The 57671-nt window shown below is 41.1% G+C and carries 52 protein-coding genes (2 of these 52 cut by a window edge); 22 read left to right on the plus strand and 30 right to left on the minus strand.

What is annotated here, in order from left to right:
- Together L1068_RS08495 and L1068_RS08500 are read left to right on the plus strand one after the other, a co-directional pair.
- Window positions 1-1114 carry the 3' portion of a DPP IV N-terminal domain-containing protein gene (locus L1068_RS08495; protein ID WP_237129903.1) on the plus strand. 1100 nt of this gene lie to the left of the window's left edge, so 1114 of the gene's 2214 nt are visible here — the last part of the coding sequence; its start codon lies beyond the left edge, outside the window; it ends in the stop codon at window positions 1112-1114.
- Window positions 1115-1258: 144 nt separating this feature from the next.
- Window positions 1259-2896 carry a methyl-accepting chemotaxis protein gene (locus tag L1068_RS08500; protein ID WP_237129904.1) on the plus strand — a complete coding sequence of 546 codons (1638 nt, stop codon included), beginning with the start codon at window positions 1259-1261 and terminating at the stop codon, window positions 2894-2896.
- Between the two features lie 404 nt (window positions 2897-3300).
- Here the strand turns inward: L1068_RS08500 and L1068_RS08505 are convergent, their stop codons facing one another.
- Together L1068_RS08505 and dinB are read right to left on the minus strand one after the other, a co-directional pair.
- The gene (locus L1068_RS08505; RefSeq protein WP_237129905.1) at window positions 3301-4827 is read right to left on the minus strand and encodes a leucyl aminopeptidase family protein; all 1527 of its coding nucleotides are present in this window, start codon (window positions 4825-4827) and stop codon (window positions 3301-3303) included.
- Between the two features lie 90 nt (window positions 4828-4917).
- Complete coding sequence (gene dinB, locus L1068_RS08510) at window positions 4918-5973, minus strand: DNA polymerase IV (RefSeq protein WP_275419472.1); 1056 nt, start codon at window positions 5971-5973, stop codon at window positions 4918-4920.
- 406 nt (window positions 5974-6379) lie between these two features.
- On the opposite strand from dinB, the gene L1068_RS08515 reads away from it, so the two are divergent.
- The 4 genes from L1068_RS08515 to L1068_RS08530 all read left to right on the plus strand — a co-directional run bounded on the left by L1068_RS08515 (window position 6380) and on the right by L1068_RS08530 (window position 10062).
- Window positions 6380-6745, plus strand: a complete 366-nt coding sequence (locus L1068_RS08515) for a DUF3192 domain-containing protein (RefSeq protein WP_237129906.1) — start codon at window positions 6380-6382, stop codon at window positions 6743-6745.
- A gap of 143 nt (window positions 6746-6888) precedes the next feature.
- The gene (locus L1068_RS08520; protein ID WP_237129907.1) at window positions 6889-7641 is read left to right on the plus strand and encodes a LytTR family DNA-binding domain-containing protein; all 753 of its coding nucleotides are present in this window, start codon (window positions 6889-6891) and stop codon (window positions 7639-7641) included.
- A 54-nt stretch (window positions 7642-7695) separates the two neighbouring features.
- Window positions 7696-8082 carry a BlaI/MecI/CopY family transcriptional regulator gene (locus L1068_RS08525; protein ID WP_054981173.1) on the plus strand — a complete coding sequence of 129 codons (387 nt, stop codon included), beginning with the start codon at window positions 7696-7698 and terminating at the stop codon, window positions 8080-8082.
- A gap of 9 nt (window positions 8083-8091) precedes the next feature.
- Window positions 8092-10062 carry a M56 family metallopeptidase gene (locus L1068_RS08530; protein ID WP_237129908.1) on the plus strand — a complete coding sequence of 657 codons (1971 nt, stop codon included), beginning with the start codon at window positions 8092-8094 and terminating at the stop codon, window positions 10060-10062.
- A 41-nt stretch (window positions 10063-10103) separates the two neighbouring features.
- Here the strand turns inward: L1068_RS08530 and nqrM are convergent, their stop codons facing one another.
- The 14 genes from nqrM to L1068_RS08600 form a co-directional block, all read right to left on the minus strand.
- Window positions 10104-10316 carry a (Na+)-NQR maturation NqrM gene (gene nqrM, locus L1068_RS08535; protein ID WP_010561776.1) on the minus strand — a complete coding sequence of 71 codons (213 nt, stop codon included), beginning with the start codon at window positions 10314-10316 and terminating at the stop codon, window positions 10104-10106.
- Window positions 10317-10488: 172 nt separating this feature from the next.
- Entirely contained in the window at window positions 10489-11511 is a 1023-nt protein-coding gene (locus L1068_RS08540; RefSeq protein ID WP_237129909.1) for an FAD:protein FMN transferase, read from the minus strand.
- A 96-nt stretch (window positions 11512-11607) separates the two neighbouring features.
- Window positions 11608-12834 (minus strand): NADH:ubiquinone reductase (Na(+)-transporting) subunit F, encoded by a 1227-nt coding sequence (gene nqrF / locus L1068_RS08545; RefSeq protein ID WP_237129911.1) that lies wholly within the window; start codon window positions 12832-12834, stop codon window positions 11608-11610.
- A gap of 20 nt (window positions 12835-12854) precedes the next feature.
- Window positions 12855-13463 carry an NADH:ubiquinone reductase (Na(+)-transporting) subunit E gene (gene nqrE / locus L1068_RS08550; protein WP_010561779.1) on the minus strand — a complete coding sequence of 203 codons (609 nt, stop codon included), beginning with the start codon at window positions 13461-13463 and terminating at the stop codon, window positions 12855-12857.
- A 10-nt stretch (window positions 13464-13473) separates the two neighbouring features.
- Entirely contained in the window at window positions 13474-14103 is a 630-nt protein-coding gene (locus tag L1068_RS08555) for an NADH:ubiquinone reductase (Na(+)-transporting) subunit D (RefSeq protein ID WP_038642721.1), read from the minus strand.
- Window positions 14103-14849, minus strand: a complete 747-nt coding sequence (locus tag L1068_RS08560) for a Na(+)-translocating NADH-quinone reductase subunit C (RefSeq protein WP_237129913.1) — start codon at window positions 14847-14849, stop codon at window positions 14103-14105. Before L1068_RS08560 ends, L1068_RS08555 begins: the two co-directional genes overlap by 1 nt.
- Entirely contained in the window at window positions 14842-16041 is a 1200-nt protein-coding gene (locus L1068_RS08565; protein WP_010561782.1) for an NADH:ubiquinone reductase (Na(+)-transporting) subunit B, read from the minus strand. Before L1068_RS08565 ends, L1068_RS08560 begins: the two co-directional genes overlap by 8 nt.
- Window positions 16042-16045: 4 nt before the next feature.
- Window positions 16046-17389, minus strand: a complete 1344-nt coding sequence (locus L1068_RS08570; protein ID WP_237129914.1) for a Na(+)-translocating NADH-quinone reductase subunit A — start codon at window positions 17387-17389, stop codon at window positions 16046-16048.
- Window positions 17390-17764: 375 nt separating this feature from the next.
- Window positions 17765-18952: an enoyl-ACP reductase FabV gene (gene fabV, locus L1068_RS08575; protein ID WP_237129915.1), complete on the minus strand. Its 1188-nt coding sequence runs from the start codon at window positions 18950-18952 to the stop codon at window positions 17765-17767.
- A gap of 133 nt (window positions 18953-19085) precedes the next feature.
- On the minus strand, window positions 19086-20183 hold the full coding sequence (gene dctP / locus L1068_RS08580; RefSeq protein ID WP_237129916.1) for a TRAP transporter substrate-binding protein DctP: 1098 nt from the start codon (window positions 20181-20183) through the stop codon (window positions 19086-19088).
- 30 nt (window positions 20184-20213) lie between these two features.
- The gene (locus tag L1068_RS08585) at window positions 20214-21593 is read right to left on the minus strand and encodes a TRAP transporter large permease subunit (RefSeq protein ID WP_237129917.1); all 1380 of its coding nucleotides are present in this window, start codon (window positions 21591-21593) and stop codon (window positions 20214-20216) included.
- Entirely contained in the window at window positions 21593-22135 is a 543-nt protein-coding gene (locus tag L1068_RS08590; RefSeq protein ID WP_100913924.1) for a TRAP transporter small permease subunit, read from the minus strand. The genes L1068_RS08585 and L1068_RS08590 overlap by 1 nt, the downstream gene beginning before the upstream one ends.
- Before the next feature lie 117 nt (window positions 22136-22252).
- Complete coding sequence (locus L1068_RS08595) at window positions 22253-22561, minus strand: BolA/IbaG family iron-sulfur metabolism protein (RefSeq protein ID WP_237129918.1); 309 nt, start codon at window positions 22559-22561, stop codon at window positions 22253-22255.
- A gap of 29 nt (window positions 22562-22590) precedes the next feature.
- Window positions 22591-23202 (minus strand): alpha-ketoglutarate-dependent dioxygenase AlkB, encoded by a 612-nt coding sequence (locus L1068_RS08600; RefSeq protein WP_237129919.1) that lies wholly within the window; start codon window positions 23200-23202, stop codon window positions 22591-22593.
- A 42-nt stretch (window positions 23203-23244) separates the two neighbouring features.
- Between L1068_RS08600 and L1068_RS08605 the strand changes: the two genes are divergently transcribed.
- The 4 genes from L1068_RS08605 to L1068_RS08620 are packed head-to-tail and all read left to right on the plus strand — an operon-like array spanning window position 23245 to window position 27010.
- Window positions 23245-24414 (plus strand): methyltransferase, encoded by a 1170-nt coding sequence (locus tag L1068_RS08605; RefSeq protein WP_237129920.1) that lies wholly within the window; start codon window positions 23245-23247, stop codon window positions 24412-24414.
- A gap of 2 nt (window positions 24415-24416) precedes the next feature.
- Complete coding sequence (locus tag L1068_RS08610) at window positions 24417-24977, plus strand: YajG family lipoprotein (RefSeq protein WP_237129921.1); 561 nt, start codon at window positions 24417-24419, stop codon at window positions 24975-24977.
- Between the two features lie 12 nt (window positions 24978-24989).
- Window positions 24990-25610, plus strand: a complete 621-nt coding sequence (locus tag L1068_RS08615; RefSeq protein ID WP_237129922.1) for a peptidylprolyl isomerase — start codon at window positions 24990-24992, stop codon at window positions 25608-25610.
- A 44-nt stretch (window positions 25611-25654) separates the two neighbouring features.
- Window positions 25655-27010, plus strand: a complete 1356-nt coding sequence (locus tag L1068_RS08620; RefSeq protein ID WP_237129923.1) for an MFS transporter — start codon at window positions 25655-25657, stop codon at window positions 27008-27010.
- A gap of 42 nt (window positions 27011-27052) precedes the next feature.
- On the opposite strand, the gene L1068_RS08625 is transcribed toward L1068_RS08620, so the two are convergent.
- The 4 genes from L1068_RS08625 to erpA form a co-directional block, all read right to left on the minus strand.
- The gene (locus tag L1068_RS08625; RefSeq protein ID WP_010561794.1) at window positions 27053-27292 is read right to left on the minus strand and encodes a helix-turn-helix transcriptional regulator; all 240 of its coding nucleotides are present in this window, start codon (window positions 27290-27292) and stop codon (window positions 27053-27055) included.
- Between the two features lie 578 nt (window positions 27293-27870).
- A complete protein-coding gene (locus tag L1068_RS08630) occupies window positions 27871-30987 on the minus strand; it encodes an efflux RND transporter permease subunit (RefSeq protein WP_237129924.1) in 3117 nt (1038 codons plus the stop codon).
- Complete coding sequence (locus tag L1068_RS08635) at window positions 30971-32089, minus strand: efflux RND transporter periplasmic adaptor subunit (protein WP_054980672.1); 1119 nt, start codon at window positions 32087-32089, stop codon at window positions 30971-30973. The genes L1068_RS08630 and L1068_RS08635 overlap by 17 nt, the downstream gene beginning before the upstream one ends.
- A 271-nt stretch (window positions 32090-32360) precedes the next feature.
- Window positions 32361-32699, minus strand: coding sequence for an iron-sulfur cluster insertion protein ErpA (gene erpA / locus L1068_RS08640; protein WP_010561797.1), 339 nt, complete (start codon window positions 32697-32699; stop codon window positions 32361-32363).
- Between the two features lie 217 nt (window positions 32700-32916).
- On the opposite strand from erpA, the gene L1068_RS08645 reads away from it, so the two are divergent.
- The 5 genes from L1068_RS08645 to L1068_RS08665 all read left to right on the plus strand — a co-directional run bounded on the left by L1068_RS08645 (window position 32917) and on the right by L1068_RS08665 (window position 39388).
- Window positions 32917-34623 carry a chloride channel protein gene (locus tag L1068_RS08645; protein WP_237129925.1) on the plus strand — a complete coding sequence of 569 codons (1707 nt, stop codon included), beginning with the start codon at window positions 32917-32919 and terminating at the stop codon, window positions 34621-34623.
- Between the two features lie 12 nt (window positions 34624-34635).
- Window positions 34636-35070, plus strand: a complete 435-nt coding sequence (locus L1068_RS08650; protein WP_237129926.1) for a CopD family protein — start codon at window positions 34636-34638, stop codon at window positions 35068-35070.
- A 48-nt stretch (window positions 35071-35118) separates the two neighbouring features.
- Window positions 35119-36135, plus strand: a complete 1017-nt coding sequence (locus tag L1068_RS08655; RefSeq protein ID WP_010561800.1) for an aspartate carbamoyltransferase — start codon at window positions 35119-35121, stop codon at window positions 36133-36135.
- 18 nt (window positions 36136-36153) lie between these two features.
- Window positions 36154-37434 (plus strand): glutamate-1-semialdehyde 2,1-aminomutase, encoded by a 1281-nt coding sequence (gene hemL / locus L1068_RS08660; protein ID WP_237129928.1) that lies wholly within the window; start codon window positions 36154-36156, stop codon window positions 37432-37434.
- Window positions 37435-37558: 124 nt separating this feature from the next.
- Window positions 37559-39388, plus strand: coding sequence for a methyl-accepting chemotaxis protein (locus tag L1068_RS08665; RefSeq protein ID WP_054980674.1), 1830 nt, complete (start codon window positions 37559-37561; stop codon window positions 39386-39388).
- Window positions 39389-39416: 28 nt separating this feature from the next.
- Here L1068_RS08665 and mrcB read toward each other — a convergent pair whose 3' ends face one another.
- Window positions 39417-41729, minus strand: coding sequence for a penicillin-binding protein 1B (gene mrcB / locus L1068_RS08670; protein ID WP_237129930.1), 2313 nt, complete (start codon window positions 41727-41729; stop codon window positions 39417-39419).
- Window positions 41730-41940: 211 nt separating this feature from the next.
- Between mrcB and L1068_RS08675 the strand changes: the two genes are divergently transcribed.
- Window positions 41941-42993 (plus strand): aldo/keto reductase, encoded by a 1053-nt coding sequence (locus L1068_RS08675; RefSeq protein WP_237129931.1) that lies wholly within the window; start codon window positions 41941-41943, stop codon window positions 42991-42993.
- Between the two features lie 17 nt (window positions 42994-43010).
- On the opposite strand, the gene L1068_RS08680 is transcribed toward L1068_RS08675, so the two are convergent.
- Window positions 43011-43706 carry a hypothetical protein gene (locus L1068_RS08680; protein WP_237129932.1) on the minus strand — a complete coding sequence of 232 codons (696 nt, stop codon included), beginning with the start codon at window positions 43704-43706 and terminating at the stop codon, window positions 43011-43013.
- Between the two features lie 131 nt (window positions 43707-43837).
- Between L1068_RS08680 and L1068_RS08685 the strand changes: the two genes are divergently transcribed.
- Window positions 43838-44257, plus strand: a complete 420-nt coding sequence (locus tag L1068_RS08685; protein WP_237129934.1) for a DUF3429 domain-containing protein — start codon at window positions 43838-43840, stop codon at window positions 44255-44257.
- Window positions 44258-44269: 12 nt separating this feature from the next.
- Here the strand turns inward: L1068_RS08685 and hrpB are convergent, their stop codons facing one another.
- From hrpB to L1068_RS08705, 4 genes are all read right to left on the minus strand, one after another.
- Complete coding sequence (gene hrpB, locus L1068_RS08690; protein WP_237129935.1) at window positions 44270-46711, minus strand: ATP-dependent helicase HrpB; 2442 nt, start codon at window positions 46709-46711, stop codon at window positions 44270-44272.
- Between the two features lie 30 nt (window positions 46712-46741).
- Complete coding sequence (gene arsJ, locus L1068_RS08695) at window positions 46742-47950, minus strand: organoarsenical effux MFS transporter ArsJ (RefSeq protein WP_237129936.1); 1209 nt, start codon at window positions 47948-47950, stop codon at window positions 46742-46744.
- 78 nt (window positions 47951-48028) lie between these two features.
- Entirely contained in the window at window positions 48029-49027 is a 999-nt protein-coding gene (locus tag L1068_RS08700) for an ArsJ-associated glyceraldehyde-3-phosphate dehydrogenase (RefSeq protein ID WP_237129938.1), read from the minus strand.
- Between the two features lie 10 nt (window positions 49028-49037).
- Window positions 49038-49361: a metalloregulator ArsR/SmtB family transcription factor gene (locus L1068_RS08705; RefSeq protein WP_010561811.1), complete on the minus strand. Its 324-nt coding sequence runs from the start codon at window positions 49359-49361 to the stop codon at window positions 49038-49040.
- A 42-nt stretch (window positions 49362-49403) separates the two neighbouring features.
- Here L1068_RS08705 and thpR point away from each other — a divergent pair, with 42 nt between their 5' ends.
- Complete coding sequence (gene thpR, locus L1068_RS08710) at window positions 49404-49946, plus strand: RNA 2',3'-cyclic phosphodiesterase (protein ID WP_237129939.1); 543 nt, start codon at window positions 49404-49406, stop codon at window positions 49944-49946.
- Here thpR and L1068_RS08715 read toward each other — a convergent pair.
- From L1068_RS08715 to L1068_RS08725, 3 genes are all read right to left on the minus strand, one after another.
- On the minus strand, window positions 49943-51040 hold the full coding sequence (locus tag L1068_RS08715; protein WP_237129941.1) for a response regulator: 1098 nt from the start codon (window positions 51038-51040) through the stop codon (window positions 49943-49945). The two genes, thpR and L1068_RS08715, sit on opposite strands and share 4 nt — an antisense overlap.
- Window positions 51041-51157: 117 nt before the next feature.
- Entirely contained in the window at window positions 51158-52390 is a 1233-nt protein-coding gene (locus L1068_RS08720; RefSeq protein WP_237129943.1) for an ammonium transporter, read from the minus strand.
- 10 nt (window positions 52391-52400) lie between these two features.
- Complete coding sequence (locus L1068_RS08725; RefSeq protein WP_010561815.1) at window positions 52401-52739, minus strand: P-II family nitrogen regulator; 339 nt, start codon at window positions 52737-52739, stop codon at window positions 52401-52403.
- Window positions 52740-53034: 295 nt separating this feature from the next.
- Between L1068_RS08725 and L1068_RS08730 the strand changes: the two genes are divergently transcribed.
- From L1068_RS08730 to L1068_RS08745, 4 genes are all read left to right on the plus strand, one after another.
- On the plus strand, window positions 53035-54243 hold the full coding sequence (locus L1068_RS08730) for a histidine kinase (protein WP_237129944.1): 1209 nt from the start codon (window positions 53035-53037) through the stop codon (window positions 54241-54243).
- Between the two features lie 18 nt (window positions 54244-54261).
- Complete coding sequence (locus tag L1068_RS08735; protein ID WP_237129945.1) at window positions 54262-55365, plus strand: histidine kinase; 1104 nt, start codon at window positions 54262-54264, stop codon at window positions 55363-55365.
- A 102-nt stretch (window positions 55366-55467) separates the two neighbouring features.
- On the plus strand, window positions 55468-56022 hold the full coding sequence (locus L1068_RS08740) for a histidine kinase (RefSeq protein ID WP_237129946.1): 555 nt from the start codon (window positions 55468-55470) through the stop codon (window positions 56020-56022).
- Window positions 56012-56734, plus strand: coding sequence for a LytTR family DNA-binding domain-containing protein (locus L1068_RS08745; protein WP_054980687.1), 723 nt, complete (start codon window positions 56012-56014; stop codon window positions 56732-56734). The genes L1068_RS08740 and L1068_RS08745 overlap by 11 nt, the downstream gene beginning before the upstream one ends.
- A gap of 84 nt (window positions 56735-56818) precedes the next feature.
- Here L1068_RS08745 and L1068_RS08750 read toward each other — a convergent pair whose 3' ends face one another.
- Window positions 56819-57671, minus strand: partial view of a diguanylate cyclase gene (locus L1068_RS08750; protein ID WP_237129947.1) — the 3' portion only. Its footprint extends 380 nt past the window's final position; only the last 853 of its 1233 coding nucleotides appear in the window; its start codon lies beyond the right edge, outside the window — the gene reads right to left on this strand; its stop codon occupies window positions 56819-56821.

A 57671-nucleotide genomic window follows, 5' to 3' on the forward strand; every position in this document is an offset into this window, starting at 1 on the left:
CCTAGTGCGTCAACTCACGCAAGGTGATTGGATTGTTGAAAGCATTAAGAGCATTGACGAAGAAAATGGCCTTATTTACTTTTCAGGCCGTGCTGACACACCACTTGAGAGCCACCTTTACTCGGCTAAGTTATTTGAAAAATCAAAACCTCGCCGTTTAACCGACACAGGTAAATTCCATTCGGTAGTTATGGCGAAGGATAACAAAACTTTTATTGACCGCAGCTCAAGTGTAAACCAACCGGCACAAGTATCGTTACGTGACAACCTAGGTAATTTTATTACTTTGTTAGAACCGAATCGCCTTGATAACAACCACCCTCTTACACCGTATTTAAACGACCTAGTTGAACCAGAATACGGTACATTAAAAGCTGATGACGGCCAACAAATGCATTACCGTTTATTTAAGCCAAAAACGCTTGAGGCTGGTAAAAAATACCCAGTAATGGTTAATGTTTATGGTGGTCCTCATGCACAGCGTGTTACTAATAGTTGGCGCAGTAAAAACCTCTACTTCCAATACATGGTGCAGCAAGGTTACATTGTATTCCAATTGGATAACCGTGGTTCATACAACCGAGGTAAAAAGTTTGAAGATCCAATCTACAAACACTTAGGTGAAGTTGAAGTACAAGATCAAATCAAAGGCGTCGAGTTCTTACGTACTTTAGATTTTGTTGACCCTGAGCGTATTGGTATTTATGGCCACAGTTACGGCGGTTACATGGCGTTAATGACAATGTTTAAAGCTGGCGACTACTTTAAAGCTGGCGTATCTGGTGCACCGGTAACTGACTGGGCTCTTTACGATACTCATTACACCGAGCGTTATTTAGGTCACCCACAAACCAATGCTAAAGGCTATGACCAAAGTGCAGTTTTCCCGTATGCGGAAGGACTCTCTGGCCCTCTGATGATCTATCACGGCATGGCAGACGACAACGTACTGTTTACTCACGCAACTAAGTTATTTAAGCAGTTGCAAGACAACGCACAACAGTTTGAAATGATGACTTATCCTGGCTCAAAGCACAGCTTGCGAGGTAAGAAAGTACAAACTCACCTACACCAAACGATCACCGACTTTTTTAACCGTCACTTCAAACAGTAACGGCTACACAATTAGTCTTATAAACGAAAAGCGGGCTTGCCCGCTTTTTCTATTTCTTTTATAAAAATAATGTCTTAGGTCAAATTATATTTCGAAATTTATAGTCTAATATTAAAACATTCAACGTAACCGGAAGGTGGCATTATGACAACACTTCGCCGCATCAGCATTCAACAAAGATTGGCCATACTGGTTGGCTTAATCATACTCGGCCTCGCCTTGCTCAGTGCCGCTACCTTAAATTCTCAATACGATTTACTTAAAAACGAATCCTACCAAAAAACCAAAAGCATCGTTGAAGCCGCGCACAGCGTAATCGCCGCATACCACACAAAACAAATTAGCGGTGAGCTCAGCGAGCAACAAGCAAAAGACGCAGCCAAAGCAACCATTAGTAAATTACGATATGAAGGTAATAACTACTATTGGATCAACGACACCACACCAAATATGATCATGCACCCGATTAAACCTGAACTTAATAGCAAATCACTCAGTAACGTGAAAGATCCCAATGGCGTGCGATTATTTGTCGATATGGCCAATATCGTCAGACAACAAGGCGAAGGTTTTGTACCATATCAGTGGCCGATGCCGGGGGCAGATGAACCCGTTGACAAAATTTCATATGTAAAAGGTTTTAAGCCATGGGGCTGGATCATCGGCTCTGGCATTTACCTAGACAACCTCAATAAATTATTTGTGCAGCAGGCAACTGCGTTATTAATTGAAGCGCTTTTAATTATTTTAATTGTCGGCGTAGCGGCATATTTAATTGGTAAAAGTATTATTACTCCCACGATTGAAGCAACGAAACTAATGAAAGATGTTGCGCAAGGTGAAGGCGACTTAACGCGAAAGCTCACCACTGATGGTAATGATGAAATTGCGCGACTTTCTGGCTACTTCAATCAATACTCAGACAAAATACGCGACTCATTAGAACAAGTCGCAAGTGCCTCAGAGCAAGTTCTAGTGCAAGCAAACACAGTGTCAAAAACCAGTGATAACAGCCAAGAATATATCCAAATGCAGTCTGATAATACCACCCAAGTGGCAACTGCAATGGAGCAAATGACCGCACAGATAAGAGAAGTAAGTGATAACGCAAATGCTGCAGAGCAAGCTGCAAATCAAGCTAGAGAAAACACACAAGCAGGTAAAGAGGTCGTCACTAAAACTATCAGTCAAATAGAATCGCTATCGAATAATATTGACCATGTAAGTGACGTCGTTGCCTCACTCGCCGCAGAAAGTGACAACATTGGCGCTGTACTGGATGTAATTAGAGGCATTGCAGAACAAACCAATTTACTTGCATTAAATGCAGCAATTGAAGCCGCACGCGCAGGTGAACAAGGGCGTGGTTTTGCAGTAGTTGCAGATGAAGTAAGAACACTTGCTAGTCGTACAGGGCAAAGCACGGAAGAAATTCAACAAATGATCCAAAAGTTACAGCAAGGCGCACAAGAAGCGGTGTCTGCGGTAAGTGCGTCACAGTCAACCTCTCGCGATACTGTTACTCAGGCAAGTCAAGCCGATGAGGTGCTCAATCAAATCGATGAGTTAATGAATGTGATTTCTGAAATGAATAGCCAAATTGCCCGTGCAACAGAAGAGCAAAGCCAAGCAGCTAGCGAAGCAAATATGCGCATCAATGAATTAGCAGGCATGGCAGATGAGTCACTCAATAACACCCATCAATTAAATAGCGCAAGCAATGAGCTGATAGCCAGCAGTGAACAAATGAATGCTGTGGTCAATCGCTTTAAATTAGAGTAATACTAGGGTCTGTTGATCTTTCAAGTTAGTTTTTGCAGCAGTTTGATTGGGTTTTATACAAGGCAGAGGCTGCGTGGCATAGTTATTCTATGTGAGTCAGCCGATAACACAGTAGAAAAGCCAATCAAGCGCTGCCGAACGGTTCTTTTGAGCGCACTTTTCTCATTGTTGCTCGATATTCGCTTAGATTACTAGGCCACACATCGAGCGCCGCGATAAAAGCACGTTCAAACAGAACAAAAATAGAACAGCAAAGATCAACAGACCCTAAAGTTTATTGATACAACGAAAAAGGCCGAACAGTTGTTCGGCCTTTTTATAGGTAAATGCAATTACTAACGTCTTACCACGAGTTGAGATAAGTTAACCTTAGACTCTGATAAGCAGTAGCTTTGCACCTAAGATTATTTACAAAATGTCGCGTAAATACTTGCAAGTGATGCTGCTGTTGGCTTGCCGTGTTGCCAGTCGCCACCCTCAACACCACTACCAGCAATATCCACATGAATGTACGGAATTGGCAGCTCTGAGTTTGCGCCGTGCTTATCAAGGCCTGATGCCACAGCCAAAAACGCCATTGGGAACTGGTGACCACGGGCGGTAATTGCTGATGGTGCATTGTTACTCGACAATACATCGTCCGCTAACGTTTTAGGTGCGATAAAGCTATAGTCTTCACGGCGTTCGCGCGATACTTCAGAACCATCAGCCCATAAATCACCTTGCGTTGCGATATTGTGCGATAAGTTCAGCGCTCTTGATGCACCATTTTCAACAAGCGCAGTATAAGGGCCCATTGCTCGTGCAGCGTGTCCTGTTAATGTTGCAACGGTAAATACAACAGGGTTAACTTCACCCTTAGCAACATCTTTAATTTCACTTAATAGGTCGCCCATTGCCAAGCGCCCTTCCGCATCAGTATTACCAATACGTACGCGCACGCCTTCACGGCTAGTGATAATTTCATCTGGTACAAAACAGTCAGAGCCGATCGAATTACGAACAATTGCTAAATAGGCTACTACTTTAACCCCTTTAGGTTGATGCTCTGCAATACTCTTCATAAAGCCAGCAACGGAAGCAGCGCCACCTTTATCACGGCTCATGCCCGCCATTGCACCACCTACTTTTAAGTCTGCACCACCTGTGTCGTAAACAAGGCCTTTACCAACAAATAATAGCGTACGTTCAATATCGCCTTCAGGCACATATTCAAGTTTAACAACACGCGGGTGATGACGCTCAACCGCATATGATGCGCGGGCTACAGTGCTAAGCATCGGGTAATTTTTATCAATAAATTGAGTATCTGAAATCACCTCTACCGACACTGCACTGTTGGCAAACAAGCTTTCACAGTATTCTGCAAATTTAGGAGGTGCCATACGCTCGGGTTCAGTACCGCAAAGGTCGCGCGCAGCGTACTGACCTTGTGCAATAGCATTTGCATAGTGGCTATCAAATTCGCCAACAACAGTAATAGACTGAACTGGTTCAATTGCCGCACCGTGGAATTCACGTGCTTCTAGAGGTTGCCATAATGCTTGGCAAGCACCTAAATACGCAACGGTTGTAGCTTGCTGATAACGATCATCTAATTGCCCCAAGACTAAAATTGCAGGGTTTGTTGCACCCGCTTGTTTTGCTTCTAATACACCTTGTTTCGCCGCATCGAAATAGCGACGCACATCGTCATAGTCACGCTCTAAAGGACCTGTTGGTGCAATCACTAAACGTTTTCCAGGTGCATTGTCATTCACCAACAATAGTGCTTTTTGGCCTATGCGCTTATCGAATTGCGCGGTAACCATTACGCTATCGCGAAAATCATTTGGGAGCAGTGCCAAGTCTGGCGAGATAATAATTAAACTATCAACATATTGAGGTAGATCTGAAGTTGATGCCGCTTGCAGGGCCTTTGGTGAAGTCATTTTTGAACCTTACTGAACGAATAAATACGCATAATGTTAACGCGTAAGTTTAGAAAAGATGGCTTAAATATGAGGGCAAATTTATAAAAATCAAGATTCAAACATTGCAAGCTGCTCTTGTTCGTAGCTATTTTCAGACAAACCAACACCTAAACCGAGTAATCTCACGCCTTTATTTCCGCCTCGTAAGTAGGCTTTTTCGATTAAACGCGTAAAAATATCATCATCTAAATGCGTGCAGCTGTAATCCGCGGTTGTTGAAACAAAATCGTTAAACTTAACTTTTACCGAAAGCTTAGACACTTTGTTTAACAGCCCTTTACTTTGTAGCCTTGTATCAAGCTCATCTTTTAATTTTGGCAGCTCTGCTAAGCATTGTTCTAGCGATGTTTTATCATATTCGTAGGTATGCTCAACTGAAAGTGACTTTCTAATACGTGATGTATTTATTTTGCCAATCACCTCACCATTACACTTTTTAAATAACTCAGCACCCCAAGTGCCAAACTTTACCTGCATTTGATTTAAACCGAGGTTTAATACATCTTCACCAACAAACAAACCTGATGCATTCAATTTCTCTAAGGTTACTTTACCTACACCAGGAATTTTTTTAAGGTTAAGCGCTTTTAAAAACCCTTGCACCCGATGAGGAGGGATCAAACAATAGCCATTTGGTTTGTTTTCATCACTGGCAATTTTCGCCACAAATTTAATGGGTGCGATTCCCGCCGACGCCGTTAAACCTGTTGTTTCAAAAATCTCATCACGAATCGCATTAGCGATAAGTGTTGCGCTGCCTGAGTGCTGTGTGCAATCGGTTACATCTAAATAGGCTTCATCTAAAGAAAGCGGTTCAATTAGATCTGTGTATTTGGCGAAAATCTCTCTAATTTGATTAGACACTTCTTTGTATACTGCCATTCTACCGGGAACAATCAGTAATTCTGGACACAGTTGCAACGCTTTATAGTTAGACATTGCTGAGCGCACACCATATTGACGCGCAATATAGTTTGCGGTTGCCAACACACCACGACGGTGTTTACCGCCAATTGCGATTGGCTTACCTCTCAACTCTGGATTGTCTCGCATTTCGACTGCTGCATAAAAACAATCCATATCAATATGTATAAATTTTTTCAAAATCACAAAACACTGTTTATATATACAGTTTATTATGTATCAAACTTATTTGATTCAGCAAGTTTTTATTTTGCGGCGTGTTAAGTTTTAAGATGCCTTTATCTGCATTCATTTTATTGATAAGAAAATGAATGCAGATAACAGCATAAGCAGAGTATTGAAGTTTTGTAAATATTCATTTAGGTACAATAAATATCCACAGAAAGCGAGGATTAAACCACACCTTGAAAAAAGCGAATATACGGCGATGGTAACTAGTCAAAGTCACTAAAATTTCGTAAATATCACCAAAACCAGAAATTATAAAAATAGTAACAAACTGATAAATAAAAATTTAATTTTTTGGCACTATTTCTGCTAATAACTAGAAAATTATAATATTTGAAATATCATTCAAGGATCTTCTATGAAATACTTAGTTTTAGCATCAGCGCTCACATTGCCACTTTTAACAGGCTGTGTTGTTGCGGTAGGCGGTGAAGGCAAATCAGACTACTCATCTAGCTGGGAAAGAACCCACGAAAAAAACCGCAAAGCGATTGCCAATATGGAAATTGGAAAAGAGTATCAACACGTGTTCAATAAACTTGGTACGCCAAATTTTTCTGAGCTAGTAAAACAAAACGACACTGAATATCGCGTTCTTTACTACGCAACAAACTCTATTCATTCTGACGGTAAAACAACAAAAGACGAATGTACGCCGCTTGTGTTTAAAAATAATCAACTAACAGGCTGGGGCGAGCACGCTCTTGAGCAGTTAAAAAATTAATATGTGTAAGGGCGAAGTGTTTCGCCCTTTTCTTTAAAACCCTTTTAAATCAATACATTTAAATCAACTTACATTTATTCGTTGACTATTACGACAAGTTTCGTAATATTAATTACGAAAGGCATCGTAATTAGGTGGATAAAATGGATAGATACAATCTAGTCGTCGGTCACAACGACCCAACATTCTCAGACATTCTGTCACAACAAATCGACAACTCACTTTTTGAGCTAACAAATGTTGAATCTTGTTTTGCCAAATTAATAGCAGCCTGTAAAAAAACCAGTGCCAAAGTACTGTTTGTACAAAATGAGCTTATTCAAGAACATGATTGGCCTACTCTTCAATCATTAGCAGACTCAACTGAAATCATATTATTATCAAGCAATCGCGTTGATGCAGCTAAGGCATTTGAATGTGATTTATTTGATTTTATTTTAGAGCCAATGGTCAATTCTCGTTTAGGCAAAACATTAGATAAGCTAGCCAGAATACTCGCGCCTGAAAAACAGCAATTTGAGTTGATGAGCTCACTGGTACAACGGTTTTCGACTAACCAATTAGATGACCAGCAAATCGTTTTAAAAGACGCCGGTAGAATAAAATTTTTAACACCTGATGAAATTTCTTGGGTTGGCGGCGCTGGAAACTACGTTGAATTGCACCTCAACCAAGATGAGCGAACGATTTTACATCGCCAAACATTATCTTCAATGGAACAGCAGCTATCGCCATTTGGCTTTATTCGCATCCATCGCTCTGCGATCATCAAAAAGCAAGCAATACGCGAAATTCGCCCTACTGATAACGGCGACTATATTGTTACCTTAAAAGACGGCGCCAATCTCAATTTATCCCGACGTTACAAGCAGAACATGCAAGGATTAATTGGTTGACAAATAAACTCTATCTCGTAGAGTAAATAACAATCTACGAAAAGCGACGTAATTATGAATAAGAATAAACGCGTACCAACAAGTGCAGAACTCAACATTCTTAATGTGCTATGGCGTATTCAACCCGCCACTGTTCGTACTTTGCATGAACATATCAGTGAAAGCCAAAAAATAGGCTACACCACTGTGCTTAAAATGCTGCAAATCATGCACGAAAAAGGCCTTGTTACACGAGATGAGTCAACTCGTGCGCATGTCTACAGCGCGGCATATTCTGTGGAACACACTCAATCATCTTTACTGTCAGACATTGTTAACAAAGCGTTTGGTGGATCACGTTTTGATCTGGTGATGCGCGCACTTGGCGACGAAAAAGCCAGTACTAAAGAAATTAATGAAATTCGTACTCTGTTAGATTCTCTCGAAAAAAATAATAAGTAAGCAAACGTTATGGATATACTGCCCTCATTATTAGCAAGTAATACTCTCTATTTTATTTCTCTCACGCTTTTACATTTTTTATGGCAAGGCTTAGTTATTGCGGGCCTACTTTTTTGTGTAAATAAACTTACCAGCAATAAGCACAGCCAATTCCGATATATTTTCTCATTATTCTGTTTAATGCTTTGTGTTATTGCGCCAACCGTTACTTTTTATGTTCTGTCGCAACCTGACGAAATAATTAATGTAAGCACATTTACAACAAATGACGTTATTGCATCACCAATAGCAGCTTCTGGTATATCTAACACTGCACATCAGCTTCAATTAGCTGATTTTACACCTCTAGTTGCTGTGTTGTGGATGACTGGTATTATTGTGTTAAGCATGCGCCTCACTTTGCAAATGCTGCAAGTGCATAGGCTTACAACAACCAATATTGTGCAGCCATCAGATAAGCTAGAGTTAATTTTCAACCAGCTTAAAGCGCTCCTTTTTGTAACTAAACGTGCTAGTTTGGTTATATCATTAACAGCGCACGTGCCTATGGCAATTGGCTGGATAAAACCCGTGGTGTTGCTCCCAGCAAATTTGGCAAGCGGATTATCAATCGCCCAACTAGAAATGCTAATGGCACACGAGCTTGCACATATCAAACGTTACGATTATTTAGTCAACCTAGTACAAACATTTGTTGAGTTAGTATTATTCTTCCACCCTGCAGTAAAGTGGATTTCTAAACAAATTCGACAAGAACGTGAGTATTGCTGTGATGATTTAGCAATCCACCACTGTGGTAACCAGTTAGTTTACGCCAGAGCATTAGCTGAAGCAGAAGCGCTTAGACACAATATTCCTGAGCTTGCCATGGCAGCAACAGGTGGTGACTTATCATCACGTATTCATCGCGCCGTAGGTCAGCATAGCTGCGCACCACGCTATGGTAACCAATGGCTCGCCGCACTTGCGGCAGCATTCGTTATTCCAAGTATCTTTACTGCCTCTAAAGTTATAGCAATGACACAAACCGAGCCGGCGCCAGTTCCACAAACTAACCAGCAACATGTTATGGTGCTGGACGCAAAGATTACTGAAAATAAAAAGCCTCAACAGCCTATTGCTCAGCAAAACAATAAAAAACAGCAAACCAACAAAGAACAACAAGCCAGTAAAGCGTTTGAAACAACAGTTGCTAAAGTAGAAGAAGACGCTATAGAAAAAGCATCGATTAAAAGTACTACCGTAGGGAAACCAACGAATAAAACGCATACTCAAACTAAAAAAACAGTGAGCGACACAAAACCTGCACGCAAATTAACATCAAAGGAAAGTTCGCTCTCAAAAACGCGTGACACAAACAAAAGTAGCGTTACTAACAAAAAAGGAAAAGAGGCTGCTAAACAGCAAAAATTAGCAAGTAAACAAACAGAGCAAAAACCTAAGTCAGCAGTAGTTGAAGAAGCTCAAACAGCTAACACTATTGAATCGACTGAAGTAAAACCCCAGCTAGATAGCAAGCATAATAGTAATCAATTAGCGGCTAAAACAACCTCACCTGTTAAAGCGCCATCGGTTGCAAAAACTAAACACTTTGAAAAGTTAGCTGCTGCGCCAGTGGTAAAAAAATTGCCCGAAAAAACAAAGGTGGCTGTAGAGCCAAAATTTACTAGCGCCAAGCTTATTCATTCGGTTATTCCTGAGCACCCAAGAATGCCATCATCACGACAGAATCACGTGGATGTTGCAGTAACATTTACTATTGATGAGCAAGGTCATATTAGAGATATAGAGTATAGCGGTAATGTAAATAGCCGATTCAAGCGCTCCATTGCACGCGCCCTTAAAGAATGGCGTTTTGAGCCTGCAATGAAGGGCGATGAAAAGGTTTCAACTAAGATGAGTAAAATCTTTGGCTTTAGTGACCCAGGCCAATACCTACGACCTGTTACAGGCAGTAGAATTGCAAATAGATATAGATAAATAAGTAAAAGGCCATCAATTAATGGCCTTTTTTATAATGATTAGATAATGCGGTCTTTATTCCAGCGACGTTCTTTCGCTAAACGCTGTTTACGTGCTTCACATGGGTCGTCGCAGTCACATACTTTATCTATGCCCATGGCACCTAAGCCACCACAGCTACTCGCCATTGATTTCTTTTGTACAATTACACCCACAGCCATTGCTAGTGCAATAATAACGAGTAATCCAAAAGTAAGAAAAAATATAGACATAGTTGGCCCCTTAAAAAAGTGTCGCAATTATACGCGCTCAAGACAAAAAATGTAATATTGAATTGGCTAATACTTGACCCAAAGCAATCCAAAACTCAAAACCGTCTCACTCTCAAATATGCAAATTGAGCAGCGTAAAACTCTTAGCTGCTCCGTAAAGCAAATAAATAACTTACAGGTACGGCTGAAACGCGTTGCTAGCGTAGGTTTCTAGACCTTCTGGCGTTTTACTAATTAAGTATACTGCCAGGTTATGTTGCTCTGCATATTGTTTCGCTTGCTCTGTGCCCATTACAGTTAGCGCGGTTGCTAAGCCGTCCGCTGTCATTGCTGACGCATGAAGCACTGTTACCGAAACTAAGTCCTGACGCACCGGCTTGCCCGTTTCAGGGTGTATAAGATGAGAGTAATGTACGCCATCAACATCGTAAAATATACGATAGTCACCTGAAGTTGCCATAGCAATGTCATTTACGCGAATTAACTTATGAAACTCACGTGTACCAGGTTCACTATCTGGTTGTTCGATAGCCAATACCCAAGGCACGTTGTTTGGCTTGTGACCTGAAGTACGAATTTCGCCGCCAATTTCAACCATATAATTAGTTAACGACAGTGAATCTAAATACTCGGCTACTTTATCAATACCAAAGCCTTTAGCGGTAGCTGAGAAACTAATCTCTAGTCCTTCAACTGTTTTCATCAGGCCTTGTTCTGATAGCTTGAGCTTATCAACACCAATATGCTGCTTTATTTCAGCAATCACATCATCGCTCGGAATGGTTTCAGGGCGGTTGTCAGGCCCAAAACCCCATAAATCAATTAATGGCCCCATAGTCACATCAAGTGTCTTCGTACTTAACCCTAAACGAATTGACTCAGCAGTAACGCGGCGTAAATCTTCAGAAATTGGAAAGTTTTGATGCGCAGCTAAACGGTTAAACTGATTGATTTCAGAATCAGGAATATACGTAGACATCGATTGGTTTACGTCTTTCAACAGGCTTGTTACCTCACTGAATAGGCTAAGTTCCTGCACTCTTTGTTCTGGCACAAATACCTTAATTGTGAAGGTTGTGCCCATGGTCTTGCCTTGCAACAATACCTCTTGCATCTTGGTTTCTTTAGCCGCCTGTTCACAGCCAACTAAGGTCATTAGAATCAGAAAAAAAGCAAAATAGTATATTCGTTTCATAAACTTATTATCTTGTAATAAAAAAGGCTCCTAAATCATTATAGTCGATTTAGGAGCCTGAATAGTATCGTAAAAATTTATCTTTTTACCTGTAAATTAACCACCGAAGTCATCAAGTAGGATGTTTTCATCTTCAACACCCAAGTCTTTCAGCATGTTAATTACTGCCGCGTTCATCATCGGCGGACCACACATGTAGTATTCACAGTCTTCCGGGGCTTCATGATCACGTAGATAGTTTTCATAAAGAACGTTATGGATAAAGCCTGTGTAACCTTCCCAGTTATCTTCTGGCTGTGGATCTGATAATGCACAATGCCATACGAAGTTATCATTCTCAGCCTGTAGGCCGTCGAAATCTTCAACATAGAACATCTCACGCTTAGAACGCGCACCGTACCAGAAGCTCATCTTACGGTCAGAGTTAAGACGCTTAAGCTGGTCGAAAATGTGTGAACGCATTGGTGCCATACCTGCACCACCACCTACGAATACCATTTCTGCGTCTGTCTCTTTCGCGAAGAACTCACCGAACGGACCAGAGATAGTCACCTTGTCACCTGCTTTAAGTGACCAAATGTAAGATGACATCTTACCGCAAGGTAAGCTTAAATCACGCGGTGGCGGCGTAGCAATACGCACGTTAAGCATGATAATGCCTTCTTCTTCTGGGTAGTTAGCCATTGAATATGCACGGATAGTCTCTTCATCAACTTTAGACTCAAGGCCAAAGAAGCCAAAGTGCTCCCAATCGCCACGATATTCTTCAGGAACATCGAAATCAGCATATTTAACATGGTGAGCTGGTGCTTCAATCTGGATGTAACCACCTGCACGGAATGGTACAGATTCACCATCAGGAATTGCAAGCTTAAGCTCTTTAATGAACGTTGCTTTGTTATCGTTTGAGATAACTTCACATTCCCACTTTTTAACACCGAAAATTGACTCTTCAAGTTCAATTTCCATGTCGCCTTTAACAGCAACCTGACACGCTAAACGACAACCTTCACGTGCTTCACCTTTAGTAATATGGTCAAGCTCAGTTGGCAGAATGTCACCACCACCTGAATGAACGTCTACGCGACACTGACCACATGAGCCACCGCCACCACATGCAGATGATACGAAAATACCTGCATCGGCTAATGCGCCTAAAAGTTTTGAACCTGGTTGTGTGATAATCGCTTTTTCAGGATCACCATTAACACCAATCGTTACGTTACCGCTAGGTACTAGTTTTGATTTAGCCGCGATGATAATCAGGACTAAGATCACAACAATAGCGATAAACATGCTTACGCCTAATACAACTGTTTCCATCGTATAGTTTCCTCGCTACCTTAAAGTGAAATACCAGAGAATGACATAAAGCCAAGACCCATAAGACCTACAGTAATAAAGGTAATACCTAAACCACGTAAACCATCAGGAATATCAGCATACTTCATCTTCTCACGAATACCCGCTAGTGCAACAATTGCAAGCGCCCAACCAACACCAGAACCAATACCAAATACAACTGATTCAGTGAAGTTATAGTTACGCTCAACCATGAATGCTACTGCACCAAAAATCGCACAGTTTACGGTGATAAGTGGTAAGAAGATACCCAGCGCGTTGTATAGCGGTGGGAAGAACTTATCAAGTGCCATTTCAAGGATTTGCACAAGTGCTGCGATAACACCGATGAATGTTAGGAATTTAAGGAAGCTTAAGTCAGCTTCAGGGTAACCTAACCACTCAAGAGCACCAGGTGCAAGCAAGTTGTGGTAAACCAAGTTGTTTACTGGTACTGCAACACCTAATACGAAGATTACAGCAACACCAAGACCTAAAGAGGTAGTAACTTTCTTTGATACCGCTAGGAATGTACACATACCTAGGAAGAAAGAAAGCGCTAAGTTTTCAATGAAAACCGCTTTGATAAATAGATTAATATAATGTTCCATCTCTTACCTCTTATGCTTTCTCTACTTGGTCTTTCTTATAAGTACGAAGTACCCAAATGAATAAACCAATGATGAAGAAAGAACTTGGTGGAAGAATTAGAAGACCCATTGGCTGATAGAAACCACCTTCAGAAACTAATGGTAAGATTTCAACATCAAACAGCGTACCTTTACCGAATAGTTCACGAATGAAACCAACAGTTAGTAGTACTACTGAGTAACCAAGACCATTACCGATACCGTCTAGGAAAGACATCATTGGTGGCGACTTCATTGCATATGCTTCCGCGCGGCCCATTACAATACAGTTAGTAATGATTAGACCAACGAATACCGAAAGCTCTTTCGCTGTTGCGTAAACAAACGCTTGTAGCGTTTGGTCAACAACAATTACTAATGATGCAATAATCGTCATCTGTACGATAATACGTACGCTTGATGGAATATGGTTACGGATCATCGAGATGAATAAGCTCGAGAAAGCCGTTACTAATGTCAATGCGATTGACATGATAAGCGCATTTTTAAGGCTTGAAGTTACTGCTAATGCAGAACAAATGCCCAGTACTTGAAGTGCAATTGGGTTGTTTGCAAAAACTGGACCCAATAAAACTTCTTTCATTTCTTTTGAATTTGCCATTAGTTCAATGCTCCTTCACGTACTTTCGCAAGGAATGGACCGAATGCTTTATCGCTTGTCCAGAACTTGAATGTGTTATCAACACCTACAGAGGTAAGTGTCGCACCTGATAAACCATCCACTTTATGCACATTGTTACCCGCTGTACCTTTTACGATATCAACTGGTAATTGCTTGTCTTCCCAAGTCGCAGTCCACTTAGGGTTTTGGATTTCACCACCTAGACCCGGCGTTTCATTGTGCTTGTAGAAGTTAATCGCTTTAACTGTTTTAGTATCAGTATCTAACGCTAAGAAACCATACATAATACCCCAAAGGCCGTAACCTTGAACTGGTAGAATGATTGTTTCTACTTTACCGCTATCATTTTTTGCAAAATAAACTGGCGACTCAGTTGTCATGCGCTGAACACCTGCTTTGTCGTCTTGCTTGTCTAGTTTGATGCTGCGTTTAGCATCGAACTTAGTCATTTCAAAATCAAAGCTGTTTGGATCAGTGTCAACGAAGTCACCTGTTTTCATATCAACAACGCGAGCTTCAATGTTTGCATTAAATGTTTCAGACACATTTTTAACGTCAGCAAAACCAGCAGCAGCTAGAATATTGCGCTGAACGTCTTGTGTTTTATTTGCTTGCTGTAGTGGACGAAGTTGCACAGCGGCAAGCGATACAACTACCGCGCACACTAAACATAAGCCAACTACAACACCAAGTGTTTTGCCGATAGATTCGTTATTACTAGCCACGAGCCAATCTCCTCTTGATGTTCGACTGAACTACAAAGTGGTCGAATAACGGTGCAAACAAGTTAGCAAATAGAATTGCTAGCATCATACCTTCTGGGTATGCAGGGTTTACAACACGGATTAATACAACCATTACACCAATAAGAATACCGTATGCCCACTTACCTTTATCTGTGAAAGATGCAGAAACTGGGTCGGTCGCCATGAAGAACATACCAAATGCGAAGCCACCTAGCACTAGGTGCCAATGCCAAGGCATAGCGAACATGTTATTGGTTTCAGAGCCGATACCATTTAATAGGAATGACATTGCAACCATACCTGCAAACACACCTAGTACGATGCGCCATGAAGCGATACGGAAGTAAATTAGTGCTAAACCACCAATCATCAGTGCTAGTGTCGACGTTTCACCTACAGAACCTTGAACGAAACCGTAGAATGCATTCCACCATAGCTCCATGTTGCTGTAGTCAACGCTACCAACAACCGCTTGGCCTAGCATAGTCGCACCAGAGAAACCATCTACCGCTGTCCACACAGTATCACCTGAGATTTGAGCAGGGTATGCGAAGAATAGGAACGCACGACCAGCAAGTGCTGGGTTTAAGAAGTTACGGCCTGTACCACCAAATACTTCTTTCGCCATTACCACACCAAAGGTAATACCTAGTGCTACCTGCCAAAGAGGAATCGTCGCTGGCAGAATAAGTGCGAATAGTACCGATGTTACGAAGAAACCTTCGTTAACTTCGTGCTTACGAATCGATGCAAATAGTACTTCCCAGAAACCACCTACAGCAAACACAGTTGCGTAAATTGGTAGGAAGAAACAAGCACCGTAGAACATTTTAGCGCCCCAACCCGATGTTGCAGTTAATTCACCGCCAAACATTTGGAATAACGCAACCTGCCATGAATCACCTAAAGCGAAACCATTAGCAAGCGCAATTGACGCTTGATGACCAATGTTAAACATACCGAAGAACATAGCTGGGAATGTTGCCATCCACACTAAGATCATAATACGTTTAAGGTCGATATTATCACGTACGTGAGAGCCGGTTTTAGTTACATGACCTGGCGTGTAGAAAATAGTCGCAGCTGCTTCATACAGTGCATACCATTTTTCGTGTTTACCACCTGGTTCAAAATGCGGCTCGATATCTTCAAGAAACTTCTTTAAGCCCATGGGATTAACCTTCCTTCTCAATAGTAGTCAGGCGTTCACGAAGGATTGGACCATACTCGTATTTACCTGGACAAACGAAGGTACATAGCGCTAAATCTTCTTCATCTAGCTCAAGTGCACCTAGCGAAATCGCACCATCTAAATCACCTGCGATTAAATCACGCAGTAATAAAGTAGGAAGGATATCTAAAGGCATAATGCGCTCGTAGTTACCGATTGGCACCATAGAACGGCTTGAGCCACCTGTTGATGTCGTCATTTTGAATAAACGACTAGGCGCTAAATGCGATAGGAAAGTACGTGTTACTGAGAACTTCTTCGCACCTGGAGCAATCCAGCCGAATAATTCTTTTTCACGACCTTCTAATAATGCTGTAATCTGAGTGTGGTAACGACCTAAGAAAGCATGAGGGCCACTTGCCGTAGTACCCGAAAGTACAGAACCAGAAATCACACGGTTTTCGCCATCTTCTAACTCACCAGCAACGATGTCATCTGTAGATGCACCTAGTTGAGTTTTAACTAAACGTGGGTTTTTAACAGTAGGACCTGCTAACGCCACAACGCGATCAGTGAAGATTTCACCTGTTAGGAATAGCTTACCGAATGCAATCACATCCTGGTAACCTAAGTGCCATACCTGCTTGCTAGCAGAAACAGCGTCTAAGTGGTGAATGTGAGTACCGACTAAACCTGCTGGGTGCTTACCACCGAACTCATGTACTTCTACTTGAGCTACAGATGAAGAAGGAACAGTTGCACCAGGCGCCTTACATACAAACACTTTACCGTTAGTTAGGCGAGAAACAACCGCAAGGCCTGCTTCAAACGCTTCAGCTTGTTCAGCAATAACAATTGCTGGGTCTGCTGCTAATGGGTTAGTGTCAATTGCAGTAACAAAGATCGAGCTTGGCGTTGAATCCAAAGCTGGAACTTTACTGAATGGACGGGTACGAAGCGCCGGCCATTGACCTGATTCAACCAGTACTTCTTGCACTTTTGCACGGTCAAGGCTCGCTAGCTCACCTGCCGAAAAAGACGCAAACGTTTCTTGCTCACTGCCGTTAACTTCAATAACAACAGATTGCAATACACGCTTAGCACCGCGATTGACTTCTTTAACAACACCAGAGGCTGGTGCAGTATACTTAACGCCAGGATTCTTTTTGTCGACAAAAAGAACTTGGCCTTTCTTGACTTGGTCATCCACACGAACATGCATGGTAGGACGCATACCAATAAATTCTTCACCTAGCACAGCGACTCGTTTAACGGCAGAACCGTCATGAATCACCTGCGAAGGTGCGCCTTCAATTGGCAAGTCCAGACCTTTTTTTATGTTGATCATACGCACTTGCATTACATTAATGAAAAGAAACTGAAAAATCTAACCATGTACCACCAAACATTCACGAAAGTGCAAATATTAGGCGATACAATCGAATCTATACATATTCCCCGAATTTTAACATTAATTCGGATGACTATGCGAGTCTAAATTGAAATTTATGCTTACAAATTAAAGCCTAAAATTTGTACTTTACAAGTTACTAAACGCTCTAATCTACTGGGTCGATCACCATTTTAATTAAATCAATTAGCCAAAAGTGTTATGTGAGAAATTTTCAGGGGAAAGAAGATTGGTGGAATTGAGAATTAAGAGTTCAGAATATCGGCGTGCTACAACACCAACCTTCTGAACTCTAAAAAGAGACTCAGAGCTTTACACTAACTCGATATCTGCAACTGGGTTTACATCAGCGTCGTAATCCACGCTGTCGATACCAAAACCGAATAGTTTTAAAAATTCATTATGGTAGCTCACGTAATCCGTAAGTTCGTCAATTGAATCGCTATCTACAGTATCCCAAATAGTTTGTACGCGAGCTTGAACGTCATCTTCCAACTCTTTGTAGTTTTGGAATAAATGGCCATCTTCGTCAAAGCGTGGGTTATCACCGTAAAGGTTTTCACGGAATAAACCATTGATCTGCTCAATTGTACCTTCGTAAGTGCCATCTTCTTTCATCACTTTGAATAGACCAGAAATGTAAAGTGGCATAATTGGAATTGCTGAGCTCGCTTGCGTTACAACAGCATTTAGTGAAGAAACATACGCTTCACCATTTAGGTTCGCTGTTTTATCTTTAATTGCTGCGGCTGCACGGTCTAAGTCTTCTTTTGCTTTACCGATTGTCGCATGGCCATAAATTGGCCACGTTAATTCTTTACCAATGTAGGTGTAAGCTGTTGTTTTAAAACCGTCAGCAAGTACATCAGCTTGTTGTAGTGCATCAAGCCACATTTCCCAGTCTTCACCGCCCATAACTTTTACAGTATTAGCGATTTCTTCTTCACTTGCTGCGTCAACGGTTACTTCATCAATAATACGCTTAGACGTGTTTAAGTTTTTAGTTGTTACAGAGTTACCAATTGGCTTAAGTACTGATGAATAGGTTTCGCCTGTATTTGGATCGGTGCGACGTGGTGAAGCAAGGCTGTAAATAACTAAATCAACTTTACCTAGCTCTTCTTTAATGGTTGCAATCGTTTTTTCTTTTAATTCGTTAGAAAATGCATCGCCATTAATGTTTTTTGACCAAAGGCCAGCGGCTTCAGCTTCTGCTTGGAATGCCGCTGTGTTGTACCAGCCTGCAGAACCTGTACGCTTTTCCGTACCTTCTTTTTCAAAAAACACACCTAATGTTTTTGCGCCTGCGCCAAATGCTGCAGTAATACGTGATGCAAGACCGTAACCAGTAGATGCACCGATTACTAATACGTTTTTAGGTCCAGTTTTTAATTGGCCTTGAGACTTCACATATTCAATTTGCTCTTTCACATGAGCTGCACAGCCTACTGGGTGCGCGTTTGTACAAATAAAACCACGAATTTTAGGCTTGATAACCATAAGTTAATTCCACTTTTACCTAATAAAATCTTTTAAAATTGTTGCTAGTTTAAAGCAAAGCACTGCTAAACAGGTCTGATCAGCAAATAATTTTTATAAAAAAGGGGCTTACGCCCCCTATCATCTTATCGTGTTATCGATTCGAATAATATTCCATTTCTGAAATCTGGTGATACGCCTTAACTTGCTGTAAGAACTCTGAGTACGAGCGCCATACTTTTGCCACGGCCTCATCATTACGTGCTTGCTCACTAATGACCTCCATAGTGGCCGCCTTTAGCGCCTGCATTACTTCTGGCGAGAATTTACGCAGTTTAACATTGTGCTTGTTTTTAAGCTGATCAAGCGCTGTGTTATTGCGAGCCGTATACTCATCTAACATATCTTGGTTTGCAGTACGCATCGCTGAGGTCACAATGGCTTGTAAATCACTCGGTAAAGACGCATACGCCTCTTTATTAATTAAAAACTCTAAATTCGCGCCAGGTTCATGCCAACCAGAATAATAGTAAAACTCTGCCGCTTTATTTAAGCCAAATGCTAAGTCATTGTATGGACCAACCCATTCGGTCGCATCGATTGCACCAGTTTGCAGTGCAGTGAAAATTTCACCACCAGTCAAAGACAATGGCACGCCGCCGAGTTTTTCGAGCACTTCACCACCTAAACCCGGAATTCGCATTTTTAAGCCTTTTAAATCCTCAACGCTATTCACTTCTTTTTTAAACCAGCCAGCCATTTGTACACCGGTATTGCCGCCAGCAGCGGGAATTAAGTTGTAAGGTTCATAGAGCTCTTTCCATAATTCCATACCACCGCCATGGTGCAACCAGCCGTTAACTTCTTGTGCATTCATGCCAAACGGTATTGCAGTAAAGAATTGCGCCGCAGGAATTTTTCCTTTCCAATAATAGGCTGCGCTATGGCCCATTTCAGCGGTACCGCTCGATACGGTATCGAATACTTCAAATCCAGGGACTAATTCGCCTGCGCCATACACTTTAATTTTTAAGCGGCCATTACTCATTGCCTCCACATTTTCTGCAAAACGCTCTGGCGCTGTACCTAGCCCTGGGTAATTTTTTGGCCAACTGGTCACTAGCTTCCATTTAAAGCTTTGTTGCTGTTCGACTGTATTTGTTGTTGCATTACTGGTTTGTTGTTCTTGACCACAACCACTTAAACCAACCGCCAAGGCAATTGAAGTGATTAGTGTACTTAGTTTTTTCATGCTTCCTCCGTGCGTTCCATTGCAATAATTTTATGCATAAAGCTGGCTAGGTAACCACGTTACTAAACTTGGATACGCTGCCATTAACGCCAATAAAATCAATTGAATAATAATAAAAGGTATCACGCCTTTGTAAATTTGCGAGGTAAACACCGATTTTGGTGCAACACCGCGTAAATAAAACAGTGCAAAGCCAAAAGGCGGAGTTAAAAACGAGGTTTGTAAATTCACCGCAATCATAATGCCAAGCCAAATGGGATCAGCACCCATCATTAATAAAATCGGTGCAACAATTGGCACTACTACAAAGGTGATTTCAATAAAATCTAAAATAAAGCCAAGTAAAAACATCACTAGCATCACAACAAGCATGGCACCAAATAAGCCACCGGGTAATGCTTCAAACATTTCAGCAATCAGTTCTTCGCCACCAAACCCTCTAAAAACCAGTGAAAACAGAGATGCGCCGATTAAAATCATAAACACCATGGCTGTCACTTTGGTGGTGCTTTGCATTACTGCATTTAAATTTTTTAAATTAAACTGTTTTTGCCAAATAGCTAAAATAATGGCACCAAATGCGCCAACACCGGCGGCTTCTGTTGGTGTAGCAATACCAAATAAAATAGAACCTAGTACAATAAAAATCAGCATAAGTGGCGGCACAAGCGCTACAAATAGCGACACTTGCTTGCGCTTTTTAATATGTTCGATATCTTCATCCAATAATGCAGGAACTTGTTCTGGTTTAAATACCGCAACAAACACTGAGTACAAAATATAAAGCCCCACCAAAATAATGCCAGGGATCACAGCACCTGCGAATAAATCGCCTACACTGACATTATCTGGCGAGAAAATTCCCATATTAAGTTGTGCTTGCTGATAGCTACTAGACAACACATCACCCAGTAATACCAATGCGATTGAAGGCGGAATGATCTGCCCAAGCGTGCCCGTTGCAGTAATAATGCCGCAGCTATATTGTTCGCTATAGCCGCGCTTTAACATGGTTGGTAATGCCAAAAGCCCCATAGTTACAACGGTTGCACCCACAATACCCGTACTTGCGGCAAGCAACATACCCACTAATGTAACCGCAATACCCATGCCCGCTTTGCGTTTACCCATAACCACGGCCATGGCATCCAGTAAGTTTTCAGCAACTTTCGATTTTTCCAGCATTACGCCCATAAAGACAAATAATGGCACAGCAATTAAAGTGCTATTAGTGACTATGCCAAATAAACGATTTGGCAACGCATGCAAAAACGCCCCATCAAAAATACCAAACAGACTGCCTATACCTGCAAAAATAAGCGCTGTTCCCGCCAATGAAAATGCCACGGGAAAACCCATTAAAAGTACAACGCAAACACATATAAAGAGTAAAATCGCTATATATTCCATTACGCATCTCCTTTATTGAAAAGCGCATTTAAGCTCTTACAAATTTCACTCAGGCTTTGTATCAGTAATAAAATACACATTAACGGGATCAAGCTTTTCAATAGGTAAACAAATGGAAGGCCGCCAGCTTCTTGCGATTGCTCTTTAATTTGCCAAGACACGGCAACATAATCGAAACTTACAAACAGAATAAAAATAGCAACAGGCCACAATAACACTAAGTGGCCTACTAAATTAACAAAGGCTTTTTTCGCTTTTGAGAAACGACGATAAAATACATCAACACGTACATGCTCATCGTGTTTTAACGCGTAGCTACAACCCAACATAAATAAATAAGCATGAAGATAAAGCACACTTTCTTGCATGGCTATCCAACCAAGACTAAAGCCATAGCGCAATAGCACGATTAAAAACATAATCAGCACCATCGCAAAACTAAACCATGCCACCGTTTGCCCTATTCGCTCTATAAAAGCATCAAGAAGGTTGGCGATTTTAATTAAATGTGATGAAGAGGAATTAGAGTTGACTGCACTCATTGTTAATTATTGTTATCATTTTAAAAGGAAAAATGTAACACCTAATTAACAAAGAGAAAAGTCCAACCTGTTGCACATCAAAGGCTGGACATTAAAAGATTGAGGTATATTTGTTACTTACTGGTCAAATTTAGAACCACCTAAACACTTAGGCGAATTAGGAATATCAGCATTTTTCCACTGCGATTGCGTATAAGTGTGAATTGCTAACGCATGAATATGATTCGCTAGTTCATCAGCAAGGACTTCATTGATCATACGGTGACACTGGAGTAAACGCTTACCTTCAAAATCGTTACTAACAACAATCACTTTGAAATGTGATTCTGTGCCACGACTATGCATATGACTTTCATTAATCACTTCTAAATGTTCACAAGAAAACGCGTTTTTTAGCTTTGATTCTATTTGCTCTAACATCGACATAATTAATTCTCATTGAAAATTTTTGCCTATTATATGCCACAAACAGTGCGAAACGTCAGGTTTATTCGACCATCATTAACACGTTTTTGTACCGGTAATGAATGTTGATAATCGCGCTGACTATCTCCTGTCATCAACAAACAACTGCCATTACTGAGAATTAGATCCGTCACATGCTTTGAAGTGTTTTCGCGTATTTTAAACTTGCGTGAGCTACCTAGAGAAATCGACGCTATGGTTGGGGAAAACCCCAGCTCAGGCTCATCATCCGCATGCCAACCCATTTTATCTTCGCCACTGCGATACCAGTTAAGCAGCGCAGCATTAAACTGGGTGCCAAACCAATTATTAAGGCTATTTTTTAAATTAAGTACGCTAGCATGCCAAGGCTCGGGCAAAAACAGTTGATTAGAATAGCGGTAGCCAGTCCCCGCATCGCCCATATAGATTTGTTTACGCGGAATTGTATGTTGTTTGTTAAAAATGGTCAGTGTTGGTTGCTGCCACTCTAAAGCCAGTAATTGTTGATACAAGGAACGCGCTTTTTGCTCTGCAATAAAGTGTTCGAAATAATAAAAGTCTGGCGCGACACATTGCGCCTTATTTATTCTCTCAATGCTGTTAGAAACATTCCAAGCCATGATAAACTACTGCACCTTTAAAAATAAATTCACAACACCGTTATGTCGCAAACATCTTCAGACTCACAGCTAAATGAAATTGCTCAATTAGGTGAGAACACATTTACCCTATCACGCTTTCCGCTCAAACAAAAAAACGCGAGCTTACAAGCATGGGATGCGGCTGATGAGTATTTAGTAAATTATATAGAACAGCAGCAGTTAGTAGAAAACAGCAGCAAAGTACTGATCATTAACGACGGTTTTGGCGCCCTAGCCTGTGCATTTAATCATGCATTTATCTACCATCTGAATGATTCGTTTGTGGCAGAACAGGCTGCACATTACAACCTCCAGCAAAACCAGCTCACTGGTGAAAATACGGTGTTTTTAAAAAGCTTAGATGCTCTACCATACGATCTTGACCTAGTACTTATAAAAGTACCGAAAAACGCGGGTTACTTAACTTTTTTACTTAGCCAATTGAGTAAAGTTTTACGCCAAGACATCCCGATTATTGCTGCAGGTAAAGCAAAAGACATCCACTCATCTACCATTCAGTTATTTGAACGTTTTTCAGGGCCAACAACAACATCACTCGCAGTTAAAAAAGCCCGTTTAATTTTAAGTAAACAACACAACAAGCCACAAGAAAGCAAGTTTCCAATCACTTGGCCTCTTGAAAAAACGCAATTTACCATCACAAATCACGCCAACGTGTTTAGTCGTGACTCATTAGATATTGGTGCACGCTTTTTTATCAATTACTTACCACAAGGAAATAAAAAACAGCGCATCATCGATTTAGGCTGTGGCAATGGTGTCATTGGTTTAACCACTCTTGAACGCTGCCCCAACGCACTTGTTACCTTTGTTGATGAGTCAGCAATGGCTGTTGCATCAGCTAAACACAATGTCGCAGCAAATCTGCCAGAACAGTTAGAAAACTGCACTTTTTTACACAATGACTGTCTCACAGGTGTAGAAAGTAATAGTGCCGATTTGATTTTATGCAACCCGCCATTTCACCAGCAGCAAGCAGTCACCGACCATATTGCATGGCAAATGTTTGTTGATAGTTTCCGCTGTTTACGTGACGGTGGCGAATTGCGTATTGTTGGCAACCGCCATTTAAATTACCATGAAAAGCTAAAACGCCTATTTGGTGGCTACAAGCTATTAGGCTCAAATAAGAAATTTGTCGTTTTAAGCGCTAAAAAGAGAGCATTATAATTATGAATGCAAAATATAAAGTTACCGTTTTGGCCCTCACTTTGGGCTTTCTTGCTGGATGCAGCACACCGTCACAGAGATTTATATTCAGTCCTAACTATACACAAACACACCAAAAAATGGTGCAGCAAGATGTGAGTTTATCAGTCAACGACCGCCGTGCGAGCTTTACCACAGTTACCATTAAAAATAGCGATGGTAACCAAACGCTTGCCGATAAATACCTTGCAGAGTCAATTACGCCAGCAATTGAACAAGCATTAGCCCAAGTGGGTGCAAACAATAGCGGCATGGGTAAAGCGCTCGATGTTAATATTCAGCGATTAGATACCACGATTAAACAGCAATTACACAAACACACCACAATTACCAATGCAGAGCTTGAAGTTGTGATTGAAACCACTGAGCACCGTTTTGCTAAGCGTTATAAAGGCAATAAGCAAAGTGAAGCGCCACTTAGCTTTGATAAAGCAAAAGTAGAACAGCAAGTTAATCGCTTAATTGAAGAAATGATCACACGTATTGTGACAGACCCTGAATTTGTTAACGCGGTTAATCGCTAGGAGTTACATATTATGAAGTATTTAATCTCATTACTCGTACTATTAATGAGCTTTTCAAGCGCTGCTAATCTGATTAAAAAAGGCGAGTTTGTGCAAAAAGATAACGCCTTCCCTTTGGTTAAATTCACCACCACCATGGGTGATATCACCGTTGAATTAGACCGTCGTAAGGCGCCTATTACGGTAAATAACTTTTTAGGTTACGTAGTTGATGGTGGCTACGAAGATACCGTTTTTCACCGCGTTGAACACGATGCAGAGCAAGAGCGTGACTTTGTGATTCAAGGTGGCGGTTACGATAAAGATTACGACGGCGCATACATGGGGCCTGCAATTCCAAACGAAAGTGGCAATGGTTTAAAAAACGATATGTACACTATCGCAATGGCCTACCAAGACCGCAAACCACATTCAGCCACACGTCAGTTCTTTTTCAATATGAACGACAACGACCATTTAAACCCTGGTCGTGAATGGGGCTTTGCTGTATTTGGTTATGTTACCGAAGGCTCAGAAACACTCGATAAAATAATGCGTGTTGAAACAGGCTGCCACGACAAACTGGGTTGGTGCTTTGTACCAAAGAAACCTGTCGTGATTTTAAAAGCACAAGTGCTTGATCCTATACAGTAAACACAACACTCAATAATAAGAATAATAGGTAAAATAAAACAACTATGGTTACTGTTTCAGAGTATCTTGGCTATTTTAAAGATCGCCGCTTAATCAATGTGTTTGCATTTGGCATTGCGAGCGGTTTTCCCTGGATACTGATTGGTTCAGTAATGTCAGCGTGGCTGAAAGATGAAGGCCTATCACGTTCAATGATAGGCCTTTTTGGCATCGTCTTTGTGTGCTACAGCGTTAATTTCTTATGGTCGCCTTTAGTCGACCGCGTAAAGTTACCCCTACTTCACAAATTACTGGGACAACGTCGCAGTTGGATTTTACTAAGCCAAGTGTTTATCTTGCTGGCAACCTTATGGCTAAGCCAAGTTGATATTCATAACCAATTGCAAACCGTAGCACTGTGTTGTTTTGTTATCGCGCTTGCTGGTGCTACCCAAGATATCGCAATCGATGCCTTTCGTATTGATACTCTAAACGAGCACGAGACTCATAAAACAACGGCCGCCGCGACGATGGCAACGTCAGGTTGGTGGACAGGCTATGCGTTATTGGGCGCTGTGCCTTTTTACATGGCTGATCTACCCGACTGGCAATGGACACACGTTTACTTTGTGTTGGCACTAATAATGTTAGCCCTAATGCTAGGTGTGTTTTTTGCGAAAGAGCCCGATTCCAATCGCGAATATATTCATAAAGCGCTTGAGGCAGAGTTTATTCAAACTGACGCATCATTTTTAAAACGCATTGGCGCTTGGCTTTGGGTGACAATTGCCGAACCATTTAGAGCGTTTTTTAATCGTAACGGTGTAAAAACGGCACTCGCGCTGTTGGCCTTTATATTTCTGTTTAAAATTGGTGAAGCTTTTTTAGGAAGAATGTCGATTGTCTTTTACAAAGAAATTGGCTTTAGTAATTCACAAATTGCCACCTACTCTAAACTTGGCACCGGCTTAATTACCATTATATTTGCCTTTCTCGGCAGCTTGTTTAATTCGCGTTATGGCATTGTAAAAGGCTTGTTTATTAGCGGTATTGCAATGGCGGCTTCTAACTTAATGTTTTCGCTTATTGCTATGGTGGGACCAAACGAGAGTCTATACGCTATGGCCATTTTGGTCGATGGCTTTACTCAAGCATGGTCGTTAGTCGCCATGGTGGCATTTATATCAATGTTATGTGACCGTGCATTTAGTGCAACACATTATGCGTTACTTGCATCGTTAGGAAATTTAGGAAGAACATTTTTGTCGGGGTCGTCAGGGTATTTAATTGACTACTTAAATGGGAATTGGGCGCTGTTTTTCTTACTTACAGCACTAATGGTAATACCGTCTTTAATTTTCTTATTTTTAATTAGGAAGCGCCTAATGGCATTGGAAGCAAGCTTTCATAGCAAGCAGTAGTGCATCCATGCATCATTAAATTACTTAAAATAAAGTGAATGTTTATTCACTTTTTAATAGCGTTAAGCCTTCAATTGGATCTATTTCAAGCGCTTGGCAGTAACGAATAAATTCAACAACATCTAAACGACGTTCTTGGTTTTCAATTTTACCAACAAATGAATGCGGTGTTCCAAGCACCTGTGCAAGGCTGCGCATAGTGTGGCCTTTCTCTTGGCGTTTTACTTTAAGCCATTGTGTTAAACGCGAATTTTCTTCCGACGCAACTGTTTTCCCCATCATAATTACTTCTCCTATTGATGATTGGAAATGCTCTATTCTATCAACCCACTTAAACCACACTGAGAATATTGGTAAGAATACACAATACCTAGCATAAAATTTTAGTTAGCACATTCTACCTACTTTGAGTAAATGCCCTACAAATTTTGCGGTTAATCTACAAATTATAGCGACCAAATGCAGGAATTAGATTGATCCAGTATAAGTAATTATTAAAAGTGCATAAAAATTTAGTACTAATATTTTCGTCTATCGGTCAAAGTGACTAGCTAAAATATAGTCAATATTTTCAATTGTGGCAGACTTCCGCGTTTTGCTATAACCTAATAAAACAATAAATAAGTATTCATCTTTATGATTAGATTGTTTTTTTTACTACCAGTTTTACTGTGCTTTGCGTGGTTTTACTTTCTTAAGGTAAACAACATCCCGTTAAAACAAGGGAAGAAAGGCTTTTTTTATATTCTCGGTGTTAGCTGCGTTATCTTGGCGTTTTTTACCCTGATGCTACACCTGACGAAAACAAACTAGCATAAAAAAAGAGCATCAATTGATGCTCTTTTCATTTTTAACTTAAGCTAGCTTGCCAGTTTGTGCTCTACAATCTCGGCATCTTGATATTGCATCGGCTTTTTTCTAAGAGCCAATAAGCACGGTGTGAGTACTAAGGTAAGCACTGTTGCAAAGGCAAGGCCTCCGGCCACAGCTGTTGCTAATTGCACCCACCATTGCGTTGACGGCGCACCAAACGCTATTTCTCGGTTAAATAAGTCGATATTAATTTGCAGTACCATAGGCATTAAGCCCAGTATCGTGGTAACGGTTGTTAGCAGCACAGGTCTTAGGCGCTGAGCACCAGTTCGCAAAATCGCCTCGTGTTGGTCCATACCTTGTCTGCGCAGAACATTATAGGTATCAATCAATACAATATTATTGTTAACCACTATTCCTGCTAATGAAATAACACCGATGCCCGACATCACAATGCCAAATGGCTGTTGCAAGATAATCAAGCCTAAGAATACACCCACCGTTGAAAACAGCACTGCACTTAAGATCAGCATTGCTTGATAGAAACTATTAAATTGAGTAACTAAGATAATGCCCATCACAAAAAGTGCCACTAAAAAGGCTTTTTCTAAGAACACCATAGATTCATCTTGCTCTTCATTTTCACCACGCACTTTTAGTTTCACGCGAGGGTCTAGCCCTTGCGCTTCAAGTTGCGCTTGCAAGCGCGGTAATGCCTTACCTAGTTGTTGACCTACTCTAACATCAGCATTCACCGTAACTACTCTGTGGCTATCAACTCGATTGATGGTATCCACTTTTTGTACCGCTTTACGCTCAATAAAATGAGTAATTGGCACTTGACCGTGCTGAGTTTTTACTCGCAGCGTTTCTAATCGGCCTAAATCACGTTTATCTGCTGGAAAACGGACACGAATATCAATTTCATCATCGACGTCATCAGGGCGATATTCACCTAGTTTCAAACCGTTAGTTACCATTTGCACGTTAGCGCCAAGCATGGTTGCATCTGCTCCAAAACGCGCGGCATCTGCTCGGTTTAGTTTGAGTTGCCATTCAATACCTGGTTTTGAGGCTGAATCGTCCACATTCACAAAAGCGCCGTCGTTTTCTATCGCATTACGAATGCGGCGCGCCTCTTCATTTAATACATCTGGGAACTTAGAACTGAGTTCAATTGATAAATCTTTGCCGCCGCCGGGACCATTTTCATCTTTGCGGATTTCAATTTCTACACCAGCCATATCTGAAGTATTGCCAAGCACTTCTTCAATAATTTGATCTGCCGGACGGCGTTTATCCCAGTCTTTTAAGTTCATACGCAGTGATCCGACGATATCTTTGCCACCGGAGCGAGAATACAGAGTTTTTATGCCCTCAACCGTTAAAATACGCGCTTCAATATCTTTCATGATTTGGTCTTTTTCATAAATCGACAAATCACCGTAACTGCGCACCTTTAAGTTAATGCCATTCGGCTCTACATCAGGAAAGAACTCAACGCCAAGCCCTGACATGCCGTAACTAATAAACACTAAAACAGAAAAACCAATCGCGGCAAATAAACTCAGTAATGGACGCTTAATCGCACGGTCAAGTAAGCGAACATAACGCCCTGTTGCGCCTTTTAATTGTGTTAGGTTACCTTCTTCCGCTACCAATAGGTTTTGCTTTTGTTCTTCTGTCAGCGGGCGAACTTTACCAATTAAACTACCAATTGTTGGCACAAATACCAGCGCCATTATTAGTGACGCAGAGAGTGTGGCAATTAAGGTTATCGGTAAATACTTCATAAATTCACCCATCATACCCGGCCAGAAAATCAGCGGTGCAAATGCCGCTAACGTAGTAGCTGTTGATGCAATAATTGGCCATGCCATGCGCTTAGCAGCAACCGCATAAGCTTTTTTACGCGGCATGCCTTCACTCATCATACGGTCGGCAAATTCACTCACAACAATGGCGCCATCTACCAACATACCTACCGCCATAATCAAGGCAAACAGCACAACAATGTTGACCGTTAAACCAAATATCGCAATCACTAAAATACCGGTGAGAAATGAGCCTGGAATGGCTACTCCCACTAAAAACGCGGAGCGCGTGCCTAAAATCGCGATAATCACAATAACGACTAAAAGCACGGCAGAAAGCACATTATTTTGTAAGTCAGACAGCATGTCTTTTACGTCTTTACTCATATCACCGGTATAAGTTACCTTAATGTGATTTGGCCAAACTGTTTTGCTTTCTTCCACTTTGGCTTTAACTTGATCAACCGTATCAATAATGTTTTCACCAGCACGCTTTTTAACTTCGAGCGATACCGCTTGTTGGCCATTAATACGTGCAATCGAATTTGGATCTTTATAAGAGCGTCTAATTTGCGCTACATCCATAAAGCGTACAACTTTATCACCCGATACTTTTACCGGTTGTTCCATAACATCTTGAATAGTTTCAAAAACAGATGGAATTTTTACCGCAAAACGGCCCTTACCCGTATCCAGTGTGCCCGCAGCCACTAAGCGGTTATTATTGGTGAGTAAGCTATAGATATCATTTTGGTCAAGACCATACGACTCCATTAAAAGTGGGTCGACAACAATCTCAACCATGTCTTCGCGCTCGCCGCCGATTTCGACCTCTAATACACTTGAGATTGATTCCAACTCATCTTTTAAATTACGTGCGAGCGTTAATAAGCCGCGTTCAGGAATATCGCCCGAAAGCGTTAAGGTAATTGTTGGTTGCTGATCTTCCATCAATACTTCGTGTACTTCTGGCTCTTCGGTTTCCGAGGGCAGTTTAGCTTTTGCAAGCGACACCTTGTCGCGCACATCAGCAAGCGCTTCTTTTGGATCAGAGCCTGCGAAAAACTCAAGCGTAACGGATGCGTGACCTTCACTGGCAACCGCCGTCATTTCCTTTACCCCTTCGATAGCCCGCAGTTCTATTTCCATAGGGCGAACTAACAAACGCTCTGCATCTTCTGGCGAAATGCCATCATGTACTATCGATACATAGATAAATGGAATAGTGACATCAGGATTCGCTTCTTTTGGAATATTTTGGTAGGTCACCCAGCCCGAAATAATCAATAAAATGAATATTGATAAAACGGTACGAGTGCGACTGAGTGAAGCATCAATTAATGTGCGCATTATGCTGCCCTCTATACTCTTGCTCATTCGCAAACACAGGTTCAACCGTATCGCCAATTCGCACAAAACCTTGACCTAGGGTAATCACATTTGCGCTTTCGCCAAGTCCAGCCATCCACACGCCTGAGGCTTCTGACTTCACAACATCAATCGGCGAAAACACCACGCGGTTATTGTTATCAACCGTTTTAACACCAATGTTGCCGTCTTCATCGAGTGCCATAAATGCTGGGCTTAAATGAATCGCGTTTACTTCATCATAAGTAATATCAAGCTGGGTAGAAAAACCTGCACGGTATCTAATATTTGGGTTATCAAATGCCGCTTCAATTTTAAATGTGTTAGTGCCCTCATCAGCAACGGAAGCGATGTAACGAATTTTTCCACTATAGGTTTTATTGTTAATAAATAAACCCGTTACGCTTTGCCCTACACTTAATCCCATCACTTCTTTTTGCGTTACATCGGCGCGTACCACAAGTGGGTTTAAATCAGCCAATTCTAAAATTGGGTCACCACGCCCCAAGTAATCACCTAGTTCAACAAGGCGCTGATTAATTACACCAGAAAATGGGGCTTTAATTTCTGTTCGTTTAAGCGATAGTTCAAGATTTGCAAGGCTCGCCTTTGCCTGCTCTAAACTTGCCTTTGCACGCGCTAACGCAGATTGATCATTAAGTCCTTTTTGCTTTAGCTTGAGTGCTCCTTGGTACTCTACTTCGCTTTGTTCAAGTAATGCTTTTGCAGCGGTAATTTGTGAATCTAAATCGGACTTATCGAGTTTAAGAATAACCGTACCTTGCTCAACAAACTGACCCTCTTTAACAAGAATCTCAATTACTTCACCTTCTTGACGAGCGGCAACACTGGCAACCTTATTTGGTTCGGTGCGACCATAAAGCTGCAATGAACGGTTAATTGGCTTCGCCTGCAAGGTTTCAACTTTAACTTTAGCAATACGCTGCTGGGATTCAGAGGTGCTTTGCTCATTGGCATTTGAGCCACCTGACATCATCCATAAGATAATAAAAACAGTAATAAAAATAGCGATGATATAAGGCTTTTCGTTTAGCTGAGTGCGTAGCTTGTTAAATAGGTGCATTCCTGTCTCCGGAACTGATGTGGCAGATATTTCCTTATTTGATGATAATACTTCTCAACAATATATGTAAGTTAAAAAATGTAACACTCTGCACTCGAGCGTGTTGTTCTTTGTGGTCTAAATTTCGTTCAAGTGCAACGCTTTTTGATCGCGGCGTTGCTTTGTAAAGCTAGTGGGCTAAGTCAAGAAGCAACAACAAAACACCGTCCAATTCAGGCACAAAAAATGCCACATAAAGTGGCATTTTAAATTTTACTATTTGCCTATTTAGTTAAACACTAAATGATGCGCCACAACCACAGGTTGTTGTTGCATTTGGGTTGTTTACGAAGAAACGTGAACCCTCTAGACCTTCGGTATAGTCTACTTCACCATCAACTAGGTACTGAAGACTCATTGGGTCAACTACTAGAGTTACACCGCTTTTCTCGATTTCTAAATCGCCCGGATTGGTTTTCTCATCAAATGTAAAACCATATTGGAAACCTGAACACCCACCGCCCGTTACGTAAACACGTAATTTTAATGCTGGGTTTTCTTCTTCCTCGATAAGCTGCTTTACTTTATTTGCAGCATTTTCGCTAAATTTAATTGGTAGTTGATCAGACATACTTCGACCCATTTATATGAATGGTCGAATTATCTAATACCTGACCAATTTAATCAAGTTTAGCGCTATTCCCTTTGGTGATATTAAAGTAACGAAGTATCTAACGCATTTATTGCTTTAGATCGTTACTCGCTATACAAATTAACTTATTTTTTATTGCTATTATGCTGTTATAATTACGTCATAATTAACCCTCTGAATTACCGATAACAATCGCATGACATTTAGCCAAAAAGTAACCGATAATTTGGCGGCCTTACGAAGGGTCGTTGCTCGTCCAAAATCGAGTATTCAATTAGCGTTACTAGGTGTGCTAGCGGGCTTAGTTGCCGCCATGTTGATTATTATGTTTCGCTTAGTGGTATTAATTGGCCAAAGCGGCTTTGTCAGCGAATACGATAACTTCACTCAACTTCCTGAAACTGAAAGATTAATACTACCTATTCTCGCCGCAGTATTTATTGCTACTTTTGCTTACCTAACAGGTTTTAAGCATTATCGCCTCGGTATTCCCTACGTTATTCACCGCATTAAACAAAACTATGGCCAAATGCCTATATGGAATGCCGTAAACCAATTTGTTGGCGGTGCTATTGCGCTTATCAGCGGCTTTTCAGTGGGACGAGAAGGCCCATCAGTACACATGGGTGCAGCAGGTGCCAGTGTCATTGCCAGTTATTTGCATTTGCCTTTTAATGCCATGCGTACGTTAACGGGATGCGGTGTAGCAGCGGGTATTTCGGCATCATTTAACACCCCACTCGCAGCGGTTATTTTTGTCATGGAAGTGGTACTGAGAGAGTACAAAGTGCATATTTTCGTACCGGTTATTCTGGCTTCGGTAACAGGTGCTATCACCACTCAATTTGTTTTTGGCTCCGATTCAGAATTGGCGCTCATTCAAGTAGTATCGATTCCGCCTTGGCATTACCCCTATCTAGTTGTATGTGGCATTGTGCTCGGTGCGGTTGCTTACGGTTTTAACAAAAATCTGATGTTGATAATTCGCACCTTTAAATCGGTAAATATGTTTCCTCGCCTTATTTTGGCAGGCATTATTACCGGTGCAATTGGTTACTTAGTGCCACAAGCCATGGGTTCAGGTATGAGCGCCATAGATATTGCAGTAAGCTCTCCTGAACAGGTTCAGTTACTGACCACCATTTTAATCGCTAAATTATTAGCAACCTTATTTGCTTTAGGCTTAGGTATTCCTGGCGGAATTATTGGCCCAGTTATTGGACTTGGCGTTATTTTAGGCTCATTAATGAGCTACTTTGCTGCGTTTATTAGCCCTGAAGTAAACATTACAGGTACTTACGCAGTACTTGGTATGGCGGGCTTGCTTGCAGCAACGCTCAATGCGCCGCTCGCAGCTCTGATGACCGTAATGGAACTAACCGCGAGCCACAGCATTATTGTACCAGCTATGTTAGTAATTGTGTCTGCCTATTTAACCGCACTCCAAGGCTTTGGCAACCGTTCCATTTTCTTACAACAACTGGACTTTCAAGGGCTTAAATATCAGGTTTCCCCTGCCGTAGAAGCACTGCAAAAAGTCGGGGTTATTGAGGAAATGAGCGACAAATTCAACTTACTTTACAGCGATGATAAATCGCTTATCGCTGAGTCTCTTGATGCAGCAGACGCACAAACCCCGCTCATTGTTTTTGATGATGAAAACGGCTATCGCCTAGCTGAATACGACTTAAACCTTACCGCTGAAGAAAGTGTGTCAATCCGCTATGTCGAAATGCAAGGTGTTACCAGCCAAGCCACCCTTGGTGATGCATTTGAGATTTTACGCGATAATCGTTCAGGGGTTATTTACGTATATGATCAACTCAAAGACAATGATATTTTAGGCATTATCCGCTGGGATGACATTCGCCAAATTTTAATGATCCGCAACGCATTGCTTTAGGATATAACAATAATGAACACCCTATTACTGATAAAAGCGCTTCACATCTTTTTTATGATTGCTTGGTTTGCAGGCATTTTTTACCTACCCCGTTTATTTGTTTATCACGCCCTTACCGAAGAGCGTAGTAACAGTGCCATGCTAAAAATCATGGAGCGCCGCTTACTCTTTTTCGTTACGCCATTTGCTATTTTAACGGGCGTTTTTGGTATCACTTTAATTGTAATGTATGGCCGAGAGTGGTTCCGCGCCAGCATGTGGCTGCATTACAAATTAGTGCTGGTCATTTTGCTTTATATTTACCATGGCTACTGCTTCAAACTACTGGCCGACTTTAAGCACGATAGAAACCAACGAAGCGATAAGTTTTATCGCATATTCAATGAATTACCTGTTTTAGTACTGCTTGCGATTGTTATCTTAGCGGTAATGAAGCCAAGTTTATAAAAAATCTGCTATATTAGCGCCCGAAAATAACTGTTCAGGATCTTTATCATGTCAAACTTTGTTGGCCAGCATGTTCTGTCTGTAAATGAGTTAAACCGCGATGCGATTGAAACCATTTTTAATGTTGCAAAGAAAATGGAGCCGTACGCAAAGAAGCAAAAACGCACCAAAGTACTTGAAGGTGCTATTCTTGCAAACTTATTTTTCGAACCAAGTACGCGCACCCGCGTAAGCTTTGGTACCGCGTTTAACTTGCTTGGCGGCCTTGTTCGTGAAACAACCGGCATGCAAACTTCGGCACTTGCTAAAGGTGAGTCTCTGTATGATACCGCTCGTGTAATTTCATCATACGCAGATGCGGTTGCGATGCGTCACCCAGAAGCACACTCGGTTGCCGAATTTGCTAATGGCTCAACGGTACCAGTACTTAATGGTGGTGACGGTCCGAACGAACACCCAACACAAGCGCTACTTGATCTACTAACAATTGATAAAGAACTTGCGCGCTTTGACCGCAATATTGACGGCATGCACATTGCCCTTGTCGGTGACTTAAAATATGGCCGTACAGTGCATTCGCTATCAAAACTGCTATGCCATTATAAAGACGTAAAATTTTCACTTGTCGCGCCAGATGGCTTGCAAATGCCTGACTACATTGTTGATACCGTCACTAATGCAGGTCACCAAGTTGAAATCGTCAACCAAATGGAAGGTAACCTTGCAGCCGATATCGTGTATCAAACACGCATTCAAGAAGAACGCTTCCCATCGCAAGAAGAAGCGAATAAGTACCGTGGTGGTTTCCGTATAAGCCAAGCGATTTACGATGCCCACTGCAAACCAAACTCTGTATTAATGCACCCATTGCCGCGCGACAGCCGTGGTGATGCAAATGAGCTTGATAACGACTTAAACAGTAATGATAACCTCGCGATTTTCCGCCAAGTACAAAATGGTGTACTGGTGCGTATGGCGCTATTTGCATTAACGCTAGGTGTTGACGGTCTCGTCGACAAATATGAAACCGAAGTGCCATGGTTCAGCCGTAAACAAAATACCTAATCTTATTTGGAACAAATTATGACAATTAGCCAAGACTTATTTGATAGAGCGCAGGCGTCTATCCCAGGTGGTGTAAACTCACCGGTTCGTGCATTTAACGGTGTCGGTGGCACACCGCGCTTTATAACTAAAGCCGAAGGCGCATTTACTTATGACGCCGACAACAACAAGTACATTGACTATGTTGGCTCTTGGGGCCCAATGATTTTAGGTCACAACCACAGTGCTATTAAACAGGCAGTGCTTGACTCTGTTGAGAACGGTTTAAGCTACGGCGCACCAACAGAAACTGAAATTTTAATGGCCGAGAAAGTAAAAGCACTTGTGCCATCAATCGAAAAAGTGCGCATGGTAAGCTCTGGTACTGAAGCAACAATGAGTGCAATTCGTTTAGCGCGCGGTTTTACAGGCAAAGATAAAATCTTAAAGTTTGAAGGCTGTTACCACGGTCACGCTGATTCACTACTGGTAAAAGCGGGTTCTGGCGCACTGACTATGGGCGTGCCAAATTCACCGGGTATTCCTGAAGACTTTGCTAAGCACACACTGACTGTATCGTTTAACAAACTTGACGAAGTTAAAGAAATCTTCGCAAAATTTGGTGATGATATCGCGTGTATTATCGTAGAGCCAGTGGCGGGTAATATGAACTGTATTCCACCAGTTGCTGGCTTCTTAGAAGGTTTACGTGCAGTGTGTGACGAATACAAATCAGTACTGATTTTTGATGAAGTAATGACTGGCTTCCGCGTTGCAAAAGGCGGTGCACAGGCATATTACAATATCACACCAGATCTAACCTGTTTAGGTAAGGTAATCGGCGGCGGTATGCCAGTCGGTGCATTTGGTGGTAAAACTGAAATCATGGATTACATCGCACCAGTAGGCCCGGTTTATCAAGCAGGTACGCTTTCAGGTAACCCAATTGCCATGGCGGCAGGCTTAAAAGCCCTTGAGTTACTGGATGTTGACGGTCTTCATGACGAGCTTGAAGCGAAAAGCAAACGCATTTGTGAAGGCTTTAAAGCTGCTGCGGAAAAAGCAGGTATTGAACTTACCACAAACTACGCCGGCGGCATGTATGGTTTCTTCTTCACATCTGAAGAAACAGTAACTACTTACCAGCAAGCAACAGAATGTGATTTAGAGCGCTTTAAAAAGTTCTTCCACTTAATGCTTGATGAAGGCGTTTATCTTGCGCCAAGTGCATTTGAGGCTGGCTTTGTTTCAACGGCACACGGTGATGCTGAAATTGAAGCAACTATCGCTGCTGCAGAGCGCGCTTTCGTTAAGCTTTAAGCAAATAAAGTAGATTTAATTTATAAAACCACGCACTTGCGTGGTTTTTTTTGAACGAAAAAAGGCAAAAACTCGTTCTTCTTATAAACTTGTACCACTGTGTCACTTAACAGGATCAGAGTTTATGTCTCAACCCAATGCCTTTATTCTTCCCGCCGTTACCTTAATGGCAAAGCTAAATTACTCTAAAAAGATCATTGTAGTAGTATGCGTGTTACTAATTCCCTTGGCGATCAGCTTAATTTTTTTAAACGTACAGCTTAACCATCAAATTACACAGCACCAACGGGAACTCTCAGGACTAAAAAATTACAAACCTTTGCTACAGGCGGTTGTCGAGAATAACTTAAATAAAGTTGCAGCCAATGACTTTAATGTTTCAGCTAATAATGCGTTAGAGTCTCTCAATAAAATATCGATAAAAAGCCAATTGGCAACCGATAACGATTTAGCGAGCAATTATTTAAATCGCGCCATAGTAGATGATTTCCCGCTGCTCGTTGCTAATTTTTATGCAGTAAAAGAAGCCACAGACACAGTAATAAATAGTGGCAGTTTTACACCTGATACTTTTATCCAGTTATCTAACCAAAATAAAGCGTTACCGAGTTCAGTCAATAATCTTGAAAACAAATTGATGGTCGCGATGACACATCACAAACCAACAGAAACTGCGCTACAAAGCGTCGTGCTCGATACCAAAAGCGCCCTGCTAAACTATCAAAGAACCATTAAACAGCAAGTGCTCGACCCCGATTCTATCAATTTATCACGCTCGCAGTTTTCTCAGCTAAATAATAAAACAATCGAAAGTTTAGAACGCTTTACAGACACCTTGCTGCCACACCTAACTAAAAAAGTACGCCAACAAATGGCAAACGCTCAGTTTATTCGTAACAGCGTGCTAATTGCATCGATTCTGTTTACGGTAATCGCGCTTTACTTGGTGACAGGTTTTTATTTTGCAGTTATACGCACACTATCGCGTTTATCTAACACCGTAAATGAAGCCGCCAACGGCTCACTAAATATCAAAGTAAACCTTGAAAGTGACGACGAATTAGCCGCTATCGGCCATCAAATTAATTTTATGCTAAAGCAGTTTGCAGAGCTTGTAGAACAATCTCAACACGCCGCACTTGAACTTAATCAAGCAACCTCTCTGCTTGCAGATGCAAGTGACGCAAGTCGCCAAGATGCGATACAACAAGAACAAAAAATTGCTGAAATTTCGAGTCAATTAAGTGAAATGAGCAGCTCAGCACAAGCGGTTGAGCAACAAGCCACCGATGCGCAAACCTTAGCAAAAGAAGCCAGTACACATGTACAGCAAGGCAGTCAGAATACGCTTAATTTAAGCCAACATATGGCAGAACTACAGCTTGACTTTAAACAGAGCCAAGCTGCGCTTAATAAGCTTGCAGAAGACACACAAAACATTAGCAATGTTAGCGTCGCCATTAGTGAAATTGCAGACCAAACTAACTTACTTGCACTCAATGCCGCTATTGAAGCTGCTCGTGCAGGAGAACAAGGTAGAGGGTTTGCTGTGGTAGCTGATGAAGTACGAACACTGGCAGCACGCACTCAACAACAAACGCAAGAAATTCACACCATTGTCAGCACTCTACAGGTGGCTGCAAAAGATACTCAACATAAGATGCAAAACAGTGTAGATAAAATGGAGCAAGGCGTTGAACAAGCCAACCAAACACGGGATATTTTGGCTAACGCCGAACACGATATGCAATCAATTGACCGCTCTGGTGCTGCAATTATGGAGCAAGCCAGTTTACAGACCAGTAGCACATTAAATGTTGTTGCGCACAGCGATGAAATTAGCCAGCTTGCACAACACAGTTTAAGCTCTGCGCAAAGCACCGCTTCTGAAGCGAATCATATTCTGCAAATCGCCAACAAGCTGAAACAATCTCTTGGCCAGTTTAAGCTTTAAGCTTGTTGTTCAAACATCACGATACGCGCTAGTAACAGCGCGGTCGTGAATTAAATAACTCTGCTGGTATTGGCAATTTAAGCACAGTGCCGCATCCTGGCGGAGCTTGTCTGCCCGTTTCTGTATTAACAAATGCCCATTTAATCGACGGTGGTCTAGGTGTCGCGATTGACTCAGGATTAAGCTGTCGCAAGTAGCGAATGTAAAGCTCTAAAGCACCAACGCTACCAGTTAACTTAGTCGGTTTATTATCATCACGACCAACCCAAGTAACGGTTACCGTATTTTGGTCAAAACCGGCAAACCAGCTATCACGCAAGTTGTTGGTTGAGCCCGTTTTACCTGCTAACTGAATGGTTGGGAAGTGTAATTTTAAGCGTTTCGCGGTGCCTTCACGTGTTACCTTTTGCATTGCATATTTAGTCATGTAACTAGTCGCAGGAGAAAAGCGCGTTTCAGGCGTACTGTTATGCTGATAAATAAGTTCGCCCACAGCATTGGTAATTGCCGCTACTGACGTTAACTTACGATAATCGCCATCAAACGCAATAGTTGAGTACATTTGCGCAACATCAATCGGTGCAAGCTCTTGCGCACCTAACAGTAGTGACGGGTACTGGTTAATTGACTCATCAACCCCTAATCGCTTAATTGACTTAGTTACAGCAGGTAAACCTAAATCTAGCCCAACCGCCACAGCTGGCATATTGATACTTTTACTAAAGGCTTGGTAAAGCGGCATTTTACCGCGGAATTTTTGGTCGAAATTAGACGGTGACCAAGTGTGTCCGGCTTCATCGCTAATCTCCATTGGCTCGTCATCAACTAAGCTACCTAAGGTGTATTTACCCGATTCAAATGCCGTCATGTAAATGGCTGGCTTAACCAATGAACCGATATTACGTTTGGTATCGAGCGCTCGGTTAAAACCATTAAAATCGCTATCGCGTGCACCTACCAAGGCAGACACACCGCCGTATTTTACATTAACCGACAACATTGCCGCCTCAAGTTTAGAAGTCGATTTTAAACGCTCTAAATATGGCAACCCAGTTTCAAACGACTTTTCCATTGCCGCTTGTTTTTGTAAATCGAAATAAGTAAATACGCGTACACCTGCGTCAATTGTATCTTTTGAATTTAAAATTGTTTTCAGCTCGCGGCGCACTAAGTCCATATAGCCCGGGTGCTGATTAATATCAAAGCGCGATAGTGGTTCTATTTTGATATCGCGTGCTAACGCCAGTTTATAGCTCTTAGTCGAAATTAACCCATTCTCAACCATTAAGCGCAGCACCAAATCACGTCTTTCCATCGTGCGCTCTTTAAAACGTCTTGGATTATAAAAACTAGGCCCTTTAACCATCGCCACTAACAGCGCCACTTGGTCGTATTCAATTTCATTCAGCGGTTTACCAAAATAAAACTCACTGGCTAAACCAAAGCCGTGTACACCTTGCGAACGCGACTGACCTAAATACACTTCGTTTAAGTACGCTTCTAAAATTTCGTCTTTGCTGTATCTAAAATCTAAAATCAGCGCAATTAATGCTTCATTGATTTTACGTGTTAGGGTGCGATCTCGGGTTAAATAAAAGTTTTTCGCTAACTGCTGAGTTAAAGTACTGCCCCCTTGCACTGTGCGACCTGCGCGAATATTTGCAACCAAGGCACGTACAATAGACCAAACTGATACCCCATGGTGCTCGTAAAAATTGCGGTCTTCTACCAATAGCAAGGTATCTTGTACTACTTGCGGAATATGACTAAGTGGCACAAACTCGCGGTCTTGCTTGCTTTCGTTGGCAAGGCGCGCCAGCTGCAATGGTTCTAAGCGCGCCATTGATAAATGTGCCCCTTGTTCATCTTTAATTGCAGCAAGCTTTTTCGGGCCAAAGACTAAATCGAACCCAACTTGTTGTTCTGCCCCATCATAAAATTCAAAAGCACGGCGATAAATACGAATAGTATTGCCTTTAATAACGTACTGACCGGTATTATTGATGCGATTAACTTCAGAATAATTAAGGCGTTGGAGTTCCCACACCACTTCATCTTTTGATAAGTATTGGCCGGGATAGAAGGTCATTGCGCGGGCATAAATTTGCGCTGGTAACTGCCACTTGTTACCCTCAAATTTATGGCTAATTTTGCTATCTAAGTAGATTAAATAAAGTGCTAGTGCAACCAACAAACCAGCACCTAGCTTTAACGCAAGCATTGAAAAGCGTTTTAATTTGCTCGGTTTGGTTTTAGCTTGAGTGGCTTTTTTAGCGCGCGGCTTACGCGTTGTAGTTGCCTTTTTCGTTGCCGCTTTTGGCGTTTTCTTTTTATCTGTCATTGCACTTAGAATTGAGAAAAATCCTGTTTATCATACCGATTTTTGTATCGCATTTCATTGCCAATACCTATTAAAACCCCCATTATAATTGCCTGATGTTGTTGTTTGTATTTTAAATCAGCACGGCTGAGTATTGTTCTCATAAAAAAGCATCAAATCGCAACGTCATATTTTCACTAAATCTAATAATTTTAAGACCAGAAGGTTCGCTATGAAATACGCAAAATTAGGAAGTTCAAACATTGATGTTTCACGTATTTGTTTAGGCACCATGACCTGGGGTGTGCAAAACAATCAACTTGATGCCAATCAACAAATTGAGTTAGCCGCCGAGCTCGGTATCAACTTTATGGATACAGCCGAAATGTACGCTGTACCACCAACACCCGAAACCTACGGTAAAACAGAAGAAATTATTGGTAACTACTTTGCCAAAAATAAACGAAAGCGTGATGACTGGGTAGTTGCAACAAAGATAGCAGGCAATGGCCTGCCTTGGATCAGAAATGCTTCAGACATCACTGGTCAAGCGGTAATCAATGCGGTTGATGCGTCATTAAAACGCCTACAAATCGACACCATTGATGTTTACCAATTGCATTGGCCTAACCGCACCTCTCCGCATTTTGCAAAACATAGACCGAACCAAATTAGTTTTACAAACGTTGATACTAAAGCACATAAAGCGCAAATGTTAGATATTTTACAAGGGCTAGATCACTGCATTAAAGCAGGTAAGATTCGCCACTATGGCCTTTCAGATGATACGACCTGGGGTATTCATACGTTTATTGAATTAGCCAAAGAGCATAACTTGCCTCGCCCGGTGTCTATTCAAAATGAATTTAATTTACTGCACGCTAAAGATTGGCCTTATCTAATAGAACACTGTGTACATGAAGAAATTGCCTATTTACCCTGGTCGCCGCTAGCAACCGGCATGTTAAGTGGAAAATACCTAAACGATGCCAGACCACACGGTAGTCGCTGGACATTAATGCAGCGCAATGGGTTATTTAGAAATACCGAAACTGCACAACAGGCAGTTGCTGAATATTGTCAGCTTGCGGCGAAATTAGGTATCACACCAAGCCAACTTGCACTGGCATGGTGCGATAAAGTTGACGGTGTAACTTCAACCATTATTGGTGCAACTACGCAGCAGCAGCTAGCCGAAAACATTGCCGCATTTGAACTTAACTTACCAGATGACTTTATGGCGCAAGTAGATGCTATTTGGCGTAAATATCCACTGCCGTATTAGCGCGGGCAGTTAACATACTAACGCTTAAATAATGTGTGTACTAACTGCTTTAAGTTAATCGGCATAATCACAAATAAGGCAACACCCGATGAAAAATGCGGGTTTGCCTTACAATAAAATGCAATTTCTCGTTTTTCGCTGTTAAAAAACGCCTTTAAATCATCGTCACTGTAAGCACTACTGCGTCCTGTTTCCACTAAACAACGGGTATCTGTAAGTGAGCTAACAATGCCAGCCTTATTAAATGCGTCAAACAAATCGCGTTTATGATGCAAAAACTGCGGGCTAGGATACGTGATTGCAACGCGCTTACTAATAGCGCGATACATCGCAGGGCTTAACATGGTATCGGCGTAGTAAATATCTTGCCAAGGATGCATTAGCCAATACTTAAACGCTTGTTGAATAGAAAACGACAAAGTATGACCACCTTGTCGAAATTCAGGATAAAAACCAGCGGATGCTCTTAACAGCACTTTTTTGTTTGCATGCTCAAACGTAAGTAAACAATAACCAACAATGTTTCCATCAGCAAAGTAAAGCCTTAAAACACGTTTAAACGCCGCGCTACAATTGAAGTATTTTTCAAAATATTCTTCACTGGAAATGCCGTTAAAACAGGCAGTAAAAATATCTTTTAGCGCTGAAATATGTGATGTATCTAACCAATTATTTGGCCAACTAAAATCTTGTGTCTGTTGAATTGCACCCACATAACCACCCTAAATAGAGCTATAACTCTAAACAGAATATCAGAGCCTGTTTATCTAAATCCATAATAAACTAAACAAATTTGATGATTCTCGCGTACAATCACTATTAATTGAAATCGTGAATTGTACTTATGTCAAAATATAGCAATCAAACACTATTAGGTTACCTTGGTCTTATTCCATTTTTATTATTAGTAGGTGCTCACTTTCTTTTTGAGCATTTTTTATTAAGCCAAGCATTTATGTTTTATAGCATTAGTATTATGAGTTTCGTTGCCGGTACATTATGGCACGAATCAAACAGTAATAAGCTAAATTGGCTAATTGTATTACCAACAATTCCAACGCTAGTGCTCGCACTATTTGATACAAAACTGGCCTTACTCTACCTCGGCGCCTGCTATGTTTTTGTATTGGCAGTGCAAAAACGTTCCGAAACATGGGGTAAATTAAACCCAGATTATCAACGCATGCGTGAGCGTATTACGGGTGTAGTGTTGGTTTGCCATTTATTTTTTGCCGCACAACTGCACCATGGTGTGGTGCAGTAAAAAGCAGTGTGATTACATTCTGCTTTTTACTTTATTAGTTGCCTTAGCATTGGCCGGGTCGTCTGGCCAAAAATGCTTAGGGTAACGCCCTTTCATTTCTTTTTGTACTTCTCGGTAACTCGACGCCCAAAACCCAGCTAAATCTTGCGTGATCTGAAGTGGACGCATTGCCGGTGACAGTAATTCAATGGCTAACGATAGCTGACCATTCGCAAGCTTAGGTGTGGTTGCAACGCCATACATTTCTTGCATTTTTACCGAGAGCTTTGCAGGGCCATCAACTTGGTAATGAATTTTTAGTTTTGAACCAGTAGGCACCACTAATCGCTCTGGCAATAACTCATCTAATAACGTTTGCTGTTGCCAATCAAGCAACCCTTTAAGTGGCGCTAATAAATCCAGTTTTTTAAGCGCCGCCAAACTATTTACGTCGTTTAAATAAGGCGAAAGCCACGTATCAAGATGATCAAATAAGTGCTGTTTTGATAACTGCGGAAACTCATTTGGTGAAAATTGATGGGCTAACGTTAAACGCACTATGTATTGCTCAACGTCAAACATTAGGTTTAACAGTTGCCACCCTTTTTTCGCGATAATATGACACCAAGCAGCGGCTTTTTCATCACCACTAATCGCTTTATTGCTCGGTTTACGTGACAGTATCAGCTGCCCTAAACAATATTGTGTTTCGGCAATAAAACGCCCAGCGCTCTCATCAAACTGTGCAACATCTTTATTCTCAAATAAGTACGGCAGCGCCCTTTCAACTTGTGCTAAATCACACTTACATGCATTAAATACGTGCTGCCCTGTCGCACCGCCCATATCACCAATACATAACAAGTCATCATAAATTGGAAAGTCATCATAAAGTGTTGCGCCAGCGCCATTAGCTAAACGCAACCCGTTACCGCGTTTTTGCGCAATGCGGTCGGGAAATGCCAACGCCATTACAATCGATAAATATTCAAGTGGTAAATGATTAACCGCAGTTAATTTTAAACGTTTAAGCCAAAGGCGTAGTTCTTTATCAAAGTTTGGGGGCGGTGATTTAAGCTGAAAATTAAGCCCAGTTGCAAGGTCATTACTGCGATTAGCCTGACTGGTAAAAAGCGCAACCAGATACACTGCCAAATGATAGATACCGGTATAATCAGCTTCAAGCTGCTTTGCTTTTATCAACATATGAGCAAAGCGCAGCTCTGTACCATAACTCAACATTTGTTGACCTAATGAGGTAATCTTGCCATCAGCCGTGATAGCTTCAAGCATCAATAACAGACTGTTTGCCGCATCAATCTGTTTGGGTGATGGTTTATCAAGTAACACCAAGTCGTCAATTGACGTTCCCCAATTAGCGCACTCTAAAGCAAGCTGACTAATATCGCTGCGCAATATTTCAGGTATTGCATGGCTTGCTCGTCGCTCGAAATGCTCTTTACTGCCTAAGCGATACACCACACCCGCTTCGATGCGCCCTGCACGACCAGCACGTTGAATTGCAGACGACTTAGCAATATTCACAGTAAGCAATTGGCTAATACCATTTTTAACATTGTATTGGGTTATTTTCTCTTTACCTGAATCAACAACAATGCGAATTCCATCAATGGTTAAGCTGGTTTCTGCCACATTGGTGGTGAGTACTATTTTCCGTTGCCCTTCGTAGCATGGTTTAAGCGCCGCTTGCTGTGTTTTTTTGTCTTGCTTGCCAAACAGTGCGTAAATTGCAGTATCTTGCGCGATGCTTCCTGTGTTTTTGGCTGCAATAAGCTCAGACTCTATCGCTTTAATTTCTTTTACGCCGGGTAAAAACACCAGTGCGCTGCCGCTTTGTTCAGCCATTGCTTGAATGGTTAACGGCGCTATTTGCGCAAGCCAATCAGCTTCATTTTTAACTGCAGTATAATGTTCAGCAATAGGAAATTGACGCCCTTCACTTTGCACTAGCGGTGCATCGAAGTGACAACTTAAACGCTCCCCATCAAGCGTTGCCGACATAATCAGTAATTTAAGTTCATCACGATAAGCCATTTGCGCTTCAAATGAGAGTGCGAGTGCTGTTTCAGCTTGAATTGAACGTTCGTGAAATTCATCAAAAATCACCAAATCTACGCCGTCTAATTCAGGGTCATCTTGCAGCATACGTGTCAACATGCCTTCAGTTACAATTTCTAAACGGGTGTGTTGGCTGGTAAAATTTTCACCACGAATGCGCAAACCGATTGTGTGCCCTAGCGGCTCATCTAAACAGTCGGCCAGAAAGCTTGCGATATTGCGTGCAGCAAGCCTACGTGGCTCTAGCATAATAATACGTTTGAAGTGATTATCTTTAATTAATTGCAGTGGCAACCAAGTTGATTTACCCGCCCCTGGTGGCGCTTGCAGCACCACGCGCTCATGTTGCGATAATCTAGAAACCAGAGTTTGATAAACACTTTCAATCGGCAGCAAAACAACTATCCATTCATTTTTTGCTGAATTTTAACTGTTTTGCGTTAACTTCGCAGTAATTGGAATGCAAATCGCTACAAATAATGCACTTACTATTAAACATGCTGTTAACCCATATTGCTGAAACAATAATCCAGACAACACAGTGCCAAATAAACGCCCACAGGCATTTGCCATGTAATAAAGGCCAACATCCATCGAGGCACCTTCATCGCGGGCGTAATGCACAATCAAAAATGAGTGAATGGCAGAGTTAATAGCAAAAATTACGGCAAATAAAATTAGTCCAAGTATCGCCACATTAACCAGTGATAGGCCGTAAGAAATCGCCACCAGCATAACCACCAAAACAGCCAACAATGCAAGCGCACTAAATACCGCTGACTGTGCATTGGCCTGTTTATTAAAAGCCTTAAATACTTTTGGCGTAGTTGATTGAAAAACCCCGTAAATAATCACCCACGACGCCATCATAGTACCTACTGCTGTACTCGACCATCCCGCTTGCATGGTTAAAAACACAGGCAAGGCAACCACAAACCACACATCGCGACTGGCAAATAAAAAGCAACGCGCAAACGAGAGTAGGTTTACTTTTTTACTTGATGAAAATACTTGGCTAAATTTCGGTTTAAATGATTTGGCCTCTAAACTTTGTTTTAGCTGAGAGGCAACCACTAAAGTAATCAATCCAAGTCCGGCAGCCAGTAAATACAAACTGTTTTGATAGCCAAATAGCGCGAGTAAAAAACCACCTAAAAAGAAACCACAGCCTTTTAGTGTATTTTTCGACCCTGTAAGCAGTGCCACCCATTTAAACAGAGTGCTACTTTCATCGCTTGGCACAAGCTGTTTAATAGCTGTTTTGGCACTCATTTTATTGAGATCTTTAGCAATGCCCGATGCTGCCTGCAATAGCATTACATAAACAACACTTAGCCATTGAGTTTGCGCCAGCAAAATCAGCGCGCTAATTTGCAGCAGCAAGCCACTAAACAAAGTGACTTTTAAACCAAAACGGGCGCCCAACCAGCCACCAAACAAATTAGTAACAATGCCAAAAAATTCGTAAAACAAAAATAGCATTGCCACTTCAATTGGCGAATAACCGAGAGTATGAAAATACAGCACTACCAGCATACGCAGTGCGCCGTCAGTTAAGGTAAATCCCCAGTAAGCTAGGGTAATTTGTATGTAGTCTTTAATTCCCTGACCGACTGTGTTTGATGCTGCTAACATAATTTAACGCTACGTGAAGTGATAAACAAAACCTAAACCAAGGCGTTGTAACACCTTGGTTTAAGAAGAAAAGGTAAGTTATGACGCGGCAATCATATTAACAATGTCATTCATACGTGAGACATAGTTAATTTCGTTGTCGTACCAAGCTAATACTTTCACTAAATGCTTGCCGATTACTTGAGTCGACAACCCATCAACAATGGCACTGTGCGTATCACCAACAAAATCAACAGAAACCAACGGGCGCATTTCAATATCTAAAATCCCCTTTAATTCACCTGATTTAGCGCGCTCAAATGCATTGTTAATGTCTTCAACGCTGGTTGGTTTTTCAGTTTCAATTACTAAGTCTACCAGAGAGCCGCTTAACAGCGGTACGCGCACAGCTAAGCCATCAAGCTTGCCTTTCAACTCTGGGAAAATCGTCATAATTGCTGTTGTCGACCCCGAGCTTGTTGGAATTAACGATTCACCACAAGCGCGTGCACGACGTAAGTCTTTATGAGCTTTATCAACAATAGTTTGGGTATTGGTAATATCGTGAATAGTCGTCATTGAGCCACGTTTTATGCCGACTGTTTCTTTTAATACCTTTACAACAGGCGCTAGGCAGTTAGTTGTGCACGACGCCGCCGTAACCACTTTATGTTTATCTGCTAGGTATAAATCATGATTTACGCCATAAACTAAATTAATCGCGCCTTCGTCTTTTACTGGGCAAGAAACAAGAACACGCGCTAGCCCTTTATCTAACAAAGGTTGAAATAGCTCCGATTTTCGGTAAAGCCCCGAACAGTCAATTAATAAGTCAATGTTATCAACAGGTAGATCAGTTAACTTTGACTCATGAAATAAGCTAATTTTCTGCTCAGCGACATATAAATGGCTGTCGTCTGCATGAATTTCATTATCTTTAAAGCGTCCTTGAACTGAGTCAAACGCTAGCAAGTGGGCAATCGCCTCGTTTGTTGCTGCGGGATCATTAATATAAACCAACTGATGGTTTTCCTCAGCTAACACGATACGTGCTAATAATTTACCCATACGACCGAAGCCGTTAATCGCAATTTTCATAATAAACAGCCTAACAATTTGAAGGTTTGAAAGAAGTTAAATCACGTTGCACTTGGCAATCGCTATTTAGTGTGTCGAGTGTTAATTTCAAAATCGCTAACAGCGGCTGGCTGAGCGATTCACTTAATTGATAAAAGCGCCATGTACCGCGAGTAACTGACTGCACAAGCCCTGACTTTTTTAAATAACTTAAATGGCGACTAACCGTACCTTGTGGCATATCTAAAACGGCAACGAGATCACAGACACATACCTCTTTATGCTCTAAAATAAGAGCCATAATTCGAAGGCGGGTCTGCTCACTGAGTGCTTTGTGAAATTGTGCTACAACCATAAATTCGCTTAAACATATATACGTATAAGCAAATATTAAAAGATGACAGATAAAAATCAAGAAAATAAACGGCTATTTTTTGGCTTAGATTTTAGCGAAGAAGATAAATCCAAATTATTCAATTGGTTAACGTCAAACATTGAAAACAAACGTAAGCCTATATTAAAAAGTAATTTGCACTTAACCTTAGCGTTTTTACCGAATGTGCCAATAAAAACACAAAAAGCTTTAATTGAATTTGCACACAGCTTAACGGTGTCCCCATTTAGCTTGCGCTTTGAAGAGACAAGCTTTTGGCAAAATAGTGGGATTTTTTATTTAAAACCAACAAGCCAGCCCAACTCATTAACACAGCTTGCCAATACATTGCGCGATGAAGGTGAAAAACTGCAACTTTACACTAACCCGTTTGCCTATCACCCGCACGTTACGCTAATACGAAACTGCAAACAGCCCCCTCAAATAATACAAAAAATCACGCCGTTTGACGTGACCTATAGTGAATTTAAACTGTTTCACTCGACGCGCATTAATAACCAGTTACGCTATATACCAATCGAAACATTTCCGCTAAAAGCCGATTAAGACAATTGACGCTTAAAGTCCTTAATCACGTTGTTTAAGCTATTAATAATTTTTACATGACTATAGGCGAGGTCTTCAAACTTCATTAACGTGTCATCGGTTACCTCTGTTAACTTACTTTCTTCGTCATTGGTGAGTTCTAGCTGGCTAAAAATCTCAAAAAACTTAAGTGATTGGTGGCTTTGAATTTGCTGAGTTTGTTCTGTAAAAAGCCCCATTTTTTGCTGTAAATCATCTAATTCAAACGCAATTTTTTTAAAATACAGTTGTTTTACGTATTCTTGGTTGAGCATATTAACTTGATGATTTGCACATTCAATATAGGCCGCTACCACATCTAAAATTTGCCCTTTTCGTACTTCGTCTTCAGGCATATTTTTAATTAAAATACAGATATAACTGTCTTTGAAAAAATATCGACGCCCAGCGTTAATAATACGCTCGTCTTTTTGCATTACTAATTTAAAAAGATCTTCTTCCATGCCACATGCTCGAGCATAAGGACTATCCCAATAACTTATCTGACTATTTTCACTGTACGCAATCGATGCTGTGAGCTCTAAACTTTGTAAGTACGAAAAAATATGAACTAAAAACTCGTTGTAGTTACTGCAAGAAAGGCAACCTTGAATCGCTCTTGCCGTATTACCCCACATAAAAGAATCAGACATTGCAGAAAATACTGCTGTGTTTGCCTGCTGCTCAGCTTCTTTAAGCGCATCAAACTCTTGTCGGTTAGCGAGCGCTTTTTTAATTTTAATTAACAGTAAAGGGGGAATGAATGTGCGTTTATCAATCCAATCTGCCGCACCTGCATTGAATGCATTCATTTTGGTATCAAGTTCTTCAGAGGCACTTAAAAACACGATAATTGGGTTATTGCCTTGTTTTTTAATATGATGAATAAGCTCAACCCCTTCGCCATCGGGAAAGTAGTAATCTAAAACAATGACACTAAATTGAGACTTATCGCACAAGGCTTTCGCTTGCTCCAAATTATACGCTTGCGACACTAAGTATTCATCGGTCAAGCTTGAGGCAACAAGGTCATTTAAACAAATATCGTCTTCCGCAATCAGTAAGTCTATTTTCATAGTTTAAACACGTTAATAGCACCAGTACTAAGCATAGAATAATATTACAAATAAAAAAGCCCAACGCCATAAGGCATTGGGCTTTCACATATTTACAACTTAAACCAAACTAGCTGGTTAGATATTACCTCGTACGGTAACAAACTCAGGGTACGCATCTACACCACAATCGTGTTGGTCCATACCGTTGATTTCTTCTTCTTCGCCAACACGAATACCCATAGTTTTCTTAAGTACCGCCCAAACAATAAATGAGCTTACAAACACAAAGACAAAGATTACTACCGCACCAATTAACTGATTTACAAAAGTCGCATCACTATTTGATAACGGCACTAACATAAGGCCTAAGAAGCCGCATACACCGTGAACTGAAATCGCACCTACTGGGTCATCAATTTTTGCTTTATCTAACGCCACAATGCTGAACACAACTAAGCTGCCACCTAGCGCGCCGCCCAGAACCGCGAGTAACGGGCTTGGCGATGCAGGTTCTGCGGTAATTACAACAAGACCTGCAAGTGCGCCATTCAATACCATAGTTAAATCAGCTTTACGCCATAACACTTTACAAAGTAATAGTGCTGAAATTGCACCAGCAGCCGCTGCCGCGTTCGTGTTAAGTAAGATTTGACTCACTGCTGTGGCATTTTCTTTGTCTGATAGCAGCAATTGCGAACCACCATTAAAACCAAACCAACCCATCCAAAGAATAAATGTACCCAGTGTTGCAAGCGGCAAATTAGAGCCCGGAATTGGGTAGATTTCACCATTTTTACCATACTTTCCTTTACGTGCTCCCAGTAATAATACACCAGCAAGCGCAGCCGCTGCCCCCGCCATATGTACGATACCTGAACCTGCAAAATCAACAAATCCCATCTCTGATAAGAAGCCACCGCCCCAAGTCCAGTAACCTTCTAATGGGTATATAAAACCAGTTAACACCACACAAAAAACAAGGAAAGACCATAACTTCATGCGCTCAGCAACTGCACCTGAAACAATCGACATTGCCGTTGCAACAAACACAACTTGGAAGAAAAAGTCTGATTGCAATGCATGGTCAGCATCTGCCGCTTCAGTACCAATCAGCATGCCCAATGACGGTAAAAAACCACCCTCGGCATTATCAACATACATAATGTTGTAACCAACAATCAGATAAACCGTACATGCAATCGCGTAAAGCGCGACGTTTTTCGTTAAAATTTCAGTGGTGTTTTTAGAACGTACTAGGCCCGCTTCTAACATTGCGAAACCTGCAGCCATCCACATTACTAAGATGCCAGACATTAAAAAGTAAAATGTGTCGAGCGCAAACTTTAATTCAACTACTGTATTTTCCATGACATTCCCCTTAAATTGCCGCTTCGTCTAACTCGCCCGTACGAATACGAACAATTTGCTCTAGGTCATAGACAAAAATTTTGCCGTCACCGATTTTGCCGGTTTGTGCCACATTGGTAATTGCCTCAACCACTCGGTCAACATTGTCACTTTGCGTTGCAATTTCGACTTTAATTTTTGGAATAAAATCAACTTGGTACTCTGCGCCTCGATATAGCTCAGTGTGCCCGCGTTGACGTCCAAAACCTTTTACATCGACTACTGTCATGCCCTCAATGCCAAGATCTGACATCGCTTCTCTAACATCATCAAGCTTAAACGGCTTAATAATGGCGCTGATCATTTTCATAACGTGTACCTGTTGTTGTTTTTTATTTGTACTTACTAAATCCAACCTTTATGCCAATAATATTTTTTTATCTAATTCATAAAGTTATGTAATTTACAATGTGTTACAACAAAGTTAACGCACCACAAAGGTGCAGCAATTGTGGGTTTGTGAACGTTTTGGTGCAAAAAATGAAACAGCAAAAACTTGCTTTGGTGACCATTTTTGACACAATATGCTATGTCTGAGTTAGCTGTTATGCTGAGCCGTACTAACTCAATGGAATAAAAAACAATAACAAAGGATATATAAGCAAATGGCTTATTGGGTTATCCAAGCTTTAATTGCTCTCATATTATTATTTGGCGGACTGTCAAATATAGACACTGACAAGGAAATGCATGGCCTTGCAAACGTGTTTGCGTATGCTGGCATACGCACTTTAAGCTTCTTTCTTATTACTCACTTTTTAATTCGCGCCCCTATTAATTTCTTACGCAACAAAGAAGCAGGGTTTATGAAAGTGCTCCTCTGTGGCTTGGTCTTTGTTACTGTCGGCTCATTTATAGGCAAAAGTATCCGCGATATAAGCAGAGACATGTTTGTGCCTATTGCTAACGAAATTACCTATTATCGAGCAAACCCCGATAAAGATCCGCTTAATCAGGTTAAAACAAACAGCGAAGTTGAAAAAAACACAGACACTCAAGATGAAACATCAACTAATGCGACAGCTAAATCTGAATTTAAAAGAGGTTTTAAAGAAGGGTTTGACAAAGCACATATAAAAGCGCGAGAGGAACTTGAGAAGATTCATAATGGAGATCAAGAAGCGATTGAACGTGCCTCTTCGAAACGATTAAAGTCTCAATTCGGTGCATTTCTTTTTTGGTTGTTTTGCTACCTCCCCTTATCAGCTTTAAAACGCCGCTTTCAAGTTAAAACACAACTTAAGCAAAGCCAGATTGCATTATTAATGAGTCAGCTTAATCCGCATTTTTTGTTTAATTCATTAAACAGTATTCGCGGTATGATTTTCGAAGATAAACAGCTTGCTAAAGAGTTAATCGATAAACTAAATGAGCTTTTTCGCTACAACTTAACAGCCAATAAGCACCCCACGGTAAAATTAAAAGAAGAATTACGCATTTGTGAATTCTATCTTGATATTGAGCATATTCGCCTTGAAGAGCGTTTGTTAATTGAAATGCATGTAGATGAAACCTGCTTAAATATTAAAGTCCCTACTATGGGTATTCTTACATTAATTGAAAACTCAATTAAACACGGCATTGCGCCAAGGCAAGATCAAAGCCTGCTGATTGTTGATATTGCTAAACAAAAGAATCAACTCGTGGTAACAGTAAGTAATCCAATTTATACAGGCACCTATAAAGTCGAAAGCACAGGTACAGGGCAAGAAAACTTAATTAAACGCTTGCAGCTAATGTATAACGAAAATGCCTCGTTAAACGCTGAGTTTAAAGACGATAAATATATCGCATGTTTAACATTGCCAATTTAAAAAGGTCAAAATCCGGTTATGAATTTCAGTTACATTCGAAATACCAGTCCTAATTATTGGCGATACCAAGGGCCGATCTTATTTATTTCATTCTTAGTCAGTTACCTGGGAATTTGGGGTGTTTTTCACGAACCTGACGCTAAAACAATGCCAATCATTCAACTTGGTTGGTACGGCGCACTGGTACTCACCACTTACCAGCTAATAATGATATTTGCGGCATTTCATATCGTGCTGCGCGGCATTTATAAACACTATAAAACCTATGCTAAAACTAAGTGGAAACTGTTTTTACTGCTATTAGCGAGTTCCACCATCACCTCATTAGTGATTATTGGTTTAGATTGTTTACCTATATTTCTCGCACTAGTACCTTACTCTCTTGAAGAGTACTTAAACAGTATTATGCATTTGGACGGCTTAGGCGAGTCACTCGTAGCCTATATTATTTATTATATTGTGTTTAATTTAGTGTGGGGCTACTGTTACGTACTCGCAGCTAGCATTTCAAATTATAAACAGCTCGCACTATTACTTAAAAAGCAAAAACTACAAATTTTAACCAACCGTGTTAACCCTGAGTTTTTATTCGATACCATGGAGGCTATTAAACATCAAATTGATATTGATGAAGAAAAAGCAGCGGATCTTGTAACCAAAGCATCAGACCTTTTTCGCTACAACTTGATGTCGAGTAAAACAGCCGACGCAAAACTCAGTGATGAACTGACCAGTTTGACCAATTACCTAGAATTACTTGAAGAACAAAAACGTGCGCCAAGTAGCTACAGCTTAAAGCTTCATGATGCTGATATATCACCTAATATCCCAAGTATGTCGCTTATTTTTATCTGTTCGTTTTTACTCAATACTGCGCGTAACCGCGACGGCGAACTGACGATAGCAAGCTTTATAAAACACCAAAAATATCATATCGAAATTGCGCATCAAAGCCACGGTAAGTTCTTTTTAGATACTGAACATTTCGATAATGTAAAAAGCCGTTTAGAGCACCAGTATAGTAACGATGCCAGCATCGTTTTAGTTAAAAGCGGTAAGCGCAGAAAAGTAGTGATTGAACTGCCAATTGACTGGCAACAACAGCTAGAAAAAACAGCCTAACCATTCATCTCACTTTTTTGCCGTTTATCATTTTAATTGGCGAGATAATTTTAAAATCGATAGACTCAGAATAGTCTGTCAAAAAAGAGACTTTCTTTTTATATGTTTGAAAAAAATGCGGAAGCACCATTAAATCCACACTTCTTGTTTAATAGCATGAATGCTATCCGCTATATGATTTTCGAAAATCAAGATTTAGCGAGCGACTTACTTGGCAAACTTGCCGAGTTAATTCGCTATCAACTAAACGACGGTGTAGGTAATACCAGCGTTAGCGACGACTTAACTCAATTAGCACACTTGCTTGATTTAGAAGCGCTACGCCTTGAAGAACGAATTACAATAACAAAACAGTTCACTAAGCTTTCAAGCCCATATCCACTAGCATGCTCTTTACTACTGCCTGTAGTTGAGTATGTATTTATCAAAAAAGATATTTACAGCGTTAGCCACAATGAACTACTCGTAAGCACCAATGAAACTGGCGGTGCACTTACTTTTACACTTAAATTAACGCAAACACCAAAAATAAAGTCAGGTGACTTGCCATTAAACGAGCTTATTGCGAAGCTCGGCCTTGGTAATGTTTGCAATGCAACACAAACCTGTGATGCGACCACTTACACGATGGAGTTAACTTTTAACAATGAGTATTAGAATAATAATTGTTGATGACGAACGTCTTGCTCGCAGTGAATTAAAGCGCCTACTATCAAAACATAGCCAAATTGAAATTGTCGATGAGGCTAAAAATGCCGAAGAAGCGAGTGAAAAAATCGCTGAACATAAGCCGGATGCAATCTTCCTAGATATTCATATGCCTGGCGCAACCGGTTTAGAGCTTGCAGAATCGCTCGGTGATGATGTGAATATTATCTTCTGTACTGCTTACGACCAGTTTGCCGTGGAAGCGTTTTCACTAAATGCGATGGACTATCTTGTAAAACCAGTAAATCCTGCTCGACTAGCCGAAAGCATTGAGAAGTTAGAAAAGCGCCTCGAGCAAAGTGCTTCTGAAAGTGGCCTACCTGATGACCACAAACTTATGGTGAAGTACGGCGAAACCATGCGCATTATTGAGCTGAAAGAAATCATTCGTTTTGAGTCAATAGGTAATCATGCAGCAATTTATACACCGCACGGTAAAGCGTACTTACACAGCTCGCTCAACAAGATCGAAGCAAAATTAGACGAAAGACATTATTTCCGTGCCAGTCGTTCAGACATTATTCGCCTAGATGCAATTGAAAGTATGGAACAGGCAATTAGCTATGGCTTAACAGCGACGCTAAGTAATGGTCAAACGGTTGAAATCTCGCGCAGACAAGCAACGAAATTAAGACAGCTACTTGAATTTACGCAGCTGTAAAAGATTTCAGCTTTCAGCTTTCAGCAAAATTAAAAGCTAAGAGTGTCGATTCAGCACTCTTAGCTTTACGCTTAAAACGTTTCTTTATTGGTGAATAACCACCTGATTTCGGCCACCACCTTTCGCATCATAAAGTGCCACATCGGCGCGATTAATAAGCTCAGACAGTTCTTCATCTTGCTGTAATTGAGCAACACCTGCACTGATAGACAAACTAATAAACTGCCCCGCCGCTTCAACCTGCATATTTGTTAATGAAAAACGCAATTCGTCAAGTTTTTCAAATGCTGCATCCTGATCTTCACCACTAAACAACACGGCAAATTCTTCCCCACCAAGACGTGCCATCAGCGCATCACCAAATTGCTCTGTTAACTTATTTGATAAAAAGCTCAACACTTCATCACCAGCTTGGTGTCCATAAGTATCGTTTATTTGCTTGAAGTGATCGATATCAATTACAGCAATACTTAATAACGATTGTTCAGTGATGATTTTCTCTGACGCTTTATAGAAATAACGACGATTATAAAGCCCTGTAAGGTAGTCTTTGTTCGCTGAATCTTTAATGGTCTCTATCAGATTGAGCTGCTCCATGGTCATCATTACACGACAATGGAACTCTTCTGGTGCGAACGGTTTTGTTAAAAAATCATTTGCGCCATGCTTAATAAACTTGGCTGATAAACTTTGACTACCAGAACCTGAAATACCAATAATACCTAAACTATCACGGCCTCGTTTTGAACGAATGCTTTTTACTAATTCAAAACCATCTTTCTTCGGCATTGCATAGTCTGTGAGTAGTAACTTAATACTCTCATCAGCTAATAGCTTTTGATACGCTTGTTCACCATCTTCAGCCTCTTCAACATGGTACAATAATCGCTCTAAGTTTTGTCGCATCATAGTACGACTCGTTTGCGAATCATCGGCA

This window comes from Pseudoalteromonas sp. MMG024, from assembly GCF_021654175.1.
Classification (GTDB): Bacteria; Pseudomonadota; Gammaproteobacteria; order Enterobacterales; family Alteromonadaceae; genus Pseudoalteromonas.

Excerpts from the sequence above, each read along its gene's own strand:
- thpR (WP_237129939.1), top strand. The coding sequence starts at position 49,404 with ATGACAGATAAAAATCAAGAAAATAAACGGCTATTTTTTGGCTTAGAT.
- hemL (WP_237129928.1), top strand. The coding sequence starts at position 36,154 with ATGACAATTAGCCAAGACTTATTTGATAGAGCGCAGGCGTCTATCCCA.
- L1068_RS08565 (WP_010561782.1), bottom strand. The coding sequence starts at position 16,041 with ATGGGCTTAAAGAAGTTTCTTGAAGATATCGAGCCGCATTTTGAACCA.
- L1068_RS08525 (WP_054981173.1), top strand. The coding sequence starts at position 7,696 with ATGAATAAGAATAAACGCGTACCAACAAGTGCAGAACTCAACATTCTT.
- L1068_RS08675 (WP_237129931.1), top strand. The coding sequence starts at position 41,941 with ATGAAATACGCAAAATTAGGAAGTTCAAACATTGATGTTTCACGTATT.
- L1068_RS08520 (WP_237129907.1), top strand. The coding sequence starts at position 6,889 with ATGGATAGATACAATCTAGTCGTCGGTCACAACGACCCAACATTCTCA.
- fabV (WP_237129915.1), bottom strand. The coding sequence starts at position 18,952 with ATGGTTATCAAGCCTAAAATTCGTGGTTTTATTTGTACAAACGCGCAC.
- nqrE (WP_010561779.1), bottom strand. The coding sequence starts at position 13,463 with ATGGAACATTATATTAATCTATTTATCAAAGCGGTTTTCATTGAAAAC.
- L1068_RS08665 (WP_054980674.1), top strand. The coding sequence starts at position 37,559 with ATGTCTCAACCCAATGCCTTTATTCTTCCCGCCGTTACCTTAATGGCA.
- L1068_RS08505 (WP_237129905.1), bottom strand. The coding sequence starts at position 4,827 with ATGACTTCACCAAAGGCCCTGCAAGCGGCATCAACTTCAGATCTACCT.
- L1068_RS08500 (WP_237129904.1), top strand. The coding sequence starts at position 1,259 with ATGACAACACTTCGCCGCATCAGCATTCAACAAAGATTGGCCATACTG.
- L1068_RS08650 (WP_237129926.1), top strand. The coding sequence starts at position 34,636 with ATGAACACCCTATTACTGATAAAAGCGCTTCACATCTTTTTTATGATT.
- dctP (WP_237129916.1), bottom strand. The coding sequence starts at position 20,183 with ATGAAAAAACTAAGTACACTAATCACTTCAATTGCCTTGGCGGTTGGT.
- L1068_RS08515 (WP_237129906.1), top strand. The coding sequence starts at position 6,380 with ATGAAATACTTAGTTTTAGCATCAGCGCTCACATTGCCACTTTTAACA.
- L1068_RS08590 (WP_100913924.1), bottom strand. The coding sequence starts at position 22,135 with ATGAGTGCAGTCAACTCTAATTCCTCTTCATCACATTTAATTAAAATC.
- nqrM (WP_010561776.1), bottom strand. The coding sequence starts at position 10,316 with ATGTCTATATTTTTTCTTACTTTTGGATTACTCGTTATTATTGCACTA.
- L1068_RS08625 (WP_010561794.1), bottom strand. The coding sequence starts at position 27,292 with ATGATGGGGAAAACAGTTGCGTCGGAAGAAAATTCGCGTTTAACACAA.
- L1068_RS08530 (WP_237129908.1), top strand. The coding sequence starts at position 8,092 with ATGGATATACTGCCCTCATTATTAGCAAGTAATACTCTCTATTTTATT.
- L1068_RS08715 (WP_237129941.1), bottom strand. The coding sequence starts at position 51,040 with ATGAAAATAGACTTACTGATTGCGGAAGACGATATTTGTTTAAATGAC.
- erpA (WP_010561797.1), bottom strand. The coding sequence starts at position 32,699 with ATGTCTGATCAACTACCAATTAAATTTAGCGAAAATGCTGCAAATAAA.
- L1068_RS08585 (WP_237129917.1), bottom strand. The coding sequence starts at position 21,593 with ATGGAATATATAGCGATTTTACTCTTTATATGTGTTTGCGTTGTACTT.
- L1068_RS08600 (WP_237129919.1), bottom strand. The coding sequence starts at position 23,202 with ATGGCTTGGAATGTTTCTAACAGCATTGAGAGAATAAATAAGGCGCAA.
- L1068_RS08745 (WP_054980687.1), top strand. The coding sequence starts at position 56,012 with ATGAGTATTAGAATAATAATTGTTGATGACGAACGTCTTGCTCGCAGT.
- L1068_RS08610 (WP_237129921.1), top strand. The coding sequence starts at position 24,417 with ATGAATGCAAAATATAAAGTTACCGTTTTGGCCCTCACTTTGGGCTTT.
- L1068_RS08740 (WP_237129946.1), top strand. The coding sequence starts at position 55,468 with ATGTTTGAAAAAAATGCGGAAGCACCATTAAATCCACACTTCTTGTTT.
- L1068_RS08540 (WP_237129909.1), bottom strand. The coding sequence starts at position 11,511 with ATGAAACGAATATACTATTTTGCTTTTTTTCTGATTCTAATGACCTTA.
- mrcB (WP_237129930.1), bottom strand. The coding sequence starts at position 41,729 with ATGACAGATAAAAAGAAAACGCCAAAAGCGGCAACGAAAAAGGCAACT.
- L1068_RS08605 (WP_237129920.1), top strand. The coding sequence starts at position 23,245 with ATGTCGCAAACATCTTCAGACTCACAGCTAAATGAAATTGCTCAATTA.
- L1068_RS08685 (WP_237129934.1), top strand. The coding sequence starts at position 43,838 with ATGTCAAAATATAGCAATCAAACACTATTAGGTTACCTTGGTCTTATT.
- L1068_RS08595 (WP_237129918.1), bottom strand. The coding sequence starts at position 22,561 with ATGTCGATGTTAGAGCAAATAGAATCAAAGCTAAAAAACGCGTTTTCT.
- L1068_RS08700 (WP_237129938.1), bottom strand. The coding sequence starts at position 49,027 with ATGAAAATTGCGATTAACGGCTTCGGTCGTATGGGTAAATTATTAGCA.
- L1068_RS08705 (WP_010561811.1), bottom strand. The coding sequence starts at position 49,361 with ATGGTTGTAGCACAATTTCACAAAGCACTCAGTGAGCAGACCCGCCTT.
- L1068_RS08725 (WP_010561815.1), bottom strand. The coding sequence starts at position 52,739 with ATGAAAATGATCAGCGCCATTATTAAGCCGTTTAAGCTTGATGATGTT.
- L1068_RS08655 (WP_010561800.1), top strand. The coding sequence starts at position 35,119 with ATGTCAAACTTTGTTGGCCAGCATGTTCTGTCTGTAAATGAGTTAAAC.
- L1068_RS08615 (WP_237129922.1), top strand. The coding sequence starts at position 24,990 with ATGAAGTATTTAATCTCATTACTCGTACTATTAATGAGCTTTTCAAGC.
- L1068_RS08645 (WP_237129925.1), top strand. The coding sequence starts at position 32,917 with ATGACATTTAGCCAAAAAGTAACCGATAATTTGGCGGCCTTACGAAGG.
- L1068_RS08720 (WP_237129943.1), bottom strand. The coding sequence starts at position 52,390 with ATGGAAAATACAGTAGTTGAATTAAAGTTTGCGCTCGACACATTTTAC.
- L1068_RS08730 (WP_237129944.1), top strand. The coding sequence starts at position 53,035 with ATGGCTTATTGGGTTATCCAAGCTTTAATTGCTCTCATATTATTATTT.
- nqrF (WP_237129911.1), bottom strand. The coding sequence starts at position 12,834 with ATGGAAACAGTTGTATTAGGCGTAAGCATGTTTATCGCTATTGTTGTG.
- L1068_RS08635 (WP_054980672.1), bottom strand. The coding sequence starts at position 32,089 with ATGCACCTATTTAACAAGCTACGCACTCAGCTAAACGAAAAGCCTTAT.
- L1068_RS08555 (WP_038642721.1), bottom strand. The coding sequence starts at position 14,103 with ATGGCAAATTCAAAAGAAATGAAAGAAGTTTTATTGGGTCCAGTTTTT.
- L1068_RS08735 (WP_237129945.1), top strand. The coding sequence starts at position 54,262 with ATGAATTTCAGTTACATTCGAAATACCAGTCCTAATTATTGGCGATAC.
- L1068_RS08570 (WP_237129914.1), bottom strand. The coding sequence starts at position 17,389 with ATGATCAACATAAAAAAAGGTCTGGACTTGCCAATTGAAGGCGCACCT.
- arsJ (WP_237129936.1), bottom strand. The coding sequence starts at position 47,950 with ATGTTAGCAGCATCAAACACAGTCGGTCAGGGAATTAAAGACTACATA.
- L1068_RS08620 (WP_237129923.1), top strand. The coding sequence starts at position 25,655 with ATGGTTACTGTTTCAGAGTATCTTGGCTATTTTAAAGATCGCCGCTTA.
- L1068_RS08630 (WP_237129924.1), bottom strand. The coding sequence starts at position 30,987 with ATGCGCACATTAATTGATGCTTCACTCAGTCGCACTCGTACCGTTTTA.